Annotated in this window: 52 protein-coding genes (2 of these 52 cut by a window edge); 24 read left to right on the top strand and 28 right to left on the bottom strand. The window is 58.3% G+C overall.

What is annotated here, in order from left to right; genetic code table 11:
- The 3 genes from ileS to murJ form a co-directional block, all read right to left on the bottom strand.
- Positions 1-1,045: the 5' end (the start) of an isoleucine--tRNA ligase gene (ileS, locus tag NL64_RS11640; protein WP_034148229.1), read on the bottom strand. The gene continues 1,787 nt to the left of window position 1, outside the view; the window shows 1,045 of its 2,832 coding nt (coding positions 1-1,045); the start codon lies at positions 1,043-1,045; its stop codon lies beyond the left edge, outside the window.
- The gene (gene ribF / locus NL64_RS11635; protein ID WP_034148228.1) at positions 1,046-1,996 is read right to left on the bottom strand and encodes a bifunctional riboflavin kinase/FAD synthetase; all 951 of its coding nucleotides are present in this window, start codon (positions 1,994-1,996) and stop codon (positions 1,046-1,048) included. It abuts the gene before it with no gap.
- Positions 1,997-2,125: 129 nt separating this feature from the next.
- On the bottom strand, positions 2,126-3,664 hold the full coding sequence (gene murJ, locus NL64_RS11630; RefSeq protein ID WP_034148227.1) for a murein biosynthesis integral membrane protein MurJ: 1,539 nt from the start codon (positions 3,662-3,664) through the stop codon (positions 2,126-2,128).
- A 252-nt stretch (positions 3,665-3,916) separates the two neighbouring features.
- Between murJ and rpsT the strand changes: the two genes are divergently transcribed.
- Positions 3,917-4,195 (top strand): 30S ribosomal protein S20, encoded by a 279-nt coding sequence (gene rpsT / locus NL64_RS11625; RefSeq protein WP_020798646.1) that lies wholly within the window; start codon positions 3,917-3,919, stop codon positions 4,193-4,195.
- Positions 4,196-4,374: 179 nt separating this feature from the next.
- On the opposite strand, the gene NL64_RS11620 is transcribed toward rpsT, so the two are convergent.
- The 5 genes from NL64_RS11620 to rplU all read right to left on the bottom strand — a co-directional run bounded on the left by NL64_RS11620 (position 4,375) and on the right by rplU (position 8,137).
- Entirely contained in the window at positions 4,375-4,842 is a 468-nt protein-coding gene (locus NL64_RS11620) for a CreA family protein (protein WP_034148226.1), read from the bottom strand.
- 12 nt (positions 4,843-4,854) lie between these two features.
- Positions 4,855-5,973: a glutamate 5-kinase gene (gene proB, locus NL64_RS11615; protein ID WP_034148225.1), complete on the bottom strand. Its 1,119-nt coding sequence runs from the start codon at positions 5,971-5,973 to the stop codon at positions 4,855-4,857.
- A 137-nt stretch (positions 5,974-6,110) separates the two neighbouring features.
- Positions 6,111-7,334 (bottom strand): Obg family GTPase CgtA, encoded by a 1,224-nt coding sequence (cgtA, locus tag NL64_RS11610; RefSeq protein WP_034148224.1) that lies wholly within the window; start codon positions 7,332-7,334, stop codon positions 6,111-6,113.
- Positions 7,335-7,529: 195 nt separating this feature from the next.
- Positions 7,530-7,787, bottom strand: coding sequence for a 50S ribosomal protein L27 (gene rpmA / locus NL64_RS11605; RefSeq protein WP_003281574.1), 258 nt, complete (start codon positions 7,785-7,787; stop codon positions 7,530-7,532).
- 35 nt (positions 7,788-7,822) lie between these two features.
- Positions 7,823-8,137 carry a 50S ribosomal protein L21 gene (gene rplU, locus NL64_RS11600; protein WP_003176051.1) on the bottom strand — a complete coding sequence of 105 codons (315 nt, stop codon included), beginning with the start codon at positions 8,135-8,137 and terminating at the stop codon, positions 7,823-7,825.
- A 240-nt stretch (positions 8,138-8,377) separates the two neighbouring features.
- Between rplU and NL64_RS11595 the strand changes: the two genes are divergently transcribed.
- The 3 genes from NL64_RS11595 to NL64_RS11585 all read left to right on the top strand — a co-directional run bounded on the left by NL64_RS11595 (position 8,378) and on the right by NL64_RS11585 (position 10,321).
- The gene (locus tag NL64_RS11595; RefSeq protein ID WP_015096895.1) at positions 8,378-9,346 is read left to right on the top strand and encodes a polyprenyl synthetase family protein; all 969 of its coding nucleotides are present in this window, start codon (positions 8,378-8,380) and stop codon (positions 9,344-9,346) included.
- Between the two features lie 168 nt (positions 9,347-9,514).
- Positions 9,515-9,856, top strand: coding sequence for a zinc ribbon domain-containing protein YjdM (locus tag NL64_RS11590; protein ID WP_034148223.1), 342 nt, complete (start codon positions 9,515-9,517; stop codon positions 9,854-9,856).
- A gap of 207 nt (positions 9,857-10,063) precedes the next feature.
- The gene (locus NL64_RS11585; RefSeq protein ID WP_034148222.1) at positions 10,064-10,321 is read left to right on the top strand and encodes a PA4570 family protein; all 258 of its coding nucleotides are present in this window, start codon (positions 10,064-10,066) and stop codon (positions 10,319-10,321) included.
- A 111-nt stretch (positions 10,322-10,432) separates the two neighbouring features.
- Here the strand turns inward: NL64_RS11585 and NL64_RS11580 are convergent, their stop codons facing one another.
- The 3 genes from NL64_RS11580 to NL64_RS11570 all read right to left on the bottom strand — a co-directional run bounded on the left by NL64_RS11580 (position 10,433) and on the right by NL64_RS11570 (position 12,182).
- A complete protein-coding gene (locus tag NL64_RS11580; RefSeq protein WP_034148221.1) occupies positions 10,433-11,050 on the bottom strand; it encodes an FKBP-type peptidyl-prolyl cis-trans isomerase in 618 nt (205 codons plus the stop codon).
- Between the two features lie 121 nt (positions 11,051-11,171).
- The gene (locus tag NL64_RS11575; protein ID WP_034148220.1) at positions 11,172-11,480 is read right to left on the bottom strand and encodes a DUF6482 family protein; all 309 of its coding nucleotides are present in this window, start codon (positions 11,478-11,480) and stop codon (positions 11,172-11,174) included.
- A gap of 213 nt (positions 11,481-11,693) precedes the next feature.
- Positions 11,694-12,182, bottom strand: a complete 489-nt coding sequence (locus NL64_RS11570; protein WP_034148219.1) for a TIGR00645 family protein — start codon at positions 12,180-12,182, stop codon at positions 11,694-11,696.
- Positions 12,183-12,353: 171 nt separating this feature from the next.
- On the opposite strand from NL64_RS11570, the gene NL64_RS11565 reads away from it, so the two are divergent.
- Complete coding sequence (locus tag NL64_RS11565; RefSeq protein ID WP_034148218.1) at positions 12,354-14,183, top strand: hypothetical protein; 1,830 nt, start codon at positions 12,354-12,356, stop codon at positions 14,181-14,183.
- Positions 14,184-14,188: 5 nt separating this feature from the next.
- Here the strand turns inward: NL64_RS11565 and NL64_RS11560 are convergent, their stop codons facing one another.
- Complete coding sequence (locus NL64_RS11560) at positions 14,189-14,530, bottom strand: hypothetical protein (RefSeq protein WP_034148217.1); 342 nt, start codon at positions 14,528-14,530, stop codon at positions 14,189-14,191.
- Positions 14,531-14,843: 313 nt separating this feature from the next.
- Complete coding sequence (locus NL64_RS11555) at positions 14,844-17,282, bottom strand: Lon protease family protein (protein WP_034148216.1); 2,439 nt, start codon at positions 17,280-17,282, stop codon at positions 14,844-14,846.
- Between the two features lie 279 nt (positions 17,283-17,561).
- Between NL64_RS11555 and NL64_RS11550 the strand changes: the two genes are divergently transcribed.
- The 4 genes from NL64_RS11550 (at position 17,562) to NL64_RS11535 (ending at position 21,177) form a co-directional block, all read left to right on the top strand.
- On the top strand, positions 17,562-18,050 hold the full coding sequence (locus NL64_RS11550; RefSeq protein WP_020798660.1) for a DUF3015 domain-containing protein: 489 nt from the start codon (positions 17,562-17,564) through the stop codon (positions 18,048-18,050).
- Between the two features lie 209 nt (positions 18,051-18,259).
- The gene (locus NL64_RS11545; RefSeq protein WP_034148215.1) at positions 18,260-20,113 is read left to right on the top strand and encodes an Lnb N-terminal periplasmic domain-containing protein; all 1,854 of its coding nucleotides are present in this window, start codon (positions 18,260-18,262) and stop codon (positions 20,111-20,113) included.
- Between the two features lie 142 nt (positions 20,114-20,255).
- Positions 20,256-20,612, top strand: coding sequence for a hypothetical protein (locus NL64_RS11540; protein ID WP_034148214.1), 357 nt, complete (start codon positions 20,256-20,258; stop codon positions 20,610-20,612).
- 70 nt (positions 20,613-20,682) lie between these two features.
- Positions 20,683-21,177, top strand: a complete 495-nt coding sequence (locus tag NL64_RS11535) for a GreA/GreB family elongation factor (RefSeq protein WP_034148213.1) — start codon at positions 20,683-20,685, stop codon at positions 21,175-21,177.
- Here NL64_RS11535 and gdhA read toward each other — a convergent pair.
- Together gdhA and ettA are read right to left on the bottom strand one after the other, a co-directional pair.
- Positions 21,174-22,511, bottom strand: a complete 1,338-nt coding sequence (gene gdhA, locus NL64_RS11530; RefSeq protein ID WP_034148212.1) for an NADP-specific glutamate dehydrogenase — start codon at positions 22,509-22,511, stop codon at positions 21,174-21,176. The two genes, NL64_RS11535 and gdhA, sit on opposite strands and share 4 nt — an antisense overlap.
- A gap of 367 nt (positions 22,512-22,878) precedes the next feature.
- Positions 22,879-24,543 (bottom strand): energy-dependent translational throttle protein EttA, encoded by a 1,665-nt coding sequence (gene ettA, locus NL64_RS11525; RefSeq protein ID WP_034148211.1) that lies wholly within the window; start codon positions 24,541-24,543, stop codon positions 22,879-22,881.
- A gap of 286 nt (positions 24,544-24,829) precedes the next feature.
- Between ettA and NL64_RS11520 the strand changes: the two genes are divergently transcribed.
- The 5 genes from NL64_RS11520 to NL64_RS11500 all read left to right on the top strand — a co-directional run bounded on the left by NL64_RS11520 (position 24,830) and on the right by NL64_RS11500 (position 33,305).
- Positions 24,830-28,678 carry a sensor domain-containing protein gene (locus NL64_RS11520; RefSeq protein WP_052321242.1) on the top strand — a complete coding sequence of 1,283 codons (3,849 nt, stop codon included), beginning with the start codon at positions 24,830-24,832 and terminating at the stop codon, positions 28,676-28,678.
- 209 nt (positions 28,679-28,887) lie between these two features.
- A complete protein-coding gene (glyA, locus tag NL64_RS11515) occupies positions 28,888-30,141 on the top strand; it encodes a serine hydroxymethyltransferase (protein WP_034148210.1) in 1,254 nt (417 codons plus the stop codon).
- Positions 30,142-30,467: 326 nt separating this feature from the next.
- Positions 30,468-31,781 carry a C4-dicarboxylate transporter DctA gene (locus tag NL64_RS11510; RefSeq protein ID WP_034148209.1) on the top strand — a complete coding sequence of 438 codons (1,314 nt, stop codon included), beginning with the start codon at positions 30,468-30,470 and terminating at the stop codon, positions 31,779-31,781.
- Between the two features lie 92 nt (positions 31,782-31,873).
- Positions 31,874-32,578, top strand: a complete 705-nt coding sequence (locus tag NL64_RS11505) for a FadR/GntR family transcriptional regulator (RefSeq protein WP_034148208.1) — start codon at positions 31,874-31,876, stop codon at positions 32,576-32,578.
- 25 nt (positions 32,579-32,603) lie between these two features.
- Positions 32,604-33,305, top strand: coding sequence for a GntR family transcriptional regulator (locus tag NL64_RS11500; protein WP_034148207.1), 702 nt, complete (start codon positions 32,604-32,606; stop codon positions 33,303-33,305).
- A 50-nt stretch (positions 33,306-33,355) separates the two neighbouring features.
- Here NL64_RS11500 and lanM read toward each other — a convergent pair whose 3' ends face one another.
- The 5 genes from lanM to NL64_RS11480 form a co-directional block, all read right to left on the bottom strand.
- Complete coding sequence (lanM, locus tag NL64_RS11495) at positions 33,356-36,436, bottom strand: type 2 lanthipeptide synthetase LanM (RefSeq protein WP_080757945.1); 3,081 nt, start codon at positions 36,434-36,436, stop codon at positions 33,356-33,358.
- Between the two features lie 59 nt (positions 36,437-36,495).
- A complete protein-coding gene (locus NL64_RS30110; protein ID WP_155292748.1) occupies positions 36,496-36,648 on the bottom strand; it encodes a hypothetical protein in 153 nt (50 codons plus the stop codon).
- A 260-nt stretch (positions 36,649-36,908) separates the two neighbouring features.
- The gene (gene yjiA, locus NL64_RS11490; protein ID WP_034148206.1) at positions 36,909-37,880 is read right to left on the bottom strand and encodes a GTPase; all 972 of its coding nucleotides are present in this window, start codon (positions 37,878-37,880) and stop codon (positions 36,909-36,911) included.
- Between the two features lie 123 nt (positions 37,881-38,003).
- Positions 38,004-38,201 (bottom strand): YbdD/YjiX family protein, encoded by a 198-nt coding sequence (locus NL64_RS11485; protein WP_007895266.1) that lies wholly within the window; start codon positions 38,199-38,201, stop codon positions 38,004-38,006.
- 14 nt (positions 38,202-38,215) lie between these two features.
- Entirely contained in the window at positions 38,216-40,282 is a 2,067-nt protein-coding gene (locus NL64_RS11480; RefSeq protein WP_034148205.1) for a carbon starvation CstA family protein, read from the bottom strand.
- Positions 40,283-40,443: 161 nt separating this feature from the next.
- Between NL64_RS11480 and NL64_RS11475 the strand changes: the two genes are divergently transcribed.
- On the top strand, positions 40,444-40,812 hold the full coding sequence (locus tag NL64_RS11475; protein WP_034148204.1) for a PilZ domain-containing protein: 369 nt from the start codon (positions 40,444-40,446) through the stop codon (positions 40,810-40,812).
- A 99-nt stretch (positions 40,813-40,911) separates the two neighbouring features.
- Here the strand turns inward: NL64_RS11475 and radA are convergent, their stop codons facing one another.
- A complete protein-coding gene (gene radA, locus NL64_RS11470; protein WP_034148203.1) occupies positions 40,912-42,279 on the bottom strand; it encodes a DNA repair protein RadA in 1,368 nt (455 codons plus the stop codon).
- 597 nt (positions 42,280-42,876) lie between these two features.
- Between radA and mscL the strand changes: the two genes are divergently transcribed.
- Positions 42,877-43,299 (top strand): large-conductance mechanosensitive channel protein MscL, encoded by a 423-nt coding sequence (gene mscL, locus NL64_RS11465; protein WP_034148202.1) that lies wholly within the window; start codon positions 42,877-42,879, stop codon positions 43,297-43,299.
- A 37-nt stretch (positions 43,300-43,336) separates the two neighbouring features.
- Here the strand turns inward: mscL and NL64_RS11460 are convergent, their stop codons facing one another.
- Complete coding sequence (locus tag NL64_RS11460) at positions 43,337-44,113, bottom strand: ferredoxin--NADP reductase (RefSeq protein ID WP_034148201.1); 777 nt, start codon at positions 44,111-44,113, stop codon at positions 43,337-43,339.
- Between the two features lie 352 nt (positions 44,114-44,465).
- On the opposite strand from NL64_RS11460, the gene NL64_RS11455 reads away from it, so the two are divergent.
- Together NL64_RS11455 and NL64_RS11450 are read left to right on the top strand one after the other, a co-directional pair.
- Positions 44,466-45,197, top strand: coding sequence for a helix-turn-helix transcriptional regulator (locus NL64_RS11455; protein WP_034148200.1), 732 nt, complete (start codon positions 44,466-44,468; stop codon positions 45,195-45,197).
- A gap of 163 nt (positions 45,198-45,360) precedes the next feature.
- Positions 45,361-46,485: a methyltransferase gene (locus NL64_RS11450; protein ID WP_034148199.1), complete on the top strand. Its 1,125-nt coding sequence runs from the start codon at positions 45,361-45,363 to the stop codon at positions 46,483-46,485.
- 72 nt (positions 46,486-46,557) lie between these two features.
- Here NL64_RS11450 and NL64_RS29560 read toward each other — a convergent pair whose 3' ends face one another.
- The 3 genes from NL64_RS29560 to NL64_RS11440 form a co-directional block, all read right to left on the bottom strand.
- Entirely contained in the window at positions 46,558-46,725 is a 168-nt protein-coding gene (locus NL64_RS29560) for a DUF2474 domain-containing protein (RefSeq protein WP_080757943.1), read from the bottom strand.
- 86 nt (positions 46,726-46,811) lie between these two features.
- Positions 46,812-47,819, bottom strand: a complete 1,008-nt coding sequence (gene cydB, locus NL64_RS11445; RefSeq protein ID WP_034148198.1) for a cytochrome d ubiquinol oxidase subunit II — start codon at positions 47,817-47,819, stop codon at positions 46,812-46,814.
- 3 nt (positions 47,820-47,822) lie between these two features.
- On the bottom strand, positions 47,823-49,259 hold the full coding sequence (locus NL64_RS11440) for a cytochrome ubiquinol oxidase subunit I (RefSeq protein ID WP_034148197.1): 1,437 nt from the start codon (positions 49,257-49,259) through the stop codon (positions 47,823-47,825).
- A 512-nt stretch (positions 49,260-49,771) separates the two neighbouring features.
- On the opposite strand from NL64_RS11440, the gene NL64_RS11435 reads away from it, so the two are divergent.
- A complete protein-coding gene (locus NL64_RS11435) occupies positions 49,772-51,019 on the top strand; it encodes an MFS transporter (protein WP_034148196.1) in 1,248 nt (415 codons plus the stop codon).
- Here the strand turns inward: NL64_RS11435 and NL64_RS11430 are convergent.
- On the bottom strand, positions 51,016-51,567 hold the full coding sequence (locus NL64_RS11430; protein ID WP_034148195.1) for a DJ-1 family glyoxalase III: 552 nt from the start codon (positions 51,565-51,567) through the stop codon (positions 51,016-51,018). The genes NL64_RS11435 and NL64_RS11430 overlap by 4 nt on opposite strands.
- Positions 51,568-51,634: 67 nt before the next feature.
- Positions 51,635-52,075 carry a DUF4879 domain-containing protein gene (locus tag NL64_RS11425; protein ID WP_034148274.1) on the bottom strand — a complete coding sequence of 147 codons (441 nt, stop codon included), beginning with the start codon at positions 52,073-52,075 and terminating at the stop codon, positions 51,635-51,637.
- Between the two features lie 220 nt (positions 52,076-52,295).
- Here NL64_RS11425 and NL64_RS11420 point away from each other — a divergent pair, with 220 nt between their 5' ends.
- Positions 52,296-53,591 (top strand): NCS2 family permease, encoded by a 1,296-nt coding sequence (locus NL64_RS11420; RefSeq protein ID WP_034148194.1) that lies wholly within the window; start codon positions 52,296-52,298, stop codon positions 53,589-53,591.
- Positions 53,588-54,667 (top strand): tRNA (uridine(54)-C5)-methyltransferase TrmA, encoded by a 1,080-nt coding sequence (gene trmA, locus NL64_RS11415; RefSeq protein WP_034148193.1) that lies wholly within the window; start codon positions 53,588-53,590, stop codon positions 54,665-54,667. The genes NL64_RS11420 and trmA overlap by 4 nt, the downstream gene beginning before the upstream one ends.
- Before the next feature lie 178 nt (positions 54,668-54,845).
- Here trmA and NL64_RS11410 read toward each other — a convergent pair whose 3' ends face one another.
- Positions 54,846-55,052 (bottom strand): tautomerase family protein, encoded by a 207-nt coding sequence (locus NL64_RS11410; protein ID WP_034148192.1) that lies wholly within the window; start codon positions 55,050-55,052, stop codon positions 54,846-54,848.
- Positions 55,053-55,171: 119 nt separating this feature from the next.
- Here NL64_RS11410 and NL64_RS11405 point away from each other — a divergent pair, with 119 nt between their 5' ends.
- The 3 genes from NL64_RS11405 to NL64_RS11395 form a co-directional block, all read left to right on the top strand.
- A complete protein-coding gene (locus tag NL64_RS11405; RefSeq protein ID WP_034148191.1) occupies positions 55,172-56,083 on the top strand; it encodes a LysR family transcriptional regulator in 912 nt (303 codons plus the stop codon).
- A 207-nt stretch (positions 56,084-56,290) separates the two neighbouring features.
- On the top strand, positions 56,291-56,731 hold the full coding sequence (gene aroQ / locus NL64_RS11400) for a type II 3-dehydroquinate dehydratase (protein ID WP_034148190.1): 441 nt from the start codon (positions 56,291-56,293) through the stop codon (positions 56,729-56,731).
- Between the two features lie 5 nt (positions 56,732-56,736).
- Positions 56,737-57,110 carry the 5' end (the start) of a shikimate dehydrogenase gene (locus tag NL64_RS11395; RefSeq protein ID WP_034148189.1) on the top strand. 481 nt of this gene lie beyond the right edge of the window, so only the first 374 of its 855 coding nucleotides appear in the window; it begins with the start codon at positions 56,737-56,739; the stop codon falls past the right edge of the window.

The raw sequence follows: 57,110 nt of genomic DNA, 5'->3' as shown, positions 1-57,110 counted from the left end.
TGACCATGCCGTATTTCTTGCAGGTCACGAAGTCGTCCACACCGTAGGCCGGTGCGGAGTGAACCACGCCCGTGCCCGCGCCCAGTTCAACATAGTCAGCCAGGTAAACCGGCGACAGACGGTCGTAGAACGGGTGACGGAAGTTGATCAGCTCCAGCGCTTTACCGGTGGTGGTCGCAATGACCGAACCTTCCAGCGAGTAGCGCGCCAGGCACGACTCGACCAGCTCTTCAGCCAGCACCAGCAGTTTGTCGCCGACATCGACCAGGGCGTAGTTGAATTCCGGGTGGACGTTCAGCGCCTGGTTGGCCGGGATGGTCCACGGGGTGGTGGTCCAGATCACGATCGAAGCAGGCTTGGCCAGCGCTGGCAGACCGAACGCGGCAGCCAGTTGGGCTTCGTCGGCGATCGGGAACGCCACGTCGATGGTCGAGGACTTCTTGTTCTCGTACTCGACTTCCGCTTCGGCCAGGGCCGAACCGCAGTCGAAGCACCAGTTCACGGGCTTGAGGCCCTTGAACACAAAACCGCCTTTTACGATTTCAGCCAGGGCACGGATTTCACCGGCCTCGTTCTTGAAGTCCATGGTCTTGTACGGGTTGGCGAAGTCGCCCAACACGCCCAGACGGATGAATTCGGATTTCTGGCCTTCGATCTGCTCGGTGGCGTAGGCACGGCACAGTTCGCGGGTCTTGTCCGCGCCCAGGTTCTTGCCGTGGGTCACTTCGACTTTGTGCTCGATCGGCAGGCCGTGGCAGTCCCAGCCCGGAACATAAGGCGCGTCGAAGCCCGACAGGGTCTTCGAGCGGATGATCATGTCCTTGAGAATCTTGTTCAGTGCGTGACCGATGTGAATCGTGCCGTTGGCATACGGAGGACCGTCGTGCAGGACGAACTTCGGACGATCCTTGCCAATCTCGCGCAACTTTCCGTACAGGCCAATACTGTCCCAGCGCTGCAGAATCTGCGGTTCGCGCTGTGGCAGGCCGGCCTTCATTGGGAAGGCGGTGTCCGGAAGGTTTAGCGTGGATTTATAGTCGGTCATTTAAGGCTCTTCATTAGCGATTGGCGCTAGGTGCGACAGGGCACGGGCGGCGGCGACATCCGCATTGATCGCCGTCTTAAGCGCCTCCAGAGAGGCGAAACGCTGCTCTTCACGCAGCTTTTGGTGGAAAACCACCGTCATACGCCGGTCATACAGATCGCCGGCAAAATCTAAAAGATGGACTTCGAGGTGGGCTTTGCCATCCCCTTGGACCGTGGGCCGCACGCCGATATTGGCGACACCTGGCCAGGTCTTGCCGTCGAGGTCGACGCTGACCAGATAAACCCCGGTCAACGGTACGCGACGGCGCTTGAGCTGAATGTTGGCGGTGGGCGTACCCAACTGCCGCGCCAGTTTCTGGCCGTGCAGCACGCGACCGGCAATCCGGTAAGGGCGCCCGAGGAGGCGTTCGGCGAGGGCAAAGTCAGCGGCAGCCAGTGCATTACGCACCTGGGTGCTGCTGACGCGAATGCCGTCGAGCTCGACGGTCTGCGCCGCTTCGACGGTAAAGCCCTGCATGACGCCCGCCTGTTGCAGGAAATCGAAATCCCCTACCCGGTCACAGCCGAAACGGAAGTCATCGCCGACTTCAAGGTGCTGCACGCCGAGGCCGTCAACCAGAATGGTATCGACGAACTCACTGGCGCTGAGCTTGCTCAGGCGTTGGTTGAAGGCCAGGCACAGGACCCGGTCGACCCCTTCGGCGGCCAGCAGCTGAAGCTTGTCGCGCAAGCGTGCCAGTCGGGCAGGCGCAGTGTCCGGCGCGAAAAACTCTCGCGGCTGCGGCTCGAAAATCACCACGCAGCTGGGCACGCCCAACTCGAGCGCACGCTCACGCAGCCGCGCCAGGATAGCCTGGTGGCCACGGTGTACACCGTCAAAGTTGCCAATAGTGGCGACACAGCCCCGATGCTGGGGGCGCAGATTGTGGAGGCCTCGAACCAGCTGCATAACGCGCTTCTTGCTCATAAAGTGGTCGATTATAACCACACCCGGCGGCCGACGACAGGCAACACCGTATCCCAAAGTAATCGAGCCGACAAAAACGCCGGCCCGCCCGTACTTATCGAGGCCTTGACCTCAGCCAAGCGCCTTGCGATTGAAGTCGCGCAAGCGGAAGCCCATCAACACTAACATGCCGAAATACGCCACCACACCAGCGACCACCAAGGCACCCAGGCGCAGGAAGCGTTCAAGCATCTGCCCCTCGCCCCAGGCCGGCATGAAGTGCATCCCGGCCAGCAATACTGCGGACATCACCGTGACCGCGATTACCAGCTTGAAACTGAACTTGGCCCAACCCGGTTGCGGCTGATACATCTGCTGCTTGCGCAGTTGATAGAAGAGCAGCCCGGCATTGAGACAGGCTCCGGCGCTGATGGCGAGTGCCAGACCTGCGTGAGCCAGCGGGCCGATCAGCACCAGGTTGAACAGCTGCGTGACGACCAGCGTGAAAATCGCAATTTTTACCGGCGTGCGGATGTTTTGTTGCGCATAAAAGCCAGGAGCCAGCACTTTAATCACAATAATCCCGAGCAAACCGACCGAATACGCAATCAAGGCACGCTGGGTCATGGCCGCGTCATGTGCATCGAACTGACCATACTGGAACAACGAGACCGTCAGTGGCTCAGCCAGAATCCCCAACGCCAGAGCGCAAGGCAACACCAGCACGAAGCACAGGCGCAGGCCCCAATCGAGGATGCGCGAGTACTCCTGGCGATCATTGCTGGCGTAGGTCTTGGCCAGGGTTGGCAACAGAATCGTCCCCAACGCCACGCCGAGCACACCGGACGGCAGCTCCATCAAACGGTCGGCGTAGTACATCCACGACACGGAGCCGGCGACCAGGAACGAGGCAAAAATAGTGTTGATGATCAGCGAGATCTGACTCACCGACACGCCGAGTATCGCCGGCAGCATCTGCTTCATCACCCGCCAGACGCCGCTGTCGCGCAGATTCAGGCGCGGCAGCACCAGCATGCCGATCTTTTTCAGATGCGGCAGTTGATAGAGCAGTTGTGCCAGGCCGCCCGCCAATACCGCCCAACCCAGCGCCATGACCGGTGGATCGAAGTACGGCGTCAGGAACAGCGCAAAGATGATCATGCTGACGTTAAGCAGGGTCGGCACGAATGCCGGCACCGAAAAACGGTTCCAGGTGTTGAGGATCGCGCCCGCCAACGAAGACAAGGAGATCAGCAATATGTAGGGAAATGTTACCCGCAGCAGACTGGAGGTCAGCTCGAATTTTTCCGGAGTATTGGTGAAACCCGGCGCTGTCACCCAGATCACCCACGGCGCGGCAATCATGCCCAGCACAGTGACTAAAGCCAAAACCAGTGTCAGCAGGCCCGAAACGTAGGCAATAAATGTTCGCGTCGCTTCATCGCCCTGTTGGCTTTTGTATTCCGCGAGAATCGGCACGAACGCCTGGGAAAAAGCCCCTTCGGCAAAGATTCGCCGCAACAGATTGGGCAATTTGAAGGCAATGAAGAAGGCGTCGGTCGCCATTCCCGCGCCAAATATGCGCGCAATGAGGGTGTCACGAACGAACCCCAGAACCCGGGAAATCATCGTGATAGAGCTGACGGCGGCCAACGATTTGAGCAGATTCATTGAAAGAGTTTGTGCCTGTCGATAAACAGCAGGCGAACAATGCGCCTACTTATGCGATACTCCGCGCCGCAACAGCACTGAGCCAAAGCTCGCGAGTTTACAGGTCGTACGCTGGAAAGAAATATCCAGTCGTGCAGCACCTACCACTTAGCGGAACGTCTCAACCGCCCTTGACAACACCTCAACTCATCGGCATGATTCGCGGCCTATTTTGTTTGCTATTTCCTAAAAAGTCTTTCGAGGAGCTCGACGGTGGCCAACTCACCTTCCGCCAAAAAACGTGCAAAACAGGCTGAGAAGCGTCGCAGCCACAACGCCAGCCTGCGTTCCATGGTTCGTACCTACATCAAGAATGTAGTTAAGGCCATCGACGCAAAAGACGCTGAAAAAGCTCAAGCTGCTTACGTTCTGGCTGTGCCAGTTATCGACCGTATGGCCGATAAAGGCATCATCCACAAGAACAAGGCTGCTCGTCATAAGAGCCGCCTGAATGGCCACGTAAAGGCCCTGAACGTTGCCGCTGCTGCCTAAGCGACGCGTTCATTAAAAAACCGACCTTAGGGTCGGTTTTTTATTGCCTGCGATTTAGAAAATCACCGCAAAAAATGTAGGAGTGAGCCTGCTCGTGATAACGACGTGTCAGTCGACATCAAGTGTGACTGGCACACCGCTTTCGCGAGCAGGCTCACTCCTACAATGGTTTAGCGTTGTTATTGCTGGACTGGCACCCACGGCAAGATCGGAATCGCCGTCACGGCATTCTGCGGACTGCCCTCGATCAAACGATCGCTATACACCAGATACACCAGCGTATTGCGCCTCTTGTCCAGGAAACGCACCACCTGCATGGTCTTGAACACCAGGGACGTGCGCTCCTTGAACACCTCGTCACCATCCTTCAGCTCACCCTTGAAGCTGATGGGCCCGACCTGGCGACAAGCAATGGAAGCCTCGGCTCGATCTTCGGCCAACCCCAAACCACCCTTCACACCACCAGTCTTGGCGCGCGACAGATAGCAGGTCACACCTTCGACCTTCGGATCATCAAACGCCTCGACGACGATCCGGTCGTTCGGGCCGACGAATTTGAACACCGTCGACACCTGGCCAATTTCCTCGGCCGAGGCCAGCAGCGGCATCGCCAGCAGCAACCCCAATAGTCCTTTTGCTACACGCATTCAGGTATTCCCTCAGACCAGAATCAGGTTATCGCGATGAACCAGCTCTGGCTCCGCCATGTAACCCAGCAAACCGACAATCGCCTCAGACGACTGACCGATGATTTTTTGCGCTTCCAGCGCACTGTAGTTAGCCAGGCCACGGGCAATCTCACGACCATCCGGCGCCACGCAGACCACCATTTCACCACGACGGAAGCTACCCTGAACCAGTTTCACACCCACCGGCAGCAAGCTCTTGTTGCCTTGGGACAACGCCGTCACCGCACCCTCATCGAGCACCAGGGTGCCACGGGTTTGCAGATGCCCGGCCAGCCACTGCTTGCGCGCCGCCAGCATGCCGCGCTCAGGTGAGAGCAAGGTGCCGATGCGCTCGCCCGCCTTGAGGCGATCCAGCACACGCTCAAGACGCCCACCCACGATGATCGTATGAGCACCGGAACGCGCCGCCAGACGCGCCGCACGCAGTTTGGTCTGCATGCCGCCACGCCCCAGCGCACCACCCGTACCGCCCGCCACCGCATCGAGCGACGGATCATCGGCACGGGCCTCGTAAATCAGCTGGGCATCTGGATTGTTGCGCGGATCGGCGTCGAACATGCCATCGCGATCCGTCAAGATCACCAGCAAGTCAGCCTCGACCAGGTTGGCCACCAGCGCCGCCAGGGTATCGTTGTCGCCGAAACGGATTTCGTCGGTGACCACGGTGTCGTTCTCGTTGATCACCGGAATGACCTTCAACTCAACCAACGCACGCAAGGTACTGCGAGCGTTCAAGTAGCGCTTGCGGTCAGACAGATCATCGTGAGTCAGGAGAATCTGCGCAGTGTGCCGACCATGCTCGGCAAAGCTCGACTCCCAGGCCTGCACCAAGCCCATCTGGCCGATTGCAGCAGCAGCTTGAAGCTCGTGCATCGCACTGGGTCGCGCGGTCCAGCCCAGACGGCTCATGCCGGCCGCCACCGCCCCGGAGGACACCAGCACCAACTCGACACCCGCCTCATGCAAGGCCACCATCTGCTCTACCCAGACACCCATTGCTGCGCGATCCAGGCCTTTGCCGTCCGCTGTCAGCAAAGCGCTGCCGATCTTCACGACCCAACGCTGCGCACCTGTCACCTTGCTCCGCATCATCTTCAACCTTAGCTTGAGGACAGCGCGACCTGGCACTGCCCGTGACGTTATTCGTGGTTATTCGTGACCAACGATCGATTTGCAGATACTAAAACGCCGCTCGATTGAGCGGCGCTTAAGTTTATCGCAACGAATCAGTCACGCACGTAAATGATTTCCGGACCGTCTTCGTCATCCACATCTTCTTCGTCCCAATCATCGTCGCCGATGTCGTGGACCGACTTCACGCCGCTGCGACGCAGGGCACGCTTGTCATCCAGCGCCTGCAGTTGCGCGCGAGCTTCGTCTTCGATGCGCTGATCGAGATCTGCCAGCTCTTCCTTGTAGGCTGGGTCGTTGGCCAGGCGATCGGCACGATCTTCCAGGTAACGCATGATGTCGTGGCACAGACGCTCGGTGTTCTGCTTGGCAATAGCCGAGATCACGTAGACCGGACCAGTCCACTCCAGGCGATCAACGATTTCCTTGACGCGAGCATCGTGCTCTTCATCAAGGATCTGGTCGCACTTGTTCAGGACCAGCCAGCGATCACGCTCCGCCAGGGACGGACTGAACTTGATCAGCTCATTGACGATCACTTCAGCGGCATCCGGTGCACTGGTTTCATCCAGTGGCGCCATGTCCACGAGGTGCAGCAGCAAACGGGTACGCGACAAGTGCTTGAGGAAACGAATCCCCAGGCCCGCGCCATCGGAAGCACCTTCGATCAGACCCGGAATGTCCGCAACCACGAAGCTTTTCCAGCGATCGACGCTGACCACACCCAGGTTCGGCACCAGCGTGGTGAACGGATAGTCAGCAACTTTCGGCTTGGCAGCCGAAACCGAGCGGATAAAGGTACTTTTACCGGCGTTCGGCAAACCCAGCAGACCTACGTCAGCCAGGACTTTCATTTCCAGCTTCAGGTCGCGCTGCTCACCCGGCTTGCCCGGAGTGGTCTGGCGCGGCGCACGGTTGGTACTGGATTTGAAACGGGTGTTGCCCAGACCGTGCCAGCCACCCTGTACCACCATCAATTTCTGACCAGCCTTGGTCAGGTCGCCGATGACTTCCTGAGTCGCGGAGTCGATCACCGTGGTGCCGACCGGCACGCGCAGGATCAGGTCTTCACCCTTCTTGCCGGTGCAGTCGGTGCTGCCGCCGTTGGAGCCACGCTCGGCATCGAAGTGCCGGGTGTAACGGTAGTCCACCAGGGTGTTGAGGTTTTCGTCGGCCATCATGTAGATGGAACCGCCATCACCGCCATCACCGCCGTTCGGGCCACCGTTCTCGATAAATTTTTCCCGACGGAAACTCATGGCGCCATTGCCGCCATCGCCAGCCTTTACGCGAATCGATACTTCATCAACAAACTTCATAACAAACGCCTCTCGCCATACGGACGAGCCGAAAAACAATCAAGACATAAGACTCTTGCAAAAATGAGCGCAGCGACCCCAAAACACGACATCTACATCGTACGCCGACAGCCCATACAAACAGCTTTGCAAGAGACTCACCCCACAAACGAAAAAGCCCCGTCGCGAGACAGGGCTTTTCCAGCGATCGCGCGATTAAGCCGCGACTACGCTCACGTAACGACGACCGAAGGCGCCTTTTACTTCGAACTTGATCACGCCTTCGACTTTAGCGAAGAGGGTGTGATCTTTACCCATGCCAACGCCGTAGCCAGCGTGGAATTGGGTGCCGCGCTGACGCACGATGATGTTGCCTGCTTTGATAGCCTGGCCGCCATACATCTTCACGCCAAGGCGTTTGGCTTCTGAGTCGCGACCGTTACGGGTACTACCACCAGCTTTTTTGTGTGCCATGAGTTCAATTCTCCTAGTGAGGAATTAGGCTGAAATTAAGCCTGAATACCGGTGATTTTGATCTCGGTGTACCACTGGCGGTGGCCCATACGCTTCATGTGGTGCTTACGGCGACGGAACTTGATGATGCGGACTTTATCGTGACGACCTTGGGAGATCACTTCAGCCACAACGGTAGCGCCAGCAACAACTGGAGCGCCGATATTCACGTCGTCGCCATTGGCAACCAACAGAACGCGATCAAAGGTAACGGATTCGCCGGTAGCGATTTCCAGTTTTTCGATCTTCAGGTATTCACCTGGGGCGACTTTGTACTGCTTGCCGCCAGTAACGATTACTGCATAAGACATGGTATTTCTCCGATAATCCTGCTCACCCAGCTCTTTATAAGAAGAGGTATTGGCTGGCATGGCTGCATGGGGCTGGAAGGCCCGCTTGCAATTGCGTAAGGCAGGTGCTGCCCAGGAAGTTCAGGGTGCGCGATTGTACGCAAGGCACGAGCGCCTTGCAATAGGCCGTCCATCGCGCCTTGACAGGCCCGGACGTGAGTCCTAGCATGCCGCGCAACCCTTCTGGAGCGACTGTCGCTGATGCAACCCCAAGCTTTCTACCGCGCGGTGGCGGACGATTTTAGCGCCGTCGACGGCATCATCAAGAAGCAGCTGACTTCCCGAGTGCCGCTTGTATCGAAAATCGGCGACTACATTACCTCGGCCGGCGGCAAACGCCTTCGTCCCTTATTAGTGCTGCTGTGTGGCAAGGCTCTTGGCCGCGAAGGCGACGACCTGCGACTTTTGGCCGCGACCATCGAATTCCTGCACACCGCCACCCTGCTGCATGACGACGTGGTCGACATGTCCGGCATGCGCCGTGGCCGCTCGACCGCCAATGCCATGTGGGGCAACGCCCCCAGCGTCCTGGTGGGCGACTTCCTGTATTCGCGCTCTTTCGAAATGATGGTCGAACTGGGGTCCATGCCAGTGATGAAAATCCTCTCGCAAGCCACGCGCATCATCGCCGAAGGCGAAGTGTTGCAGCTGTCGAAAGTCCGTGACGCCAGCACCACCGAAGAAACCTATATGGAAGTCATCCGCGGCAAGACTGCGATGCTCTTCGAGGCCTCGACCCACAGTGCTGCAGCCCTGTGCGAAGCCACGCCGGAACAGGCTGAAGCCCTGCGCACGTTTGGCGATCACCTGGGTGTTGCCTTCCAACTGGTCGACGACCTGCTGGATTACAAAGGCGATGCCGAGACCCTGGGCAAGAACGTCGGCGACGATCTGGCCGAGGGCAAACCGACCCTGCCGCTGATCTACACCATGCGCGAAGGCACGCCGGAACAGGCAGCCCTGGTGCGCAAGGCGATCCAGAAAGGCGGCATCGAAGACCTGGAAAGCATCCGCGAAGCCGTGGAAGCCTCGGGTTCGCTGGAATACACCGCGCAACTGGCCCGCGACTACGTGGCCCGTGCGATCAAATGCCTCGAAGCGCTGCCGGCCAGCGAGTATCGCGATGCGTTGGTTGAGTTGAGTGAGTTCGCGGTAGCCCGCACGCACTGATTCACCCTTGTAGGAGCCGGCTTGCTGGCGATCGCAGCTGCGGTGTGTTCCAGGCACACCGAGGCGTATGCATCGCCAGCAAGCCGGCTCCTACAGGTCCCCGCCCCCTCCCGCCTAAAACCCTATATAATGTGCGCTTTTTAGCGATCCTGAATCCAAGGAGCTTTAGTGAGCACGTTGCCACCCTGCCCGAAATGCAATTCCGAATACACCTATGAAGACGGCGCCCAGCTGATCTGCCCGGAGTGCGCCCACGAATGGTCCGCCAGCGGCGAAGCCGAAGCTACGTCCGATGACGCGGTGAAAAAGGATTCGGTGGGCAACGTCCTGCAAGACGGCGACACCATCACAGTGATCAAGGACCTCAAGGTCAAAGGCACGTCGCTGGTGGTCAAGGTCGGCACCAAGGTGAAAAACATCCGTTTGTGCGATGGCGATCACGACATCGACTGCAAGATCGACGGCATTGGCCCGATGAAGCTCAAATCCGAGTTCGTCAGAAAAGTCTGATTCTGCTGTATTCCATCCCGCGACCTGTCGCGGGATGGTGCGTCACCCTCCCCCGCCTTGCCCAACAAATCCTCGCGATAGCCAAAAGCCAGCCGTTTTGACCTTACTCAATCTTTACCCTGAAAAAATCGTAATCCGCCAATAGGCCCTTGCTATTTGATGAATAAGAATTATTCTCATTGAAACCCAAATCAATGGAGATGAGGCATGACTTATTTGATCGACGCGTGGCTGGACCGCCCACACCCCTACCTCAGGATCCTGCATCGGGAAACCGGGGAAGTCTGTGCGGTGCTTGAGGAAGAAGCCTTGAACGAATTACAGGATCAGGGTGATCTGGACGTCAACGGCTTGAGTTCCAGCGAGCCGGTGGTGCTCAAGGAACTGGTGCGAAATCTGTTTCTGTTCTGCTATGCCCGGGCGCTGCGCCCGTCGCACGAAATGCATCACAAGATCGAAATATGAGTCACGCAAAACCTGTAGGAGCCGGCTTGCTGGCGATTGCATCACCGCGGTGCAACTGAAACACCTAGATGCTTGGATCGCCAGCAAGCCGGCTTCTACAGGTCGACGGGATTACAAAACGTCGAGCAGCTCGACGTCGAACACCAGTACGCTGTGCGGCGGAATGCTGCCAACGCCTTGAGCGCCGTAAGCCAGTTCGCTCGGCACGTACAGACGCCATTTGCTGCCAGCATTCATCAGTTGCAGGGCCTCGGTCCAGCCAGCGATCACGCCGCCAACCGGGAATTCTGCAGGCTCGCCACGCTCGTAGGAGCTGTCGAACACGGTGCCGTCGATCAGGGTACCGTGGTAGTGAGTACGCACGGTGTCTTCACGGGATGGCTTGGCGCCTTCACCAGCAGTCAGCACTTCGAATTGCAGGCCGGAAGCCAGGGTGGTGATGCCGTCACGCTTGGCGTTTTCAGCCAGGAATGCCAGGCCAGCGCCAGCGGCCGCTTCAGCCTTGGCTGCTGCTTCGGCTTGCATGATTTCGCGGATGACCTTGAAGCTGGCGGACATTTCTTCCTGACCCACACGGCTTGGCTTGCCGGCGAACGCGTCGGTCAGGCCGGCCAGGATTGCGTCCAGGCTCACGCCCGGTGGCGGGTTGTCGCGCAGTTGGTCGCCCAGCTGACGGCCAATACCGTAGCTGACGCGGGTTTCGTCGGTGGACAGATTTACTTCGGACATGACACTGCTCCGCTGTGCGGACGGCCCGGGAACTTGCCGTGCGTGCACAGCGCGTCCCGGAGCGCCCGGAACCAAAAGGGCCAGCAGACTAGCACAGATGCCATGGTGTTGATGAGGGCCGTCAGACCTGTCGCGTGGAACGGATGTCGATCGGCACCTTCAGACTTTCTTCAATGCCGCCGAGCCCGCACATTTCGTCATGCACCAGGGTGTGCACCAGGTTGAAGTTCAGCTTGGGAAAGGAGCGAAGGACATCCCGGGCATGCTCAACCGAACGCAAACTCATGGTATGACCATGCGTATCGTTCAACGGATACGCCGCGCCATGCATCCGCGCCTCGAGCAGATAAATCCCACCTTCCATCGAGATCAGGTTCAGCTCATCGACCTTCCCGGCGACGGCATAGGCATTCAATTCTTGCAGGTTCATGAACGCACCTCACACACTGGCGAGCCAAGACCCTTACAGGGATATGCCTCGGAGCAGCAAAGTACAACCCACAAACGGTGCCGCCCGTCTGTTTTGAGCACATCCACTGTGGCGGGGTTGCTCGCGCGGGGTTGTGTTACCGCCCCATAAAGAAGGGGATTGCTTCGCAAGCCAGCGGGAGCAAGCTTGCTCGCCACAAGGGAGCTTGTGCAGTCAATGCTTGGTGAGCTTATCCAGGTAGCCCATGGCGAAGGCCGATACCACGAAGGTCATGTGGATGATCACGTACCACTTCAGATGTTCGGGATCGACGTTCTTGGCGTCCATGAAGATCCGCAGCAGGTGAATCGAGGAAATCGCCACGATGGAGGCCGCCACTTTCATCTTCAACGAAGAAGAGTCCATGGTGCCCAGCCAGTTGAGCTTTTCCTTGTTGTCGTCGATATCCAGTTGGGAAACGAAGTTTTCGTATCCGGAAATCATCACCATCACCAGCAAACCGCCCACCAGCGCCATGTCGATCAGCGACAGCAGCACCAGGATCAGGTCCGATTCGGCCATCGAAAAGACGTTAGGGATGACGTGGAAAACTTCCTGGAAGAATTTCAGTGCCAGCGCCAACAGGCCAAGGGACAAGCCGAAGTAGATCGGTGCCAGCAGCCAGCGGGAGGCATACATTGCGTTTTCGATAAAGCGTTCCATTGAATCTCACACGTGGTCTGAAAATGGCAGCGAGTATAACAGCCACCTGTCTATACCCAGAAGCGGGCCATAAACCGTTGGGAAATCCGCCACCTGCGCCTATGTGTCAAATTTTTTCTGCTAGTGTCCAAACCATTGACAGCGCAATGACATCGGACAGGAAGACTGGAAATGGATGTGCGATTGCCCTTAACGAGTGCCGGAATTTGCCTCGCGCTGCTGATGAGCGCTTGCTCGCCCAGCGACGAGAAGCGTCAGGTCAGCCTTGATGAAAGGACTGCGCAGTTCGAGAAGTCTCTTGATGCGATCCAGGACCCGAAACTCAAGGATGCCGTGGCCGAGCTTGGCGGCTCACTGTTATTGCTGGAGCGCGCACAACTCAAGCTCGACAGCAAACCCGTGGTCGCCGAATACGGCGAAGACGCCCTCGCCGTGCTCAAGCACTACCCTTCGCCGCAGGCCTTGGTCGACACCTACATCAACGGCCTGTTCGTGCTGCACAAAGAATCCAGCTCCGATTACCTGACGGACCTGCAACCGGTGTTTCCTTTCAACTTCAGCATTCCGGCGGCGTTTTTGTTTCCCCATGGCCTGGAATGGCAATCAGTGACCTTGAGCAACAAACGCGTCATCGCCTTCCAGCCGGAATGGTCAGAAACCGATCCCGGCATTCAGCTGAGTCCGTCGAGCTCCAACCTGACCAATCCCGATGATCTGACGGTGGCCTACCCGTTCATCGAAGGCCTCGATGTCGACATCAAGAACCAGCCGCAACCGGTGAGCCTGCAAGGCAAGGTGGAAGTCATTGCGCCGAATCGACTCTATAGTTTCGATCTGACGAAAAAGGACGTTGGCCAGACGCGCGTCAACGACAACCTCAGCGTCAAGTTGCTGAAGCTGACCAACAACTACGCCGAAATCGAGTTCAACAACAGCGCGCCACCAGCCCCCGAGGTAGGGGAAATCCCGCTGAATCCACTGATCGTCCAGGCCAGGGACGTCACGGGGCAATTCCTCACGCGCTCTGGTTCCATCAATGAAACCGCCGAGCAAATTGCCTTCTATCAGCGACAGCTGGAGAAAATGCAGCAACAGAAAGTCTGGAGCGACGCGTTCGAAAAGCAGCTCGACGAAGAACACCGCAACTTCGAAAAACAACAGACCCACCGTTACTCGAAAGTGTATTTCAACGGACCGATCGAAACCCTCGAAGTCAGCCTGCTGGATTTTTCCGCCGCGACGGTGACGCGCAAGGACTTGAACCTGCCGGTCCGGCGCTTCGACCGCACTACCACGGCGAAAACCATCCAGCCGTTGAATTTGCCGGTGGTGGTGTACGACGACCAGGCCCCGACCTGGCTTAAAGGCGCGACGCTGACCGAGGAACAACTGAAAAAAGGTGTCAGCATCACGCAGTCAGTGGAGGACCCCAGCGCTGCGCGAGTCGAGTTCAGTCACCTCAGAACCTTCAATGATGAGCTGCTCGGCACGTCTTTCAGCGCCGGTGATAGCCCGGTCAGTTTTTTCACCGAGGACTCCAGCGGCAAACGCGACGAGCCGATCGAGCTGCCGCCGGAGGCCTATCAAGTTGATCCCCTGCGCGGCACTATCACCTATGACCTGAACCTGTTTCCGGAAACCCCGGCTTACGTCGTGGGTTCCATACCGTTGTTCCTCGCCACGGTGGACCAAAAAGCTTTCGACGCCCATCAACTGCCCAAAGGCCTGGAGCTCAAGGGCAACGCGCTGGTGGTGGATCTGAAAGTGTTTCCCGATCAGGACTGGCGTTTTTTCGCCAGGGACGACAGCGGCAACTACCTCAAGGAAATCCTCGCGGTGACCCACCAGGCGAGCACGGATGGCCCGGCGTTATTCGCCGTGCATTATTTTTACGGTCAACCCACACGCCTGGAAAGCTATCAGCGAACCGACCTCGCCACCGTGCAATATGGTTACGAGGTCAAGCTCGACAAGGCGGATATGTCCCACCTGGCTCAGTAGCCTGTTCAGTGCTCAGGCCGGTATTCGAAACCATTGACGTTCCGGCAACGGCCTCCGTTGATTTCCCGCAGCTGGGCTTGCAGATGCAGGCACCAGATCTGCGGATCATCGGCCAGCTCATAGCCATGCAGCGTCAGGCTTTCAACGATGGTGTCGAGGATGGATTCCGCCACGAAAGGACCATGAAACGGGCCTTGGGCTTTAACGGCTGATGGTTGTTCGCCGGCCATTCCGGCGGCGAAGAGCAACGTCCACATGCCTTTATCCCCAGCCAGTGGACGGACGGCGCATTCGATACGGGTCACAAGACCCAGGCATTGTCGGGTGAGGCAGAGGTTGCGCGACATGGCGGCGACCCTCGGTAGATCCGGTATTCAACCTCCACGGGAAGGCTGTCTCGATCCAGTGATTACTGTCGATATCCCTGAGCAGAGAATAGAAGAAAAGTCTGACTAGCACGTCAAGTAAGACCAGAAGGCGCCGAATGGTCACTGTGTGAAGTTTGGCGTCAGAGTTGTGGCGTTTGTTTGAATACACCGGATAAAAATGTGGGAGCGAGCCTGCTCGCGATGGCCGTGTGTCAGACACCACAATGTTGAATGTCAGACCGCTATCGCGAGCAAGCTTGCTCCTACAAGTAGATCGGTGTGAGCCTCAGATTCAAGCCGGTTTGGCCTCCACCAGCGCTTCGACCGCCATTTCTTTTTCGGCCTCTTTCAGATCTTCCTCGCTGATCATTTCCGCAATCACCCGCAGGCGCTCCACCACCCGGGCGTTGACGCTGCCTTCAGGGAACTCACCGTTCTCATCCGGCTCACCGGCCGGCTCGCCGACCAACAGGCTCAAGGCCTCGTCGGCCTGGCGCACCGCGTAGACGTGGAACTGCCCGGCGCGCACCGCGGCCAGCACTTTCTCGTCGAGCATCAGCGTGGCGACGTTGGCTTGAGGAATGATCGCCCCCTGTTCACCGGTCAGCCCGCGGGCTTCGCAAAGACGGAAGAAACCTTCGATCTTCTCGTTTACTCCGCCTACCGCCTGCACTTCACCGAACTGGTTGATCGAACCTGTGATCGCAAAGCACTGCTTGAGTGGGGTTTTCGACAGCGCCGAAATCAGCGTGCAGGCTTCGCCCAGCGACGCACTGTCGCCATCCACGTAACCGTAGGACTGCTCCAGGGCGATACTCGCGGAAATCGCCAGCGGGAACTCCTGGGCGTAACGGCTGCCCAGATACCCGGTGAGAATCATCACGCCTTTGGAGTGAATCGGCTGACCGAGGTTGACCTCACGCTCGATGTCGACGATGCCGCTGCCGCCCGGATACACCGTGGCGGAAATCCGCGCCGGCACACCGAAAGCCGAGTCGCCGACCTCCAGCACCGTCAAACCGTTGCACTTGCCGACGGCGGCGCCATCGGTGTCGATCAGGATGATCCCGGCCAGCATGTCATCGAGAATCCGCGCCGACACACGGCCGGTGCGGGTCGCCTTGGCCTTGAGCGCTCGCTCGATGTGACCGGCGTCGGTCATTTCGTCATTGGCCAGGTGACGGATGAAATCGGCCTCGCTCACCAGTTGAAACAGATCACCAATCCGCGCCGACAAACGCCCCTGGTGCTCGGCCAGACGCGCACTGTAGGTCGCCAGACGCGCTACGGCATCGGCGGTCAACGGCGCCATGCCTTCTTCCGAAGTACGGGTTTTCAGCAACTGGGCGAACTGCTCCAGACTCTCATCGACCATCGGGATGTCTTCATCGAAATCCACCAGGACGCGGAACATCTCCTGGAAGTCCGGATCGAGGTCTTGCAGCGTGTAATAGAGCGAACGGGCGCCAATGATCACGACTTTGACCTGCAACGGAATGTGCTGCGGATTCAATGTGACGGTGGCAAAACGGCCCATCTCGCCCAACGGCGATTCCATTTTCAGCTTGCGCGACTGCAGGGCGCGTTTCAGCGCGTCCCACACGAACGGCTCGCTGAGCATTTTTTCCGCTTCGAGGATCAGGAAACCGCCGTTGGCCCGGTGCAATGCACCCGGTCGCAGCTGCCGGTACGTGGTGTACAACGCGCCTTGGTCAGTGCTGTATTCGATGCGGCCGAAGAGGTTTTCGTAGGTCGGGTGCGGTTCGAACACCACAGGCGCACCGCCACTGGCCGAATGACCGACCACCAGGCTCGGCGCGTATTGTTCTTCCAGCAATTTGCGCGCAACCGCGTCGGTCTTGCTGTCGTCCACCAACTGCTCGACCACGGTCTTGAGCAAATACACCTGCATCGCTTGCAGGTAACCGCACACCGCGGCGTTCTCGGCGTATTTCTCCGACAACGGCGACAGCAACGGCTGCAGGGCCAAGGTGATGGTTTCTTCGTTGAGGTGGCGCAGTTGATTGCTCGACTCGCGCTTCCATTGCGGCAAACTCGCCAGCTCTTCGTTCAGACGCTCTTCGAGATTGGAAATATCCTCGTGGAAGCGCTCGCGCTCGGCCTCGGGCAATTGGGCGAATTCCGCCTCGTCCAGCGCCTTGCCTTCGAGCATCGGCGTGAACGCAATGTTGCTGGCATCGCGGTAGAGCGCGACGTCTTTCTCCAGCGCCAGGCGTTCGATTATGTCCAGCGCCTTGTCGTAGCGCTGATTGAACGCGCGGTCGATGGCGCTTTTCTTTTGCTGGTAGGACGGGTGTTCGAACACCGCAGGAAAGGTTGCCAGCAGGTTGTCGATCAGGCCGTTGATGTCACCGATGAAGGCACCGGCAGTGCCCGACGGCAGTTCCAGTGCGCGAGGCTCGCGCGGCTCATCGAAATTATTGACGTAAACCCAGTCCGCCGGGGTCTGCAGGCGTTTGCCTTCGGCTTTCAGGTAGCGTTTGACGAACGAAAACCGGCCAGTGCCCGGCTCGCCCATGACGAACACGTTGTAACCGGGGCGTGGCATGGCCACACCGAACTGCAAGGCTTCGACCGCACGTTCCTGGCCAAGCACACCGCGAAAGGGCTCCAGATCATTGGTGGTAGAGAAGCTGAACTGTTCAGCGGAAAACGGACGAGTCAGCGCTTCAGGCGCTAGACGCAAGCTGGCAGCAACAGGATCAGGCATCGGGCTTCCTTACATCAGGCGGGGCAGATAGCGGCATTCTGGCGCTGCCCATACCTCACTTGCAAGGCGCGCCTCAAGGCAAAGCATAGACAACCCACCAGCCCCAGGCGGGCCGGGGCCAAATCAATGTTTACGTTGAATGTTTTGCAAAAAATCACGGAACCCCGGGATCGTGCCTAAACTCCAAACTGCGCGGCTGGACTAATAACCGGCCCAACTGGCGTCAGATAGGCGCCAGCACCCCTTGTCCATTGGTATGCACACAAAGAGAACAAAGCTATGAAACGGATTCTTCTCGGTACTCTCTTCACCGCTGTTTCCATCAACGCCATGGCTCAGGCGCCAGGCGGCCCGGATTGCGGTTGGGGCAACATGCTGTTCGAAGGTCAGCGTGGCACTCCAGCTCACTTCCTGGCATCCACCACCAACGGCACTTCCGGCAACGCGACTTTCGGTATGACTTCCGGCACCAACGGTTGCTCGACCAATGCGTCGCTGACCTATGGCGGCAAATCCTGGTTTGCCATGAATGGCATGATGAATGAACTGTCCGAAGACATGGCTAAAGGTCAGGGCGAAGCGCTGACCACCTACGCCGTGGTACTGGGCGTGGCGCCGGAAGACCGTGCGCACTTCGCCGCTGTCACTCACGAGCACTTCCAGCAGATCTTCAGCAAGGCTGACGTGACCGCGGAAGATGTGCATACCAACACCCTGGCCGTCCTGAAGAGCGATCCTCGTCTGGCCAAGTACGCGACTCAGGCTTAAGCTCGACCGCACCCCGCTTCTTTCGGGAAGCGGGTTTTATTTTTTGGACTTTCGGCCATATCGTCCAATTGTAGGAGCCGGCTTGCTGGCGATGGCATCACCGCGGTGTATCTGAAAAACCGTGTTGATGCCATCGCCAGCAAGCCGGCTGCTACAGAGGACGTTTTTCCGTACCCGTTCTTAATTTTTTTCGACTTAAGTTGCCACCTATGCTCAAACGCCTTGCCTGGCTGGCGCTCTGTGTCTGCGCCCCGCTGTCCGCCGCGCCCCAAATCGACTCTCAACGTTTGCAGCAACTGGCCAACGACCCTTTCTGGCTTTCCCTGGGCCATTACGAAACCGCCAAGCTCGGTGGCTGGCGCAGCTATGTCAGCGACAAGAAATTCTTCCTCGCCGCCGATGGCAACGAACACCCGGACCATGAACTGGCGGCCACCGTGCAAGCGTTGTACGCCCCCGCCAATGCTGGCGAACAGCATGCGCAATGCGTCTACCCTGCCCGCACCCGCTGGCTGAAAGCGCAGCTCAACCTGAGCGATCTGCCGACCCCGCAATGCGCCGAGTTCAAGCAATGGTTCAAGGACGTCTCGCCCCACAGCGCGGTGATGATCTTTCCGGCGGCCTATCTCAACAGCCCGTCGTCAATGTTCGGCCACACATTGCTGCGCATCGATCAGGCTGACGTTCAGGCCGACAAGACTTCGCTGCTCAGCTACGCGATCAACTTCGGCGCTTACATCGAGGGCTCCGACAACAGCATCCTCTACGCGTGGAAAGGCTTGATGGGCGGTTATCCCGGCCTGTTTGCGCTGGTGCCGTATCAGGAAAAACTCTCGGAGTACCGCAGTCTCGAAAACCGCGATCTGTGGGAATACCGCCTGAACCTGACCCAGCAAGAAACCGAGCGCATGGTCGAGCACGTCTGGGAGCTGAAACAGATCCAGTTCGACTATTTCTTTTTTGATGAAAACTGTTCCTATCGCTTGCTGGAGCTGCTGCAAGTGGCGCGTCCGAGTCTGCGCCTGACCGAGCAATTCCCGATCACCGCCATCCCCACCGACACCGTCAAAGCCGTGAAAGAGGCCGGGCTGGTGGAGTCCATCCAGTACCGCCCTTCCCGCGAGCGCGAGCTGCTGAGCCGCGCCGAGCCGTTAACCGACGAAGAACAGCAATGGGTGCTGAAAGTCAGCGCCGACCAGAAACAACTGCAATCACCGGAGTTCAAGGCTCAACCCCGCGACCGTCAGGCGCTGATTATCGATGCCGCCTATCGCCTGGAGCGCTATCGCGCCAATGGTCAGGAACGTGATCCGCAACGGGCTCAGCGCAGCTTCGAATTGCTGCGGGCGATCAACCAGAACCCCGCACCGGAACTCGATATCCCGCAACCCGGGCTCCCGGAAGATGGCCACGAATCGCGCACCTGGCAGGCCGGCCTCGGCACCCGTGGCGATCGCGCGTTTGGCGAATACGGCCTGCGCATGGCCTATCACGACCTCAACGACAATTCGGAAAGTTTTCCGCTCGGCGCGCAGATTGAAATCCTGCAACTGAAGCTGCGCCAGTACGAAGGCAATGACTGGCAAGTGCAGCAACTGGACCTGGCGACCATCCGCTCCCTGACCCCGCGCAATGAGTTGCTGCAACCGCTGTCGTGGCAGGTCACCGGCGGTCTGGAGCGGGTGCCGGGCAAGCATGACGACGAAACCCTGGTCAGCCACGTGAATGGCGGTGGCGGCGGAACCTGGCAACTGAGCGACAACACGCTCGGTTTTGCCTTGGGCACCGTGCGCGTCGAGCACAACAATGACTTCGCCGAATTCATCTCCCCGGCGGCGGGTTTCAACACCGGCCTGCTGTGGAAAAACCCGCTGGGCAACATGAGCCTTGAGGCAAAAGGCGATTTCTTCACCAATGGTGAAGTGCGCCGTAGCGTGAGTCTGAACCAGCAGTGGGAATTGTCGCGCAACCTCGGTTTACGCTTGAGCGCCCAGCGCGAATTCAGCCACTTGGCCACGCCCGAGAATGAAGTGATGCTTGAGGTTAAGTGGTATCACTACTGAAAGATCGCAGCCTGCGGCATTGGAATGCGGTCCCTGTAGGAGCTGCCGCAGGCTGCGATCTTTTGATCTTTCTTTCACACCCCGCTCACGAACCCGCTTCTAGACTTCCCTTACAGGCCATATTGCGGCCCGGGAGTCCAAGATGCTGCGTTGTGCAGTGGTGGTGGGTTTGTTGATGTTGATCGCCGGTTGCCAGACAACCCACGAAGATCTGATCGCCAAAGGTTTTCCACCCGCATTCGCCGACGGTTTCGATGACGGTTGCAGCAGTGGCCGCCAGGCCGCCGGAGCCATCACCGGCGAATTTCGTAAAAACGTCCCGCGTTATCTGAAAGACAAAAACTACGCCGAAGGCTGGAGCGATGGCTTCCGCCAGTGTCAGGCCATGCGCGAAAGCGAGGATCGCGACGACTATCGCAATCGCCATGGGGACGACCGCGACAAAGCCTGGCAGCAACAGAAGGATCAGGACGCAGCACGGGCCTATCGCTCGCCATAGGTCGCTGACAGACATCCGTCGAAACTAAAAGCCTGCAACCATGGCCCAAACCCTATAACGGGAGAACGCCATGAGTCGCGCCTTCGTCAATGAAGATAATGCCGCCGCGCAAGCCGATCAGCCGGTCGAACGGCAGGTCAGCGCGCAGCCCAATTACGTCACACCCACGGGCCTCGTCCAGTTACAGGCGAAAGTAGCCGAGTTGCAGAATTTGCTGGGAGAACTGAGCGCGCAAGGAGAGTTGGCCAACAAGCAGAGAGAGGCCGACTTGCAGCGCGACTTGAGGTATTTCAATCAGCGTCTGCAAAGCGCTCAACTTGTACCGCCCGCTACTTCAACGAAAAAAGTGCAAATCGGCAGTCGAGTGACGTTCGCCGACGAACAGGACACCGAGTTGACCGTGCAACTGGTCGGTGAAGATCAGGCCGACGCGCCGGCCGGCCTGATCAACTGGGGCTCACCGCTGGGCCGGGCATTGCTCGGGGCGCAACTCGGTGACGAGGTGCTATGGCAACGCCCGGCCGGCGATCAGATGATCGAGATCATCCGCATCGAACCGGCTTAAACCACGCCCTGGGCGAGCATGGCGTCGGCGACTTTGACGAAGCCGGCGATGTTCGCGCCCTTGACGTAATTGACCTGACCGTTCTCTTCGCCGTAGTGCACGCAAGCGTGGTGGATCGATTGCATGATCGCGTGGAGCTTGCTGTCCACTTCGCCACCGGTCCACAGCAAGCGCATGGCGTTCTGCGACATCTCCAGCCCGCTCACCGCGACACCACCGGCATTGGACGCCTTGCCCGGTGCGAACAGAATGCCCGCCTCGATAAACAGGTCCACCGCCTCAAGCGTGGTTGGCATGTTCGCGCCTTCCGCCACACAGATGCAGCCGTTGCGCAGCAATGCGCGAGCGGCGTCGGCATCCAGTTCATTTTGCGTGGCGCATGGCAGTGCGATGTCGCAGCTCAGCCCCCATGGATGCTGGCCGGCGCGGAACTCCAGGCCAAAACGAGCGGCCAGTTCACTGATGCGCCCGCGCTGGACGTTTTTCAGTTCCAGCACTGCTTGCCATTGCGCTTCGGTCAAACCGCTTTCGCAGTACAGCGTGCCTTCAGAGTCGGACAGGGAAATCACTTTGCCGCCCAGGTCCATGACTTTGCGCGCAGCGTACTGCGCGACGTTGCCGGAACCGGAGATCGCCACGCGCTTGCCTTCGACGCTCTCTCCACGACGCTTGAGCATTTCCTCGGCGAAGTACACGCAACCGAAACCGGTGGCTTCCGGGCGAATCAGGCTACCGCCGTAGCTCGGGCCCTTGCCGGTCAGCACGCTGGTGAACTGGTTGCTCAGGCGCTTGTATTGACCGAACAGGAAGCCGATCTCGCGGGCGCCAACGCCGATATCACCGGCCGGCACGTCCACGTCGGCACCGATGTGACGGTACAGCTCGCTCATGAAGGCCTGGCAGAAGCGCATGACTTCCGCATCACTTTTGCCTTTCGGGTCGAAGTCCGAACCGCCCTTGCCGCCACCCATGGGCAACGAGGTCAGCGAGTTTTTGAAGGTCTGCTCGAAAGCCAGGAACTTCAGCACACCAAGGTTCACCGAAGGATGGAAACGCAGGCCGCCCTTGTACGGCCCGATGGCGCTGTTCATCTGGATACGGAAACCGCGATTGACCTGCACTTTGCCGTGATCGTCGACCCAGGAAACCCGGAACACGACTGCTCGCTCCGGCTCGCAAATACGCTCCAGGATGCCCGACGTCAGATAGTGCGGATTGGCTTCCAGAAACGGCCACAGGCTGCGCAGGACTTCTTCCACGGCCTGGTGAAATTCAGGCTGGTCCGGGTCGCGTTTTTTCAGGCGGGCAAGGAAGGATTCGACGGATTCGATCATGGAAATGTCTCGGCAAATTTATTGTCGTTGGAGATTTTGAGCCGGACTTTAACAAACGAATCGCGCACAGGAATAGAGCAGAATGTCGCTTTTATGAAATTAAATGGTGCACAGGATATAAATTAATCCTCGTTTCGGAGTGTTTTTGCACCCGAATGGGGATTCTCAATTCGAGTTTTGCACCATCAGATATACCGCTATCGCTAGCAAGCCAGCTCCTACAGGGGCGGTGCAAGGCTCGGGATTGTGAACACCACGAAATCTGTAGGACCTGGCTTGCCAGCGATGAATACATCGCGGTGCCACTGAAAAAAACGCAAAAAAAACGGAGCCCGAAGGCTCCGTTCTTTATGCAACCAACCTGAAATCAGGCCAGCTTCTTGTGCCGTACACGATGCGGCTGAGCTGCCGCTTCGCCGAGACGCTTTTTGCGATCGGCTTCGTATTCGGTGTAGTTACCCTCGAAGAACACCGCTTGCGAATCGTCTTCGTACGCCAGGATGTGCGTCGCGACGCGGTCAAGGAACCACCGATCGTGAGAGATCACAATGGCGGCGCCCGGGAAGTCCAGCAGGGCTTCTTCCAGGGAACGCAGGGTTTCAACGTCGAGGTCGTTGGACGGTTCGTCGAGCAGCAGGACGTTGCCGCCCTCTTTCAGGGTCAGGGCCAGGTGCAAGCGACCACGCTCACCACCGGACAGGTCCTTGACGAACTTCTGCTGATCGCCGCCCTTGAAGTTGAAGCGACCGACGTAGGTACGCGACGGGATCTCGTAGTTGCCGATGCGGATCTGGTCGGAACCGTCGGAGATTTGCTGGAACACAGTCTTGCTGCCGTCCAGGTCTTCGCGGCTCTGGTCCACGCAGGCCAGTTGCACGGTTTCGCCGACTTCGATGCTGCCCGAGTCCGGCGTTTCCTTGCCCATCAGCATGCGGAACAGTGTGGATTTACCGGCACCGTTACCACCGATCACGCCAACGATGGCGCCTTTGGGCATGGAGAACGACAGGTTGTCGATCAACACGCGATCGCCGTAGCCCTTGGTGACGTTCTTGAACTCGATGACCTTGTCACCCAGGCGCGGACCGGCCGGAATGTAGATCTCGTTGGTTTCGCTGCGCTTCTGGAATTCCTGCGATTGCATTTCTTCGAAGCGTTGCAGACGAGCCTTAGATTTGGACTGGCGGGCCTTGGCGCCTTTGCGCACCCACTCCAGTTCTTCCTTCATGGCTTTTTCGTGGGCCGACTGCTGCTTGGATTCGGCAGCCAGACGATCGGACTTGGCTTCCAGCCAACCCGAATAGTTGCCCTCGTAAGGAATGCCCGCGCCGCGGTCGAGTTCCAGGATCCAGCCAGCAACGTTATCCAGGAAGTAACGGTCGTGCGTGATCGCTACCACGGTGCCCGGGAAGTCGTGCAGGAAATGCTCCAGCCAGGCAACCGAATCGGCGTCCAGGTGGTTGGTCGGTTCGTCGAGCAGCAGCATGTCCGGAGCGGACAGCAGCAGGCGGCACAGGGCCACACGACGTTTTTCACCACCGGACAGGAATTCGACCTTGGCGTCCCATGCCGGCAGACGCAGCGCATCGGCGGCGACTTCCAGTTGGCGATCCAGGTTGTGACCATCGCTGGCTTGCAGGATCGCTTCGAGCTTGGCTTGTTCAGCAGCCAGTTTGTCGAAGTCGGCATCTTCGTCAGCGTACGCCGCGTAGACCTCGTCCAGGCGTGCCTGGGCGTTCTTGATCACGCTGACCGCTTCCTCGACCACTTCACGCACGGTCTTGGTCGGATCAAGTTGTGGCTCTTGCGGCAGATAACCGATGTTCAGCTCCGGCATCGGACGGGCTTCGCCCTCGAACTCGGTGTCGACGCCGGCCATGATTTTCAGCAGCGTGGATTTACCCGAACCGTTGAGGCCGAGCACGCCGATCTTGGCGCCGGGGAAGAAGGACAGGGAGATGTTTTTCAGGATTTCCCGCTTCGGCGGAACAACTTTGCCCAGCCGATGCATGGTGAATACGTATTGAGCCATGGAGAACCTAGGGTCAGTGACTGATGAATGATTGGAGCGCAGGCGATGCCCGGGCCAGACCGTGCGCGTTCTACGCTGGACGAGGCCCATGCGTGCGCGCTGAAAAAAGTCTGATTCTAGGAGCTGGAACGCTCCCGCGTAACCGGCAAAGCTACCTGAATGACGGAAGGCCGTCCAGCCGAGCGGGGCTGGCACTTTGCCACAACTCAAGGCATGCTAGCCGCCCTTCGGGCGTCCGGCTTATAGTGCACGTCGCGCCAGTCCAGCCAAACCGCAGGATTCAAGTTTGTCCAAAGTCCCTCCGTCCCTGACTACCAGTGCACCGACTGTGGCGCCCGGTTCACCCCTGCGTGGAACATTGAAAGGCGCGTTGGCGACGCTCGTGCTTTTGCTGCTGGCATTGATGTTCTGGCAGTTGCTTGATCAGTTGCGCGAGACCCAGAAAACCCAGCGTCAGTACACCATCGACTACACCGCCGACCTGGCCGCGCAAGTCAGCCTGAACATGGCACTCAACGCCCGGATCGCCCTTAATTTATTACCGATCGTCGAACAGCCTCAGAGCGACGACGAACAGCAGGAGTTACTGCGCAAGCTGCAAAAATCCTTGCCCGACCTGCTCAGCCTGGCGTTGCTCAGCCCCTCCGGAGCCATCCTCTCGGATAGCGCGACTAACAGCGAAGACGCCGACTATCTTAGCGAGTTGGTCCGACGCAGCCGTGCCCAGACCCACTATTACAGCAACGCCATCGACGGCTCGGTGGTGAATCTGTTGCTGCATCAAGCCAGTGGTAGCACCCGTGGCTACTGGATCCTGCGCCTGAAGCCGACGTATTTCTCATCACTGACCAATCTAAACGAATACGGCATCCGTCCGCTCTGGCTGGTGGAAAACCGCCTCAATCACCAGATCATCAGCCGCGATGCCGCGCTGCCGCAGGTCAATCCGGGGACGTTGACCCAGGACGATCTGGCCAACAGCGTGCTGACCGTTCCGCTGAGCAGCAGCGACTGGCAACTGCGCGGGTTGTTCGATCGCCAGCGAGTCCTCGAAGAACTGCTGCCCGCCTTCATAGGCAAATGCCTGCTGGGCCTGGCCTTCTCCATGCTGCCGTTCATCGTCCTGCTGAACATGCGCCGTCGCCAACGCCAGTTGCATGAGGGACGTCGACGATATCAGGAAATTTTCGAAGGGACCGGCGTGGCGCTGTGCGTCCTCGATATGTCCGGCCTAAAGAGCGCCTTCGACAAGACCCGATTGCAAAGCAACGAACAACTGCAAGCATGGCTGGAGGACCCGGAACAGCGCCGGCAATTGCTGCAGGAGTTGCGCATTACCGAGGTCAACCAGGTCGCGCTGCAACTGCTCAACGTCAATACCTGCGCACAAGCCTGGACACTGCTGATCGACGGCAACCCGCTGGACGGCAGCGCCATCGGCAATCAAGTGCTCGAAGCGGTGCTCACCCAACAGAAAAAACTCGAGCTGGAAATCAAACTGCAGGACGCCCTCGGCCGCGACCTGCACCTGTGGCTGGTGCTGCGCCTGCCGGAAAGCCTTGAGGACTATAGGGCGGTGATCCTCAGCATCACTGACATCACCAGCCGCAAACTCACTGAGCTGTCGCTGCTGGAACGAGAAGGCTTCTGGTCCGATGTTGTGCGCACCGTGCCGGATCACCTGTACGTACAGGACGTCATCAGCCAGCGCATGATCTTCAGCAACCACCATTTGGGTCAGACGCTGGGCTACAACCGAACCGAATTGCAGCAGATGGGCGAGTATTTCTGGGAAATCCTCCTGCACCCCGAAGACGCCGACTATTACCACCGCTCGCGTCAGATCCAACGGCAAGCGGGTTACAGCCAGTTGATGCAGTGTCAATTGCGTTTTCGTCATCGGGACGGCGAATGGCGTCGCTTCGAGATTCGCGAACAAGCGCTGGCAAGGGACAAGCATGATCAGGTCACGCGAATTATCGGCGTGGCCAAGGACATCACCGACCAGATCGAGGCCAGTGAATCGCTGCGTGACAGCGAACAGCGTTACCGGATGCTCGCCGAAAGCATCAGTGACGTGATTTTCTCAACCGATAGCCGGATGGCACTCAACTATGTCAGCCCTTCGGTGCAAGCGGTGCTGGGCTACGACGCCGAGTGGATTTTCCAGAACGGCTGGCAATCGACCATCGCCAACCCGCAGCAGCTGAGCGGTATCTACAGCTTGATGGACCGGGTCAGCAAAGCGCTGGATCAACCCGATCAACTGGCGTTGATGCGCAGCCAGGTGCAAACCCAACTGTATCTGTTCGACTGCCTGCGAGCTGACGGACGCAAGATCCCCATCGAGCTGCGCCTGGTGCTGGTCTGGGACGAACACGGCGCCTTCGAAGGCGTGCTGGGGGTAGGTCGCGACATCAGCCAGCAACGCCGGGCCGAAAAAGATTTGCGCATGGCCGCCACGGTTTTCGAACATTCGACCTCGGCAATCCTGATTACCGACCCGGCCGGTTACATCGTCCAGGCCAACGAAGCTTTCAGCCGTGTCAGCGGTTATGCGGTGGAACAGGTGCTCGACCAGTTGCCGAACATGCTCACCGTCGACGAGCAGCAGGACGCCCATCTGCGTTATGTACTCAAGCAATTGAATCAGCACAGCACCTGGGAAGGTGAAGTGTGGCTCAAGCGTCGCAATGGCGAGCACTACCCGGCCTGGGTCGGCATCACCGCGGTGCTGGATGACGAAGGTGATTTGGCCAGTTACGTGTGCTTCTTCAGCGACATCAGCGAGCGCAAGGCCAGCGAGCAACGGATTCACCGCCTCGCCTACTACGACGCCCTGACGCACCTGCCCAACCGCACACTGTTCCAGGATCGCCTGCACACTGCGCTGCAGCTTGCGGAACGGCAGAAGTCCTGGGTGGTGCTGATGTTCCTCGACCTCGACCGCTTCAAACCGATCAACGACTCCCTGGGTCACGCCGCCGGCGATCGCATGCTCAAGGAAATGGCCACGCGCCTGCTCGGTTGCGTTGACGATGACGACACCGTGGCGCGCATGGGCGGCGATGAATTCACCTTGCTCCTGCAACCGCGAGCCAACCGTGAAATCGCCTTGAACCGGGCGGTTCACGTGGCTGAACAGATTCTTGCCAGCCTGGTGAAACCGTTCGTTCTCGAAGGCCGCGAGTTCTTCGTCACCGCCAGTATCGGCATCGCCCTGAGCCCGCAGGACGGCGATGAGCTCAGCCAGTTGATGAAGAACGCCGACACCGCGATGTACCACGCCAAGGAGCGCGGCAAGAACAACTTCCAGTTCTACCAGGCGGACATGAACGCCAGCGCCCTGGAGCGCCTGGAACTGGAAAGCGACTTGCGCCACGCCCTGGAGCAGGACGAGTTCGTGTTGTATTACCAACCGCAATTCAGCGGCGATGGCAAACGCCTGACCGGTGCCGAAGCCCTGCTTCGCTGGCGTCATCCGCGACGTGGCCTGGTGCCGCCCGGGGATTTCATTCCGGTGCTCGAAGAGCTGGGCCTGGTGGTGGATGTCGGCGATTGGGTGATCAGCGAGGCGTGCCGCCAGCTCAAGAGCTGGCATCAGGCCAAAGTGCGGGTGCCCAAGGTGTCGGTGAACATTTCCGCCCGGCAATTTTCCGACGGGCATCTCGGCATGCGCATCGCCACGATCCTCAAGGAAACCGGCCTGCCGCCGGCGTGCCTGGAGCTGGAGCTGACCGAAAGTATCCTGATGCGCGAAGTCAGCGAGGCGATGCAGATCCTCGACGGCCTGAAAAACCTTGGCTTGAGCATTGCGGTCGACGACTTCGGCACCGGTTATTCATCGCTCAACTACCTCAAGCAGTTCCCGATCGACGTGCTGAAAATCGACCGCACCTTCGTCGATGGCCTGCCGTCGGGTGAACAGGATGCGCAGATCGCCCGGGCGATCATCGCCATGGCCCACAGCCTCAACCTCGCGGTGATCGCCGAGGGCGTGGAAACCCAAGAGCAACTTGATTTCCTGAGGGAACACGGTTGCGATGAGGTCCAGGGCTACCTGTTCGGCCGTCCTATGCCGGCCGACAAGTTTGAGGTGCAGTTCAGCAATGATGCCCTCTTCATGTTCGACTGACGCTCAGCGTTGCACCTGAAAAGATCGCAGCCTTCGGCAGCTCCTACATTTGGAATGCGTTCCTCTGTAGGAGCTGCCGAAGGCTGCGATCTTTTGACTCTGGGGTCATGAACACCACTTGTCTGCGACATGATGCCGTTTCATATGCCATCTAAAACCCATTGGGTTAGAATGCCCCCCTTTTCTGCCCCCGATCCTTGAGGACCGCCATGTTCAGCCGTGATTTGACTATTGCCAAGTACGACGCCGATCTCTTTGCCGCCATGGAGCAAGAAGCTCAGCGCCAGGAAGAGCACATTGAGCTGATCGCTTCGGAAAACTACACCAGCCCTGCGGTGATGGAAGCTCAAGGCTCGGTTCTGACCAACAAGTACGCCGAAGGCTACCCGGGCAAGCGCTACTACGGTGGTTGCGAGTACGTTGACGTCGTTGAGCAACTGGCCATCGACCGTGCAAAAGAGCTGTTCGGCGCCGATTACGCCAACGTTCAACCGCACGCCGGTTCCCAAGCCAACAGCGCCGTTTACCTGGCCCTGCTGTCGGCTGGCGACACCATCCTGGGCATGAGCCTGGCCCACGGCGGTCACCTGACCCACGGCGCCAGCGTTTCGTCCTCGGGCAAGCTGTACAACGCCATCCAGTACGGCATCGACGCCAACGGCCTGATCGACTACGACGAAGTCGAGCGCCTGGCCGTTGAGAACAAGCCAAAAATGATCGTGGCCGGTTTCTCTGCCTACTCGCAGATCCTCGACTTCCCGCGTTTCCGCGAAATCGCTGACAAAGTCGGCGCCTACCTGTTCGTCGACATGGCCCACGTGGCCGGTCTGGTCGCCGCTGGCGTGTACCCGAACCCGGTTCCATTCGCTGACGTCGTGACCACCACCACCCACAAGACCCTGCGCGGTCCACGTGGCGGCCTGATCCTGGCTCGCGCCAACGCCGACATCGAGAAGAAGCTGAACTCCGCAGTATTCCCGGGCGCCCAGGGTGGCCCGCTGGAGCACGTGATCGCTGCCAAGGCGATCTGCTTCAAAGAAGCGCTGCAGCCTGAGTTCAAGACTTACCAGCAACAAGTGGTGAAGAACGCCAAGGCCATGGCCGGCGTGTTCATCGAGCGTGGTTTCGACGTGGTTTCCGGCGGTACTGAAAACCACCTGTTCCTGCTGTCGCTGATCAAGCAGGAAATCTCTGGTAAAGACGCCGACGCCGCTCTGGGCAAAGCGTTCATCACCGTGAACAAGAACTCCGTGCCAAACGACCCACGCTCCCCGTTCGTCACCTCCGGCCTGCGCTTTGGCACCCCGGCTGTGACCACTCGTGGCTTCAAGGAAGCAGAGTGCAAGGAACTGGCGGGCTGGATCTGCGACATCCTGGCTGACCTGAACAACGAAGCGGTGATCGACGCCGTTCGCGAGAAGGTCAAGGCGATCTGCAAGAAGCTGCCGGTGTACGGCGCTTAATAGCCCCGTTAAATCTGCTGCATGAAAAACCGGCCAGAGATGGCCGGTTTTTTTTCGCCATGGATTTGTAGGAGCCGGCTTGCTGGCGATTTGTCCTTGAGCCTTGGAAAGATCTCTCGGCCGCCATCGCCAGCAAGCGGGCTCCTATAAGGTCTGCACCACTGGTCAGACCGGTCATGCCAATTTCATAATTTCCACTTGCGGTTAATGAAAATCCTCGCCTAGACTGCGCCTGCACTGGACATACCGGTAAGACCACAATAATTAAGTTCTGAGTCTGATGCGCACAGCGCACGGCAGCCAGGACACCGACCAGGATTCCTCCCATGCTCAGATGGTGCTCGCGTTCAATCTTCCTCCAAGTGGTTCTCGGACTGGTGCTCGGCATCGTCTGCGGGCTGACCCTTCCTGAATACTCCGCTCAGCTCAAACCCCTCGGTGACGGCTTTATCAAGCTGATCAAAATGCTCATCGGCCTGATCGTGTTCTGCGTCGTGGTCAGCGGCATCAGCGGTGCCGGCGATCTGAAGAAGGTCGGACGCATCGGCCTCAAATCGGTGATCTACTTCGAAGTGCTGACTACCATCGCTCTGGTGATCGGCCTGGTGTTCGCCTTCAGCACCGGTATCGGTAGTGGCGCGAACATTCATCTGGATCAGCTTTCCGCTGCCGACATGGGCGATATCGCCCAGCGCGGCCAGCACATGCACACCACCACGCAGTTCTTGATGGACCTGATTCCGACTTCGGTGATTGGCGCCTTTGCTGACAACAACATCCTGCAAGTCCTGCTGTTTTCCGTGCTGTTCGGCAGCGCGCTGAATCTGGTGGGCGAAGCGGCGTCGGGTATTTCACGACTGATCAATGAGCTGAGCCACGTGATCTTCCGCATCATGGGCATGATCGTGCGTCTGGCGCCGATCGGCGTGTTCGGCGCTATTGCCTTCACCACCAGCAAATATGGCCTGGATTCGTTACAGCATCTGGGCAGCCTGGTCGGCCTGTTTTACCTGACCTGCATCGCCTTCGTCGCGCTGATTCTCGGCCTGGTGATGCGCCTGTCCGGCCTGAAAATGTGGCCGTTGCTCAAGTACCTGCGTGAAGAGCTGCTGATCGTCATGGGCACCGCCTCGTCCGACGCCGTGCTGCCACAAATCATGCGCAAGCTTGAGCATCTGGGTATTGGCAGCTCCACGGTCGGGCTGGTGATTCCCACCGGGTACTCGTTCAACCTCGACGGTTTTTCGATCTACCTGACCCTGGCCATCGTGTTCATCGCCAATGCCACCGGCACGCCGCTGGCCATGACCGATCTGCTGACGATTCTGTTGGTGTCGCTGATCACGTCCAAGGGCGCACACGGTATCCCGGGCTCGGCGTTGGTGATTCTGGCAGCGACCCTGACCGCCATTCCGGCGATCCCGGTGGTCGGCCTGGTGTTGGTGTTGGCCGTGGACTGGTTCATGGGCATCGGCCGTGCGCTGACCAACCTGATCGGCAACTGCGTGGCGACCGTGGCCATCGCTCGCTGGGAAAAAGACATCGATGTGCAACGGGCGAACAAGGTGCTTTCCGGCCAGGTGGGTTATACCTTCCAGCCGCGAAAACCAGTGACACCCGCCCATCAACAGGAATTCTGAGTTCACCACTGCAGGAGCTGCCGCAGGCTGCGATCTTTTGATTTTTTGATCCTGCCTGCGATACCGCCCTTACAGGCTCATGGAGCAATCAAGTGATTAGTACATCAACCGTCGTAAATTCCGTCGTAGAAAAACTTCGGGCCGCACTGGCCCGCGGTCAGTGGCGCTCCGGCGAAATGTTGCCGGGGCAACGTGAACTGGCCGAGCAACTGGGCATCAGCCGCCCGAGCCTGCGTGAAGCGGTGATCGTGCTGGAAACCCTTGGCCTGGTTCGGTCGATGCCGGGCAAAGGCGTGGTGGTGCTGGAAGCCAACCTAAGCGACAGCCAGACCCACGACAGCGCAGTGGCTGCGGCGAGCCTGGAAGACGTGCTGCAACTGCGCTACACCCTTGAGCCGTTCATCGTCGGCCTGGTGGCGCAATCCATCAGCAGCAAGGAAGTCGGGCAACTGCGCCTGACCCTGATGGACATGCGCGAAGCCCTGGAAGCCAACGACAGCGAGGCCGGCGTGAACGCTTACATCGCGTTCCACGAGGAGCTGTTCACGCTGACGTCGAATCCGATCTTCCAGAGCGTGGTGCAGCAGACCAGCAACGCCCTCAAGCAAAGTGCCGAGGTGCTGCGCAATTCCCCGGAGCACCTGGCTGAACGGCTAGAAGAAAACGAAGCCGTGGTGCGGGCGATTCGCAGCAAGAACAGCGCCCAGGCCAGCGCCGAAATGCGTCGGCACATCCTTCGCGAAGGCCAGCGAATGGGCATCGAATTGAACATTCCGGATGACAACCTCCGCAGTTGAATCCTCCTCGAACCGGAGACAGGCCATGAACAGCTTCGCCTCAGCGCAATACAACCGCGACACACCTACGGCCCTGCCCTTTTCCCGCGTCCGTGGCCAGAAGCTTTCGGCTGAGGACCTTTATTCACAGATTTTCGACGCCATTCTTGATCAGCGCATTGATTCTGCCAGCCGCTTTACCGAAGACAGCCTGGGACAGATGTTCGGTGCTGGCCGCAGTGAAATACGCCGGGTGTTGGTGCGCCTGTACCATGAGCAAGTGGTCATCCTGCGGCCCAATCATCGCCCGCGCATCGCAGCGCCAACTTGCGAGCAAACCCGACAGGTATTGCACGCACGACGCCTGGCCGAGACCACGCTCGTTCAACTTGCCGGCCAGCACCATCGCCCCGGCGACCTGAACACATTGCGTGACCTGATAGATGAGCAACGCAAATATCAGGATCGTGGTCAGCGCGGACCGGCAATCCGACTGTCGGGTGAGTTTCACCTGCAACTGGCGAGCATGGCCGGCAATAATCCGCTAGCGAACTTCATTGGCAGCCTGGTGCCATTAACCTCTTTGGCGATTGCACGGTTCGCGACAAACATTGAAGGCTATTGTTGCTGGCGCCGACAGGCCGCAATCGTCGATGCCCTGGAACAAACTGAAATCGCTACCGCAGTGCGATTGATCAACCAGCATCTGGATGAAATCGAACAAAGTCTGGTCAGCACACAGCAATAAGAAACCGGCCAGTGATGACCGGTCCCCCCTGTTTTCTAATCAGAGAAAGCTCAATCGGCCGGGTTAAACCTTGCGAAGTCCAACGACAACACCTCTGGCAAACTGTCGTCCGCAGCATGCAACAAGGCCTGGCCGACGCCGGCAATCCCCAGCATCATTCCCAGATCGGGGACATTGCGCTCCTCGAGAAAGTCTTCATTGAAGAAGTTATGGGCGACCTGAGAGAGCGCGCGTTTTACCTTTGCGACACCCGCGTCGTTGTGGGTGTCGCGGTAGAGTTTCAGCAAGCACACAAGATTGCCGAAATCCCCGTGACACAGGCTGTAACCAGACTCCAGCCCCTGTTCCCAGAGATGACGTTCGCAACGTTCTGCATCCTGTTCGAGCGTTACCCTGGTTTCGACGTCCAGCACGTCGGCCATCGATTGGAGCAACCAGCGTCGACAAAGCAGAATGCCCGCGTCGCCATGACACCACTTGATCGTGGTAGAAGACTTTGCGCTCTCCCGCAGATCAAGCCAGAAACCGTCCACCGTAAGGCGGTTCTCTGCCTGCACCCACTGGGCGATCACTCCTGGCAGAAGTGGATCTTTCGTCACTTCCCAGACCTTGCCCAGGGCCATCAAGACACCGGAAATACCGTGGGAAAAACCCGTCCACAGCGGTTTGCCCGTCGCCTTGAGCAACAATGTTCCGTTTTCCAGTGTCAGCGCGGATTGAATGACCTGCGAGAACTTTTCGATAAGAGGCCGTAGGGTTTCGCGCTTTTCAAGTTGATAGAGGTTCACCAACACGATCACGGCCCCGCACCAACCGTGAATGAAATCGAACTCGTCGCCGTCCTGTGGAAAATCTTCCAGTTTGAGCAACTGCTCCTCAATGATCGCTTGGTAAGTATGGCGACCGGTGATTATTTGGTAATTGACCAGAACGTACAGATACGAGGTCAGGCCGAAATAAGCACTGACGCTCGACTCGCTGGGGAAATGGCCTTGGGACTTGGTCATCGCGCACAGGATTCTCTCGGCGTCGCTCAGATATCGCGCCGAACCGCTGGTGCGGAACAAACTTAGAAAGAAAATCGCCAAGCCGCCCATGCCGTTGTACAAACCGCTGCCCATGGGCGTAATGAAATGACGCTGGGTTCGTGGGTGCGTGTCCATGAATGTCCAGGCTACATCCCCCTCTTCGCCGTCGATGCGCAGTCTCTCGATGACCCCGGCAATGTTAACGGCGCCTTCGAGGTACTGCGCCCGGTTCAACTCCGGCACCGCTTTCAAATGATGTGCGCGGTTGAGTGGCAACGCCTCATTGGCGACGGGGAATAGACACATCTGCAAAATATGAATTTGCAATGCTTTGTCGGCGCAAGACAGGTGTTCCAGCTTCCGGCGGCAACTGTTGAACGGGCGTTCGATGGCCAACGGGGCCACTGCCTCGCCATGGGAATTGATCAAATGACTGGAAAGCAAAGGTAGGGTGAAACACGGAATGTTGGCTTTCTTCAGATCATCGATTTCATGCTTGGGAATGTTGTAATCGTTGAGTGTTTCGCTCAGATCCGACCATAAGGTCGCCAGCAGCAACTCATGCTGCACCCCGCAGCGGGTAAAGCGCGGATGGAGCATCATCGCGATGAAGTCCGCGTAACGCTGGGTATTTTTGATCAGGACGCGGGTTTTCAACGTCCCGGCATGCTGCGCGAGCAATTCCACTAGCGCGTCCCGGTGATTGATCAATTCATCGTAACCGCGCTCGAAACCGAGGAGAAATGCGTCTTTGTAGTCAGTGACAGAATGCGTCTCGCCATTGAAAGCGGGCAGGTGCCGAATAACCGGATGACTGTCGAAGTCGACTTTTTTCAAGCGGTAAAAGCCTTGTTCGCGGACCAGCTGTTTTCTTTTCCCCGCAAATTGTTGCTGTATGCTCAGGCCGCTGTAGTCATTGTCAGAGTCCGGTGAATAAGGCACGAAGCCACTGGAAAATACTGACTGCCCATTGAGCTTGATGGTTTTGAACAGCGCACGGCTGTGGGGCAGATTGGTCCGCAAATCGATCATGGACGACGTGAACAGGCACTCCAGATCGATCATCACCGGGCTACTGCCACAGGCGATCAGGTTTTCGTAGTGAAAATCGATGCCGTTCAAGGCGTGAATAACCGCGACCTGGGTGCCTAGGCGCTGGAAGAAAAGGGCCAGTTCCGCTTCCGATTCACAAGGCAGATTCTCGATTTTTTCGATCCAGCAACGGTTTTCCCGAGACACCATGACCGGAGCGTAAATGGCGAAACCGGGATCTCCGGTCCTGTCATGTAGGTGATGCAGCAATGCATTGTAAAAAAACGCCTCGCTATTGCTCCTTGGCTTGTACACCAGCGACTGACCACCGACCTGAATGAAACAGACCGTTTCGCCATTGGCATGGGCGTCTCCCTGGCCGAGGAGTATCGAGTCGATCCGCTTTGCGGCCAACTCAAAAGCCGGTCCGAGCCGATTGAAATCTTCTGCGAAATGCTCGATGACTTTGTAAAGGTAGGCCACCGTGTCTTCGATCAAATCCACCAGCAAACGTGCCAGCACCGGGTATGCGCCCAGAAATTCAACCAGCGTCTCGTCTACTAGCGTCTGGTCAAACGATTCAAGATCCAGCTCGGCGCCGTCGGCAATCCGACTGTTTAACTGATGAACCAGCGATTTTTCCGCCAAGTACTTCACCCGGGCCGTTATATACGGGCGTACACTTGACAAAAAAGTCATTACATCAATTAACTTACAAGCAGAATTGTATTTACCGTTTTGCTCGAAAGAATACTTGAAGTACCCATACCACGAAGCACAAAACCGGCCGAAATTTTCTTCGCCATTTATATCGCACTCAACCGGTAACAAAGAAAGGCTTCTGACTTTATCTTGAAGAGTTTGAACTGCCGGCGAAACCCCTTGGTTATCCGAGGATTCAAGCAAATAAACACTCTCAAGTAATTTTTTTCGGTCGACACCGAAATGACGCAGAGTGGCGTAATCATTTTTGTGTAAAAGTTCGAGACTCTTGCGCAGCGCTTCTTGATCCAGCGCTGATTTCACGCCCCATGTTTTATGTTCAGTGAAATTCAAAACATCAGTCAACATTGCTAACCGCTCGTGATAAAGCAAGGTGGGTCTATGACCCACCCTGCATTAGGGGGAAGTTAGCAGCCGCAGCCCAGGACCGTGCAATGCAAGGTTCCGCACGACATGTTGGTGCACATGCCTTCACCACCGACATTGGCATCAGCGGCGCTTACGTAAGCTTCGAACTCGGCATCCAGTTCACCGGACAGATCCATGATTTGCTCTTGCATAAATTTCTCCTGATAATTATTAGTCGCCTTGTTTGGCGCCATTAAAGTTATCACTCAAAACACTCTGCCACCGCCAATCAATTCGAACCAAATGTAAACTCACCACTCACTTACCCGCTACGAGCAAGTAACAAAAATCAACAACCCACTTACAATTTACACATACAGCAACAACCAAAACCCCAAACTCCCTGACAACCCAACAGAACCGCCAAATAAATATTTATAAAAATATAACTAAACAACACCCTTTAACAGGCTCATTCCGCCGCTACTCGTGCAAACCCCTCACGAATTTTCTTTTCCGGCAGATCATCGGCAATGAACACAATCACGCTCTCGCGCACTTCGTCTTCGGCCCACTCGGTATCCCAGTCGAAACCATAAAGCTTCAGCACGCCTTGAAACACCATTCGCCGTGGCTCGCCAAGGATGTTCAACACACCTTTGTAGCGCAGCAATTGCTTGCCATGGTCTTCCAGCAGCTCGTTCATGAACTCGCTGAGTTTGTCGATATCCAGCGGTTTGTCTGTGCGCAGCACCAGGCTGGAAATGCGGTCGATGGACGGGGCTTGGCTCACCGGGCGCAAACTCACACCGCCACCGAGGTCGGCATTGAGATTGAAGCCGCGAACATCGAGCAGTTCGGCCAAGTCGATGTTGCCGTGGTCGACCACACGAATCGGCGCGCGACGGTTGATTCGGGTCAGGCGTTCGCTCAATGCGTTGAAGGTCGGCTCGTCCACCAGATCGCGTTTGCTCACCAGCAAACGGTCGGCAAAACCGATTTGCGCCTGGGCGATGGTCTGGGTCAGGTGCGTTTCGGCGTGCGCCGCATCCACCAGGGTGATGATGCCGTCGAGAATGTAGCGCTCGCGCAATTCCTCATCGATGAAAAAGGTCTGCGCCACCGGTGCCGGATCGGCCAAACCGGTGCATTCGATCACCAGTCGGTCGAAGGCGATTTCGCCACTGTCGAGGCGTTCGAGCAGCAGGTACAAGGCCTTGGTCAGGTCTGTGTGGATGGTGCAGCAGACGCAGCCGTTGGACAGCGTCATCACTTGCACCGGCTCCTCGCCCAACAGTTGGGTGTCGATGCCGGCGTCGCTGAATTCGTTTTCGATCACGGCGATCTTCAGGCCGTGCTCGGCTTTGAGCAGATGGCGCAGCAGCGTGGTTTTGCCAGCGCCGAGAAAGCCGCTGAGGATTGTGACGGGTATAGGAGCAGACAAAATAGGGTCTCCTGGACGCAGAAAAAACTGTAGGAGCCGGCTTGCTGGCGATGGCAATTTCGAGAACGCCATCGCCAGCAAACCGGCTCCTACAGAGGTTGTGTGTTGACTAAGTACCGTGAATCAACAGCACTTCGGCCCACCCTTGCCACCGTAACGGGCTTCCTGACGTTCACGGAAGAACATCTCGTAGCTCATTACCGGTTTGTCCGGGTGTTTGGTTTGCATGTGCTCGACGTAGTTGTCGTAATCGGGCATGCCGACCATCAGGCGCGCGGCCTGACCGAGGTATTTACCGAGGCGACTCAGGTCATTGAACATGCTGCAATCCTCGATCAAGCATCCGGCAGTGCCTGGAATGGCGATTCTTTATCCGTGCGTTCTTTTTTACCCCAGGAGGCAATGCCGACCTTGAGTGCATAGAACAGGATGCTGAACACCACGAACAGGAACAGCGCAGTCAGTGTTGCGTTGGTGTAGGCGTTGAAGATCACGTGCTGCATCTGCGTGATGTCCTTGGCCGGGGCGATGATCTGACCGTTGGCCAGCGCGTCGCTGTACTTCTTGGCCAGGGCCAGGAAACCGATCGCCGGGTTGGCGTCGAACAGCTTGATGAAGCCCGCCGTGGTGGTGCAGATCAGCAACCATGTCGCTGGCAGCAAGGTCACCCAGATGTAGCGCTGGCGTTTCATTTTGATCAGCACGACGGTGCCGAGCATCAGCGCGATACCGGCCAGCATCTGGTTGGAGATACCGAACAGCGGCCACAAGGTGTTGATGCCACCCAGCGGATCGATCACACCCTGGTACAGCAGCCAGCCCCACATGGCCACGCAACCAGCGGTCGCGATCAGGTTGGCGGTCCAGGATTCGGTACGTTTCAGCGAAGGCACGAACGAGCCGAGCAAATCTTGCAGCATGAAACGACCGGCACGGGTACCGGCATCGACTGCCGTCAGGATGAACAGCGCTTCGAACAGGATCGCGAAGTGGTACCAGAACGCCATGGTGTTTTCACCCGGCAGCACACTGTGCAGGATCTGCGCGATACCGACCGCCAAGGTCGGCGCACCACCGGCACGGGCCAGGATGGTGGTCTCACCGATGTCGTGGGCCACCGCCTGCAGGGCTTCCGGAGTAATCGCAAAGCCCCAACCGCTGACTGCCTGCGCCACTGCCACCACATCACCGCCGACCACGGCGGCCGGGCTGTTCATGGCGAAGTACACGCCTGGCTCGATCACCGAGGCAGCGACCATGGCCATGATCGCCACGAACGATTCCATCAGCATGCCGCCGTAGCCGATGTAACGGGCGTTAACCTCGTTATCCAGCAATTTCGGCGTGGTGCCGGAGGAGATCAGCGCATGGAAACCGGATACCGCGCCACAGGCGATGGTGATGAACAGGAACGGGAACAACCCGCCCTTCCACACCGGTCCGGTACCGTCGATGAACTGGGTCACTGCCGGCATTTTCAGCTCGGGCATGGTCACCAGGATGCCGATTGCCAAGGCGATGATGGTGCCGATTTTCAGGAACGTGGAGAGGTAGTCACGGGGTGCCAGAATCAGCCACACCGGCAGAACGGCAGCGACGAAACCGTAACCAATGAGCATCCAGGTAATCTGCACACCAGTGAAGCTGAACGTCTTGGCCCACACTGGATCAGCGGCAATCTGCCCGCCCAGCCAGATCGAACCCAGTAGCAGCAATACACCGATCACGGAGATCTCGCCGATGCGACCCGGACGGATGTAGCGCATGTAAATGCCCATGAACATCGCGATCGGGATGGTCGCCATTACTGTGAAGATGCCCCAAGGGCTTTCAGCCAGGGCCTTGACCACGATCAGCGCCAGCACCGCGAGGATGATGATCATGATCAGGAAGCAGCCGAACAGCGCGATGGTGCCAGGGATGCGGCCCATCTCTTCACGGACCATGTCGCCCAGGGAGCGACCGTTGCGACGGGTGGACATGAACAGGACCATGAAGTCCTGAACGGCACCCGCCAGCACCACACCGGCAATCAGCCACAGCGTACCGGGCAAGTAGCCCATCTGCGCCGCCAGGACCGGACCGACCAGTGGCCCCGCGCCGGCGATGGCCGCGAAGTGGTGACCGAAGAGGATATGCTTGTTGGTTGGAACGTAGTCCAGACCGTCATTTTTGAGTACGGCGGGAGTTGCCCGACGCGGGTCGAGTTGCATCACATGGTTGGCGATGAACAGACTGTAGTAGCGATACGCAACCAGATAGATGGCCACTGCAGCGACCACAATCCACAAGGCGTTGATTGCCTCACCTCGGCGCAATGCCACGACACCCAAGGCGCACGCACCTATGATTGCCAGCACCAGCCAGGGCAGATGGCGTAGCGGGCTATTATTATTTTTCATTTTATGATTCCAGCCAGAGTGGACAAGAAAGACAGCCACTGCGAGTTTAGCTCTACTGACGGCAAAGGCCATACCCCCCACACTGATCTGGACGCTTGTGTGTCCTGGCAGCCGCTGACAATGCCGGTCTATAGTCAGCGTACATTTCCGAGGATCGCGCCATGAGCGAGCACCCAGCCGAACGTCGCCGCTTCAAACGTATTGAGTTCGATGCCCGAACCGAGCTGATTCAGGGGGGTTTTATCTGGCCGGTGAAGCTGATTGACCTGTCTCTCAAGGGTTTGCTGATCGAGCGTCCGGAGCCATGGCTGGGGGATCGGGAGAAGGATTTTTCAGTCGACATTCATTTGAACGATGACAACGAAATCAGGATGGATGTGCATCTGACCCACGAAGATCACGGCCAGTTGGGCTTCGTCTGCCTGCACATCAGTCTGGAGTCCATTGAGCGGCTGCGGCGGTTGATCGAGCTCAATCTTGGAGACCAGGCGGAACTTGAACGAGAGCTGGGCGCCCTGATCGAGGCATGAACGCTGTTGCAGGAGCTGCCGCAGGCTGCGATCTTTTGATCTTGGGATTTTTCAAAATCAAAAGATCGCAGCCTGCGGCAGCTCCTACAGGGGATCGGGTTATTCGAAGAGTGCGTCGAGAGCCTGTTCAAGCCGGGTTACCGCAATAATCTGCAACCCCGGTGGTGCCTCTTTCGGCGCATTGCCCTTCGGCACGATGGCGCGCTTGAAGCCATGCTTGGCCGCTTCTTTCAGGCGCTCCTGGCCACTCGGCACCGGACGCACTTCGCCGGAAAGTCCCACCTCACCGAACACCAGCAGATCGTGGGGCAGCGGCCGATTGCGCAAGCTGGACATCACCGCCGCCATCAACGCCAGGTCGGAAGCCGTTTCCAACACTTTCACGCCGCCGACCACGTTGAGGAACACGTCCTGATCGTGGGTAGGAATTCCGCCGTGACGGTGCAGGACCGCCAGCAACATCGCCAGTCGGTTCTGATCCAGGCCCAGCGTTACCCGACGCGGGTTGGCCAGATGACTGTCATCCACCAATGCCTGGACTTCCACCAGCATCGGCCGAGTCCCTTCCCACGTCGCCATGACCACACTCCCCGGGACTTCTTCCTGAGCACGGGTCAGAAAAATCGCCGAAGGGTTTGAGACTTCTTTCAGGCCCTTGTCGGTCATGCCGAACACACCCAGTTCGTTAACTGCACCGAAACGGTTTTTCACCGCCCGCAGCAGACGCAAACGCCCATCGGATTCGCCTTCAAAATACAGAACCGTGTCGACCATGTGCTCCAGAACGCGGGGACCGGCCAGCGCACCTTCTTTGGTTACATGGCCCACCAGGAAAATCGCCGTGCCGCTCTGCTTGGCGTAGCGCACCAGCAGCGCCGCGCTTTCGCGAACCTGGGACACGCCACCCGGGGCAGATTGCAGTTGCTCGGTAAAAATCGTCTGGATCGAGTCGATCACCATGACCTTGGGCTTTTCCAGGCGAGCCGTGGCGATGATGGTTTCGATACAGGTCTCGGTCATCACCCGCAGTTGATCCTGAGGCAACCCCAGACGGCGGGCGCGCATGGCCACTTGCTGCTGGGACTCTTCGCCGGTGACGTACAGCGCCGGCATGACCTTGGCGAGGTTGCACAAGGTCTGCAACAGAATGGTCGACTTGCCGATACCGGGGTCACCACCGATCAGCACCACCGAACCGTCGACCAAGCCACCACCCAGCACTCGATCCAGCTCGCTGGACGCCGTGGAAAAGCGTGGAATCTCCTCGACACTGACTTCGGCCAGGGTCTTGATCTGCGCCTGCTGACCAGTCCAACCGGTGCGGCCGCTCGGCGCCGCTGCCCCGCCACTTTCCACCATGGTTTCGGTCAGGGTGTTCCAGGCGCCGCATTCACTGCACTGGCCGGCCCACTTCGGGAAGGTTGAGCCGCACTCGGTGCAGCCGTACATGCGCTTGGCCTTGGCCATCTGAACTCCCGGCAAAAACCGCGATGATAGCGCAGGTGGACCGGGTCAGCGCGGCGGAGTTACCGAACCGATTTAAAACATACAACTTCCTTCAATAATTTTACCGTCCTACCCAGGCTTCATGATTACATCCTGTACAAACTTTCCCAGCAATGCTCGGGACGCTGCTAATTAACCTATACAAACCCGTGACGATTTAAACCAATTCGTACAACCTATATATAGGCAACTATCAATTAGCCACTATCAAAGCAACATACGCACTCACCCTCGATTTAAATACAACTCAGCCTTTGCGATCAAACTCGCAATCTTGCAAATGGAGTTTCATTTCCCCCTGACTTTAGCAAACTTCGATTTCCCTCGAAAAAAGTCACTTTGGTCGCAGATAAAGAAGGTAGGCGACCACTAATCGTCATTACGAGAACTGGTCGTCGCCCTCAATCTTGCTCGCTCCGCAGTGATGGCATTTTGTAAACTTTTTCGCGCAATGCAGGTCGATAGCAGGCGACTCTGTAAGCTGGTGTGTCGAGCAAGATGCGTTTTGCTGATTTACACTGCGTTCCACCAACCTCATCTGTAACAAGGAAATAACCTATGGGCGTGATAAGTGAGTTCAAGGCCTTCGCGGTCAAAGGCAACGTGATCGACATGGCCGTCGGCATCATCATCGGCGCCGCCTTCGGCAAGATCGTCACCTCGTTTGTCGGTGACGTGATCATGCCGCCAATCGGGCTGTTGATCGGTGGGGTGGACTTCAGTGACCTGGCCATTACGCTCAAAGCTGCCAGCGGCGACGCCCCGGCGGTGGTGCTGGCGTACGGTAAATTCATCCAGAGCCTGATCGACTTCATCATCGTCGCCTTCGCGATCTTCATGGGCATCAAAGCCATCAACCAACTGAAGCGTGAAGAAGCCGTCGCTCCTACCCTGCCGCCGGTTCCGACTAAAGAAGAAGAACTGCTCGGGGAAATTCGCGACCTGCTCAAGGCCCAGAACAATCGGCCTGGACCGCTTTAGCGGAACAGAAAACGGCGCCCTCTGGCGCCGTTTTTTTTTACCAGAAGTTTTCCACGGCCACCTGACCGGGCCGTCGGCTGAGACTCAAATGCATGTCGCGCTGTTTGAGCAACTTGCGCGTGTCATCGATCATTTGTGGGTTGCCGCACAGCATGACCCGCGAATGCTCGGGCGTCAGCGCCACTCCGGCCGCTCGCTCCAGCTCGCCATTTTCGATCAACGTCGTAATCCGTCCATTCAGGGCGCCGGGATGTTGCTCACGCGTGACTGTGTTGATGAGCTGCAACTTGTGCGCGTATTCCGCCAGGTAGTCGCGCTGCGTCAGCCCGGCGATCAGTTCTTGATACGCCAGCTCGCGGGACTCACGAACGCTGTAGACAAGAATGATTCGTTCGAATTTTTCCCATACCTCGAAGTCCTGCAGGATCGACAAAAATGGCGCGATCCCCGTGCCTGTGGATAACAACCACAGATCCCGTCCGTCGACGAAACGATCGAGCGTCAGGTAGCCATAGGCCTGGCGATCAACCAGCAACGTATCGCCGACGTCCAGCCGACTCAGTTCACTGGTGAACTCACCACCCGGAACCACAATGGAGAAGAACTCGAGAAACTCGTCAAAGGGCGATGAAACCATGGAATAGGCCCGCCAAACCGTGCTGCCGTCAGCTTTGGTCACACCCAGGCGTGCAAATTGCCCCGCGCGAAATCGAAAGCCCTTGTCCCTGGTGGCGCGCAGGGTAAACAGGTTCGGCGTCAGTGGCTGGACGTCCAGCAAGGTCTGGCGAGTAAATTTCTCTTCACTGGCAGTCATGGGCGGCTCCGTTCAACGAATAGCCGCAGTGTCTCGCAAAGAGGACGCCATAAACACCGATGTTTTGTAGTGCTTTTTAGACAAGGACTCTTATTCTCATTTGTTTTGGAAAATAATTAGCAAGTAATTTGCTAACCAAACAGTTAATCGTGAGGGGAACGCGATGAGATTAGTATCGACATACAAGTTATCTTTTTTCTGCCATGGGATTAGAACCGGATACTGCTTTACAAAACTCGAACAAAACAAAAAATTCTCAACGTGACCATAGGAAACATCCTACACTCCAGCTCGCGCAGACCCGTTGGATCCAATGCGCCCTTTAAGCATCATTTTATAGATGGAGTCCATAATGGAACGGTGGAAGGAGCTGCAACTTATACAGTTATCCAATACAACCGAAATGGAGAGTGCCTACAGAATCTCATTGAGTTTCGCGAAAAACATCGGGTTCAAATTTTTCGCCTTTTCAACAAGTTACCCAACAAAAAATGAGCAGTTTCATACTCTTCGGTTCAACAATTATCCAACCGACTGGAACACTGAATACGAGAAAAAGAAGTACGCTGCGAGCGACCCGGTAGTGGCGCATTGCAATCATTCCGTACTCCCCATTCTTTGGAGTGAAGAACTTTTCAGCAATGCACCCTTTCTATGGGATGCCATGGAAACCAAAGGATTACAGCATGGCTGGTCCCAAGCCGTTCATGACGAGGAAACCGGCCTGTGCAGCATTCTGAGCCTGGCGAGAAGCCACTGCCCGGTCAGCGCCTGGGAGCTGTATGAGAATCTCGGTTTCTCCGTGTTCATTGGGCATCACCTGCATAAATTGATTGCGCAAACGCTGCCCAAGGCACCTGCCAAACCGGCTGCGCCGCATTTATCGCCAAGGGAAGTCGACGTATTGAAACTGGCAGCGGATGGCAAAACGGCCTATGAGAGCGCCAGAATTCTCAATCTCAGCGCACGCACCATCAATTTCCATGTCCAGGAAGCCATTCGCAAACTGGGGGTCAACAACAAGGTTTCGGCCGTCATCGCCGCCGTCAAGGCCGGCTATCTCAACAGCGGAGCGATGCGCTGAGCAGAAAAACCTGCGGGTAATCCGACTCAAAAAAACGTACCATTCGCGGTCCCATCCTGAGTGATGTCGTGTGAACTCCCGCGACGAAGTCCGCTCGGGCGGCCCCGCCCGCAAGACGCCTCTGGCCGCGGGATACCCCGTTGATTACCCTGAGCCCCACCCCATGCCACTGCTCGAAACCCCTTTCGCCAGCCTCGACCTGATCCGCCAGCCCGAACAGCAGAACGAACCCCTGCAAGCCTTTGACGCGGCAGATGAGTACCTGCTCAGTCATCTGGCCGAACAGCAGCCTGCGGCCGAGCTGCGGGTGCTGGTACTGAATGACAGTTTCGGCGCTTTGGCCGCCAGCCTGGCGGGCAAGGTCAACGTGGTCAGCAGCGGCGATTCGTTTCTGGCCGCTCAGGGATTGGAAAAGAATCTCGCCCGCAATGGAATGGCGTTTGATGCGGTAACGCACATACCGTCCAGTGAAGCCCTGGCGGGGCCATTTGATCGGGTGCTGATCCGGGTACCGAAGACACTGGCGCTGCTCGAAGAACAACTGATCCGCCTGCAAGGCCAACTGGCACCCGGCGCACAAGTGATTGCCGGCGCGATGATCAAGCACCTGCCACGTGCCGCAGGTGATCTGCTGGAGCGCTATATCGGCCCGGTTCAAGCTTCGCTGGCGGTGAAGAAGGCCCGACTGTTGATTGCCGCTGCTGAAGCCAAAGCACCGGTCACATCGCCCTACCCGACCCGCTATCGCCTCGACACACCTGCGATCGAATTGCTTAACCACGCCAACGTGTTCTGCCGTGAAGGCCTGGATATCGGCACGCGGGCGTTTTTACCGCACTTGCCGAAGGGCCTCGTTTCAGCACGGGTCGCTGACCTCGGTTGCGGCAACGGTGTGCTGGCTATCGCCAGTGCGCTGCAAAACCCCGACGCCCATTACACGCTGGTGGACGAATCGTTCATGGCGGTGCAATCGGCCGCCGAAAACTGGCACGCGGCGCTGGGTGAGCGGGAGGTGACCGTGCGCGCCGGCGATGGACTCGCCGGGCAGGAACCGCAGTCGCTGGACGTGGTGCTGTGCAATCCTCCCTTTCACCAACAACAAGTGGTCGGCGACTTTCTTGCCTGGCGGATGTTTCAGCAAGCTCGAGAGGCGTTGGTAGTCGGCGGTGCGTTGTACATCGTCGGCAACCGTCACCTGGGTTATCACAGCAAACTCGCGCGGCTTTTCCGCGGTGTCGAGCAAGTGGCGGCCACACCGAAATTCGTGATTCTCAAAGCCCGCAAATAACGACAAAAAAACCCTCCGTCAGGAGGGTTGTCAATCCGTGCTGCAAGGCAACGGGATGGGATGTCAGGTCTATCAGTGAGTCGTCAGGCCAGCAGCGTTCATGAACATGCGCATCAGGCTGGCGACGATGAACAGTGCACCGACGCTGCCAGCCCAGATCATGGCCAGCCAGCCGAGCCGCTGCCACAGCGGTTTTTTTTCGGCTTGTTGAATGTCGTGCAGGGATGGTTTGTTGGTCATTGCTTCAATCCTCCAGTAAGGATCGATGGCGCCTTTGAGGACGCCATCGCGAGCAGGCTCGCTCCCACATTTTCTTGCGCTGCAGCCTAGTGGTAGCCGTCTTCGTGGGTGACCTTGCCGCGGAACACGTAGTAGCTCCAGAAGGTGTAGCCCAGGATGAACGGGATGATGAACAGCGTGCCCACCAGCATGAAGCCCTGGCTTTGTGGCGGCGCGGCGGCGTCCCAGATCGAGATCGACGGCGGCACGATGTTCGGCCACAGGCTGATTCCCAATCCGCTATAGCCGAGGAAGATCAGCACCAGCGTCAGCAGGAACGGCGTGTAATTCGCGTTGCGAGCCACTGCGCGGATCAGGCCGTACAAGGTCACCAACACCAGAATCGGTACAGGCAGGAACCAGAACAGGTTTGGCAGGGTGAACCAGCGAGCGGCGATTTCGGCGTGGGCCAGTGGGGTCCAGATGCTGACGACGCCAATCACCGCCAACAGAACAAACGCCAGTGGCCGCGCCAGGTCGTGCATCTGCTCCTGCAATTTGCCTTCGGTTTTCATGATCAGCCAGGTGCAGCCAAGCAGCGCATAGGCCACCACCAGCGCGGCACCGCAGAACATGGTGAACGGCGTCAACCAGTCGAGTGAGCCACCGGCGAACTGGCGATTGACCACCGGCAAGCCATCAATGAAAGCGCCCAGTGCCACACCCTGGAAGAACGTTGCGGCCACCGAACCACCGATGAACGCCTTGTCCCAGAGGTGGCGCTTGTCGTCCTTGGCCTTGAAGCGGAACTCGAACGCCACACCGCGGAAGATCAGCCCGATCAGCATGAAAATCAGCGGCAGGTACAACGCCGAGAGCACCACCGAATAGGCCAGCGGGAAAGCGCCGAATAATGCCGCTCCGCCCAATACCAGCCAGGTTTCATTGCCGTCCCAGACCGGGGCGACGGTGTTCATCATCACGTCGCGATCGGTCTTGCCGGGGATGAACGGGAAAAGAATCCCGATGCCCAGGTCGAATCCGTCCATGACGACGTACATCATGATGCCGAAGATGATGATCACGGCCCAGATCAGCGGAAGATCAATACCCATGATTCAAATCTCCTTGGTCACGACGTGGTCGGTATCGGCATGCTCGTCATCGGCTGCGGAGAGCGGACGCGCCGGGGTACGTTTCTGGCCGGGGCCACCGTCGTTAGTTTCCTTGCCTTCGTCGATCTTCGGCCCTTTGCGCACCAGACGCATCATGTAGCCCAGACCGGCACCGAACAGCGCGAAATACACCACCACAAACAGGATCAAGGTGATGCTCATCTGCATGAAGCTGTGGTTGGACGACGCATCCGCCGTGCGCATCAATCCGTAGACCACCCACGGCTGACGACCGATTTCAGTGGTGAACCAGCCGGCGAGAATCGCAACCAGGCCGGACGGCCCCATCCACAACGCCAGGTACAGGAACGGGCGCGAGGTATACAGCTTGTCGCGCTTGCGCAGCCACAGGCTCCACAACCCGGTGAAGATCATCAGGAAACCGAGCCCGACCATGATCCGGAACGACCAGAACACGATGGTCGAATTCGGACGGTCCTCCGGCGGGAACTCCTTGAGCGCCGGCACCTGTTTGTCCAGCGAGTGGGTCAGGATCAAGCTGCCCAGGTACGGGATCTCGACGGCGAATTTGGTTCTCTCTTCTTTCATGTCCGGCCAGCCGAACAGGATCAGTGGAGTCGCTTCGTTGCCCTTGTTTTCCCAGTGGCCTTCGATCGCGGCGATTTTTGCCGGTTGGTGCTCGAGTGTATTGAGGCCGTGGAAGTCACCGATGACCGCCTGAATCGGCGCCACGATCAGCGCCATCCACATCGCCATCGAGAGCATGGTGCGGATCGCCGGGTTGTCCTTGCCGCGCAGCAAATGCCAGGCCGCCGAGGACCCGACGAAGAATGCGGTCGCGACGAACGCCGCCGTGGCCATGTGCATCAGGCGATACGGGAACGACGGGTTGAAGATCACTGCGAGCCAGTCGGTGGGGATGACCTGACCGTTGATGATTTCGAAGCCTTGCGGGGTCTGCATCCAGCTGTTGGACGCGAGAATCCAGAAGGTCGAGATCAGCGTGCCGATGGCGACCATGACCGTGGCGAAGAAGTGCAAGCCGCGCCCGACCTTGTTCCAGCCAAACAACATGACGCCGAGGAAACCGGCCTCCAGGAAGAAAGCAGTCAGCACTTCGTATGTCAGCAGCGGCCCGGTCACGGAACCGGCGAAGTCGGAGAAGCGGCTCCAGTTGGTGCCGAATTGATAGGCCATGACCAGACCGGACACCACACCCATGCCGAAGTTGACGGCAAAGATCTTCGACCAGAAATGGTAGAGGTCACGGTAAGTATCGTTATGGGTTTTCAGCCACAAGCCTTCAAGTACCGCCAGGTAACTCGCCAGGCCAATGGTGATGGCAGGGAACAGGATGTGGAATGAGATGGTGAACGCGAACTGAATTCGGGCGAGATCAAGTGCCTCTAAACCGAACATAAGTCTTCCTCTGTCAGGTAGTACGGCTGCCGGCTGGAGGCCTGCATCCTCGGCCCCACGAATATGGAGTGCGGCGAATCTCTATTTGTTCTTTTTTTCTACGCATCACAACGCAGGGAGTCTGGCCTTACGGCCACCAAACCAATTCCTGCGGAGGGTTTTGATCTGGATCAAGCAACGTTGAAAGAGTAGTCCCATTTCCGGGGATGAACCGCGTGGTCTTTTGCCGCGTGACAAGTTGCCTCATAGGGCTGTGGTATTTACTGTGGCGAGCGAGCTTGCTCGTGCTCGACTGCGCAGCAGTCGTCATATCGATAAATGCGGTTTACCTGAAGCGCCGAAATGTCAGGGTTTGAGGCCGCTTCGCGCCCTGACGGGAGCAAGCGCCCTCGCCACAGGAATCTGGCCCAGCAGATGATCGGTACCTAGCTAACTAAATTTTCCATCACCGCAACTTCCTGTTACAGGTTGGTGATAATCTCGCCCTTCCCCTCCCGCAGATCTGCCCTCAAATGCCCAGCCAAGAGCCCTTGCTGTTACGTCATCACCGCCCTTTCATCGCGTTTTGGCTGGCACGGGTATTTACCGCCAGCGGTTTTCAGATGCTCACCGTGGCCATTGGCTGGAACCTCTACCAGCTGACCGGCAACGTGCTGGATCTGGGCCTGGTCGGGCTGGTGGAGTTCGCGCCGCGGGTGCTGTTCATGCTGCACACCGGGCATGTCGCCGACCGCTATGACCGGCGCAAGGTCGCGGCGATCTGCCAGTCCGTGCAGGCACTGATCGCCCTGTCGCTGGCCATTGGCAGCGCGACCGACCATGTCACTCGGGAAATGATCTTTATCCTCGCATTCCTGCTGGGCGCCGCCCGCTCCTTCGAAATGCCGACCACTCAGGCCCTGCTGCCGAGCATCGTCCCCAGCGCGCTGTTCCCCCGCGCCGTTGCCGCCGCGCAATCGGCCCAGCAATCGGCGACCATCGTCGCCCCGGCCCTCGGCGGTTTGCTCTATGCCTTCGGCAGCGTCTGGGTCTACGGCCCGACGGTGATCCTGTACATCATTGCTTGTTCGCTGATGCTCAACCTGCCCGCCCGGCAAACGCCGCTGAACAAGGGCAAGGCCACTCTGGATTCGCTGCTGGCCGGCATTCGCTTCATTCGCAGCCGTCCGGACATCCTCGGGGCGATTTCCCTCGATCTGTTCGCCGTCCTGCTCGGTGGCGCGACGGCGTTGCTGCCGGTATTCGCGAAGGACATTCTGCTGACCGGCCCGTGGGGCCTGGGGCTGCTACGATCGGCACCGGCGGTGGGGGCGCTATTGATGTCGCTGTTCCTCGCGCGATTTGCCGTGGAACGCAACGTCGGGCGGGTGATGTTCACCGCCGTGGGTGTGTTCGGCGTGGCGACTATCGCCTTCGGTCTGTCGACCTCGTTCTGGTTCTCCCTGGCCGTGCTGGTGGTGCTGGGCGCGGCAGACATGATCAGCATGGTGATCCGTGCGTCCTTCGTACAACTGGAAACCCCGGACGAAATGCGCGGTCGGGTCAGCGCCGTCAACGGTCTGTTCATCGGCGCTTCCAACCAGTTAGGCGAATTCGAATCCGGCCTGACCGCCCACTGGTTCGGCACCGTGCCGGCGGTGGTCATGGGCGGCATCGGTACGCTGGTGGTGACCGGAACCTGGATCAAACTCTTCCCGACCCTGGCCAACCGCGACCGGATGCATGTGCCGAAGGAAGAGGTGAAGGCTGACGCCGTCTAAACCACCAACTCCCCCGCCACCGCCGCCCGCGCGGCTTTGCCGCAGAGCTGTTCCACCAGCGTCAGGGCAAACGCCAGCGCGGCGCCCGAGCCTTGGGCGGTGATGCAGTTGCCATCGACCACCACCGGTTGGTCGACAAAGTTGCAGCCAGACAGTTGATGGCTGGCCGACGGCAGGCACGTCATGCGTCGCTGGCGCAATACGCCAAAGGCTTGCAGCGCCAGTGCCGGGGCTTCGGCGATGCCGGCGAACAGGCGACCGGCTGCGGCCTGATCCTTGATCAGTTGTTGCAAGGGTTGATGGGCTGCCAAATGCTGCGCCCCGACGGCACCGCCGGGCAGAACGATCAGGTCGAATGGCTGGGCCAGCAAATCCACCAGCATCGCATCGGTCGTCAGGCGAGTGCCGCGGGCGCAGGTGAGCATGCGTCGCCCTTCGATGCTGGCCACTACCACTTCCACTTTGGCGCGGCGTAGCACATCGACCAGGGTCACTGCTTGCAGGTCATCGATGCCCTCGGCGAGGGTAATCAAAGCTCTAAAGGTCATGAGTGCAATCCACGGAATAATCTTTAAAGCGTAGTCAGCTTTCCCTGCCCTTGTTCGAGCCCAGCCGTTACTTGATGTAAAGCTGCGTCGACATGGTGTTGCCCGGCGCGTTGATCGACGTGTTGCTGAAGGTAAAGGTGCCTTCCTGCTTGCCCGCCAGATCGAAGATATAGAGATAGCCGACGGTTTTTTTACCGACGCTGCATTCGGTCAGGTTGCCGTTATCAAAAGCACAGACCGGCGTACGTGTTCCGTTGACGTCAAAACCATCCAGGGCAACGTGCGCCTTGCGACCGTAGCCAACTTCCAGCACGAAAATCCGGATGTTCGGGCCGGTGTGATTGCAGCGCGTCTGTTCCTGCCCTTCGGCAATGTCTTCATAGCCACAGGCCGGCGATTCAACCTTGAGCACTTTCACTTGGGTCAATGGCGCAGCAGATGCCGCCAGGGCTGACTGAGTCCCCAAGGCCATCAAAATCGCCAAGCTGATCAACAGACGCTTTTTCATGCAAAAACCCATCCCCAAAACCAGCGCGCAGTATGGCCGGTTTGGGTTAAACGCAAAACATCGACGACGATCACCGCCATAAGCAGCCATAACCCTGTGCTACTGGTATGATGCGCGGCTTTTTCCGACCCACAGAAAATTCCCGGGCGCCTGCAGTGGTCTGTGCTTTGCTGTTGAGGTCGATACATTCACGGCGCCGGGCGCGCCACGGGGAGCAGACATGCTGGAAAGGCTGTTTCAACTCAAGGCACACAACACCAACGTACGCACCGAGATTCTGGCGGGCGTCACGACCTTTTTGGCCATGGCCTACATTTTGTTCGTCAACCCGAGCATCCTCGGCGAGACCGGCATGGACAAGGGCGCGGTGTTCGTCGCCACCTGCCTGGCAGCCGCCATCGGCTCGACGGTCATGGGCCTGATCGCCAACTACCCGATCGCCCTCGCACCGGGCATGGGCCTGAACGCCTTCTTCACCTACACCGTGGTCCTGCACATGGGCCACACTTGGCAAGTGGCGCTGGGTGCGGTGTTCATCTCGGCCGTGTGCTTCTTCCTGCTGTCGATCTTCCGCATCCGTGAATGGATCATCAACAGCATCCCGCTGCCGCTGCGCTCGGCGATTGCTGCCGGTATCGGTTTGTTTCTGGCACTGATTGCCCTGCACAACGCCGGTATCGTGGTCAGCAACCCGGCGACCATGGTTGGCCTCGGCGACCTGAAACAACCGGCTCCGATTCTCGCCACCCTCGGCTTTGCCCTGATTGTCGCGCTTGAAGCCCTTGCCGTGCGCGGTGCGGTGCTGATCGGCATTCTGGTGGTGACCATCGCTTCCATCGCCTTGGGCTTCACTCCATTCGGTGGCGTGATGTCGATGCCGCCTTCGCTGGCCCCGACCTTCCTGCAACTGGACATCAAGGGCGCACTGGACATCGGTCTGGTCAGCGTGATCTTCGCCTTCCTGTTCGTTGACCTGTTCGACAACTCCGGCACCCTGATCGGCGTCGCCAAGCGCGCCGGCCTGATGGGCAAGGACGGCCACATGCCGAAAATGGGCCGTGCGCTGATCGCCGACAGCACTGCCGCCATGGCCGGTTCCCTGCTGGGCACCTCGACCACCACTAGCTACATCGAATCCGCCGCCGGCGTGAGTGCCGGTGGCCGCACCGGCCTGACCGCCGTTGTCGTTGCGTTCCTGTTCCTGCTGGCGCTGTTCTTCTCGCCACTGGCCGCCAGCGTTCCTGCTTTCGCCACTGCACCGGCCCTGCTGTTCGTCGCCGTGCTGATGACATCCGGTCTGGCCGAAATAGACTGGGACGACATCACCGTTGCCGCGCCGGTGGTGATCACCGCCCTGGCGATGCCGTTCACTTACTCCATCGCCAATGGCATCGCTTTCGGTTTCATTGCCTGGACCGCCATCAAGTTGATGTCCGGTCGCGGCCGTGAGCTGAACCCGGCGCTGGTGATCCTGTCGATTCTGTTCGTGATCAAACTGGGTTGGTTCAACGCATGACTTTTGATTCCCAGGCCTACGCCGTTCAGCTCGAAGAAAAGGTCACGCGTTTGCGTGACCTGCTGGCCCCGTTCGATGCACCGCAGCCGAGCGTCTTTGATTCGCCGCTGCAGAACTTCCGTCTGCGCGCCGAATTCCGCCTGTGGCGCGAAGCCGGCGAGCGTCACTACGCGATGTTTTCCCAGGAAGACAAACGCACGCCGATCCTGATCGAAGAATTCCCGATCGCCAGCCTGCGCATCAACCAGTTGATGCCGCAGCTCAAGGCCGCATGGCAAGCCAGTTCGGCGTTGAGCCACAAGCTGTTTCAGGTGGAGTTCCTGACCACCCTGGCCGGCGATGCGATGATTACCCTGTGTTATCACCGTCCGCTGGATGAGCACTGGCATGCAGCAGCCTCGAAGCTGGCGACGGACCTGAACGTCAGCATCATCGGCCGCTCCAAGGGCAAGCGCGAAGTCATCGGTCATGATTATGTGGTCGAGAAGCTGGAAGTCGGCGGCCGCACCTTCAGCTACCGCCAGCCGGAAGGCGCGTTCACCCAGCCCAACGGCACGGTGAACCAGAAGATGCTCAATTGGGCGTACGACGCGCTCGGCGATCGCCCGGACGATTTGCTGGAGTTGTATTGCGGCAACGGCAACTTCACCCTGCCGCTCGCCACCCGTGTGCGCAAAGTGCTGGCCACCGAAATCAGCAAGACTTCGGTCAACGCAGCCTTGAGCAACCTCAGCGAAAACGCTGTGGATAACGTCACGCTGGTCCGACTGTCCGCCGAGGAACTGACCGAAGCGCTGAACGAAGTGCGGCCGTTCCGCCGCCTGCACGGCATCGATCTCAAGAGCTACGAATTCGGCAGCGTCTTCGTCGACCCGCCCCGCGCCGGCATGGACCCGGACACCTGCGAGCTGACTCGTCGCTTCGACAACATCCTGTACATTTCCTGCAACCCGGAAACCCTGGCGGCCAACATCGCCCAACTGCACGACACCCACCGCATCACCCAATGCGCGATGTTCGACCAGTTCCCGTGGACCCATCACATGGAATCCGGGGTGTTGTTGACCCGGCGCTGATTGCAGATGCCAGAAAAAAAAAAGCCGTCATCACGACGGCTTTTTTGTCGGCGTAATCCCGAAAAACGATCCAATCCCTGTAGGAGCTGCCGCAGGCTGCGATCTTTTGATCTTGCTTTAAAAAATCAAAGTCAAAAGATCGCAGCCTGCGGCAGCTCCTACAGGTTGCTTTATCGGATCACCCCGGCTGATTTTTTCGAAACTCGGTCGTGGTAATGCCCTTGTATCCCCAGTTATCCGTATCGATTTCCTCGATCACGATGTGGGTCAGTTCCGGCGGCTTGCCGAGGACGCGTTGCAAAGTCTCGGTGATTTCAGCGATGACCTGGGCTTTCTGCTCCCGGGTAACGCCGTCACGGGTGATACGTACGCTGACGAAAGGCATGCTGCTTCTCCTGCTCGGCTGATTAAGAAAGGCTTACCACGTGAACTCACTGTATCTGTATGCCGGCATCTGATAAATACTGATTCAGACACTTCATTTGATCCCCGGTGTAATCAATCATGCAGCGACAATTTGACGATCTTCAGCTGGGCAGCATCGAACTGTTCTGCCTGGCCGCAGAAGCTGGCAGCTTCACCGCGGCGGCGCTGGTAGCGGGTGTCACCCCGGCCGCGGTGAGCCGTTCGGTGTCACGCATGGAAGAACGCCTGGGCGTGCGATTGTTCGCCCGTACCACCCGCAGCGTCAAATTGACTGACAGCGGTCGTCGCTATTACGAGGAATGCCGACAGGCACTGGCGCAACTGGTCGAAGCCCAGCGCGAAGTCATGGGTCAGCAGCAAGTGCCTTCCGGGACCTTGCGTATCAGTATTCCGACCACCTACGCCCACCATCGAATCCTGCCGTTGCTGCCAGCGTTTCGTGCGCGGTTTCCGGCGGTGAAGGTCGAGTCGCACATCAGCAACCGCAATATCGATTTCGTCGGTGAAGGCTATGACATGGCCATTCGCGTCCGCGCGATTCCGGATTCCGGCCTGATCGCGCGGCAACTCGAAGACGGCGTGCTGGTGATGATTGCCAGCCCGGACTACCTCAAGCGTGCCGGCACGCCGCAAACCCTCGACGACTTGCAACAGCACGAATGCATTCAGTACGAACTGCCCAGCAGCGGCCGGCGCATTGCCTGGTTGTTCAATGACAACGGCGTTGAGAGGGAGATTCTGGCCGAGGGCAACTTCAGCTGCTCCGACGATGTATTGGGTGGCGTGACCCTGGCGAAACACGGGGCGGGGTTGTTTCAAACCTATCGCTTTATCGTCGAGAAGGAATTGGCCGATGGTTCGCTGGTGGAAGTGCTAAAGCCTTATGGCGGGCGCTCGCGGCCGTTTACTTTGCTTTATCCGCAGAGCCGGCATATGCCTCTGCGATTGCGGGCCTTCATTGATTTTTTGGTTGAGCATTTGCCTCGTTAAAAGATCGCAGCCTGCGAAAGCTCCTACAGGGGAACGCGTTTCAAATGTAGGAGCTGCCGTAGGCTGCGATCTTTTTATGTCCGATCACCGCACACAATACGCCCACTAACCGCCTCTTCAATTGACCAAACTAACTAGCTAGTACAATTTATCTCCACAGGCTGAAAACCTCGGCCAACGCCAAAAATAATAAGTGGAGAAAGTTCGATGTCCCCCATCATTCTGGTGCTCAACGGCCCGAATCTGAATCTGCTGGGCACCCGTGAACCGGCGACTTACGGCCACGAAACCCTGGCTGATATTTCCGCCATGTGCGGCCGCGCCGCTGAAGAGTTCGGCCTGGCAGTGGAGTTTCGCCAGACCAACCACGAAGGCGAATTGCTCGACTGGATTCACGCCGCCCGCAAGCGTTGCGCCGGGATCGTGATCAACCCGGCAGCCTGGACCCACACCTCGGTGGCGATCCGTGATGCGCTGGTTGCCAGCGAATTGCCGGTGATCGAAGTGCACCTGTCCAACGTCCACGCCCGCGAACCGTTCCGTCATCACTCCTTCGTCTCGGGCATTGCCACCGCGGTACTGGCCGGTTTCGGCAGCCATGGCTATCGCCTGGCACTGGAGCATTTCAGCCAACGTCTGAAGGGTTGAACGTCATGAATCAGAACCAAACGGTATTGGCCGGACTGATCGGCGCCGGCATCCAGGCTTCTCGCACCCCGGCGTTGCACGAGCATGAAGGCGATGCCCAGGGTTTGCGTTACCTCTATCGCCTGATCGACCTCGATCAACTGAAACTCGACTGCAACGCCCTGCCCGACCTGCTGATGGCTGCCGAACGCATGAATTTCACCGGCCTGAACATTACGTTTCCGTGCAAGCAGGCGATCATCCCGCTGCTCGACGAATTGTCGCCAGAAGCCCGGGGTATTGGTGCGGTAAACACCGTGGTGCTGAAGGACGGCAAACGCATCGGCCACAACACCGATTGCCTGGGCTTTGCCGAAGGTTTTCGCCGTGGCTTGCAGGG

It is taken from the genome of Pseudomonas fluorescens, from assembly GCF_000802965.1.
GTDB lineage: Bacteria > Pseudomonadota > Gammaproteobacteria > Pseudomonadales > Pseudomonadaceae > Aquipseudomonas > Aquipseudomonas fluorescens_A.
This window is presented reverse-complemented; position numbering and strand designations above follow the sequence as displayed.

What these genes read in the sequence shown, in the direction of transcription:
- NL64_RS11440 (WP_034148197.1), bottom strand. Translation starts at nt 49,259, where the DNA reads ATGTTCGGTTTAGAGGCACTTGATCTCGCCCGAATTCAGTTCGCGTTC.
- NL64_RS11425 (WP_034148274.1), bottom strand. Translation starts at nt 52,075, where the DNA reads ATGAAAAAGCGTCTGTTGATCAGCTTGGCGATTTTGATGGCCTTGGGG.
- NL64_RS11460 (WP_034148201.1), bottom strand. Translation starts at nt 44,113, where the DNA reads ATGACTGCCAGTGAAGAGAAATTTACTCGCCAGACCTTGCTGGACGTC.
- aroQ (WP_034148190.1), top strand. Translation starts at nt 56,291, where the DNA reads ATGTCCCCCATCATTCTGGTGCTCAACGGCCCGAATCTGAATCTGCTG.
- murJ (WP_034148227.1), bottom strand. Translation starts at nt 3,664, where the DNA reads ATGAATCTGCTCAAATCGTTGGCCGCCGTCAGCTCTATCACGATGATT.
- NL64_RS30110 (WP_155292748.1), bottom strand. Translation starts at nt 36,648, where the DNA reads ATGCAAGAGCAAATCATGGATCTGTCCGGTGAACTGGATGCCGAGTTC.
- NL64_RS11430 (WP_034148195.1), bottom strand. Translation starts at nt 51,567, where the DNA reads ATGACCTTTAGAGCTTTGATTACCCTCGCCGAGGGCATCGATGACCTG.
- NL64_RS11535 (WP_034148213.1), top strand. Translation starts at nt 20,683, where the DNA reads ATGAGTCGCGCCTTCGTCAATGAAGATAATGCCGCCGCGCAAGCCGAT.
- NL64_RS11480 (WP_034148205.1), bottom strand. Translation starts at nt 40,282, where the DNA reads ATGAAAAATAATAATAGCCCGCTACGCCATCTGCCCTGGCTGGTGCTG.
- lanM (WP_080757945.1), bottom strand. Translation starts at nt 36,436, where the DNA reads ATGTTGACTGATGTTTTGAATTTCACTGAACATAAAACATGGGGCGTG.
- ribF (WP_034148228.1), bottom strand. Translation starts at nt 1,996, where the DNA reads ATGCAGCTGGTTCGAGGCCTCCACAATCTGCGCCCCCAGCATCGGGGC.
- NL64_RS11580 (WP_034148221.1), bottom strand. Translation starts at nt 11,050, where the DNA reads ATGTCCGAAGTAAATCTGTCCACCGACGAAACCCGCGTCAGCTACGGT.
- NL64_RS11565 (WP_034148218.1), top strand. Translation starts at nt 12,354, where the DNA reads ATGGATGTGCGATTGCCCTTAACGAGTGCCGGAATTTGCCTCGCGCTG.
- radA (WP_034148203.1), bottom strand. Translation starts at nt 42,279, where the DNA reads ATGGCCAAGGCCAAGCGCATGTACGGCTGCACCGAGTGCGGCTCAACC.
- NL64_RS29560 (WP_080757943.1), bottom strand. Translation starts at nt 46,725, where the DNA reads ATGACCAACAAACCATCCCTGCACGACATTCAACAAGCCGAAAAAAAA.
- NL64_RS11570 (WP_034148219.1), bottom strand. Translation starts at nt 12,182, where the DNA reads ATGGAACGCTTTATCGAAAACGCAATGTATGCCTCCCGCTGGCTGCTG.
- NL64_RS11540 (WP_034148214.1), top strand. Translation starts at nt 20,256, where the DNA reads ATGCTGCGTTGTGCAGTGGTGGTGGGTTTGTTGATGTTGATCGCCGGT.
- rplU (WP_003176051.1), bottom strand. Translation starts at nt 8,137, where the DNA reads ATGTCTTATGCAGTAATCGTTACTGGCGGCAAGCAGTACAAAGTCGCC.
- NL64_RS11595 (WP_015096895.1), top strand. Translation starts at nt 8,378, where the DNA reads ATGCAACCCCAAGCTTTCTACCGCGCGGTGGCGGACGATTTTAGCGCC.
- NL64_RS11555 (WP_034148216.1), bottom strand. Translation starts at nt 17,282, where the DNA reads ATGCCTGATCCTGTTGCTGCCAGCTTGCGTCTAGCGCCTGAAGCGCTG.
- proB (WP_034148225.1), bottom strand. Translation starts at nt 5,973, where the DNA reads ATGCGGAGCAAGGTGACAGGTGCGCAGCGTTGGGTCGTGAAGATCGGC.
- NL64_RS11585 (WP_034148222.1), top strand. Translation starts at nt 10,064, where the DNA reads ATGACTTATTTGATCGACGCGTGGCTGGACCGCCCACACCCCTACCTC.
- NL64_RS11545 (WP_034148215.1), top strand. Translation starts at nt 18,260, where the DNA reads ATGCTCAAACGCCTTGCCTGGCTGGCGCTCTGTGTCTGCGCCCCGCTG.
- NL64_RS11620 (WP_034148226.1), bottom strand. Translation starts at nt 4,842, where the DNA reads ATGCGTGTAGCAAAAGGACTATTGGGGTTGCTGCTGGCGATGCCGCTG.
- NL64_RS11560 (WP_034148217.1), bottom strand. Translation starts at nt 14,530, where the DNA reads ATGTCGCGCAACCTCTGCCTCACCCGACAATGCCTGGGTCTTGTGACC.
- mscL (WP_034148202.1), top strand. Translation starts at nt 42,877, where the DNA reads ATGGGCGTGATAAGTGAGTTCAAGGCCTTCGCGGTCAAAGGCAACGTG.
- trmA (WP_034148193.1), top strand. Translation starts at nt 53,588, where the DNA reads ATGACTTTTGATTCCCAGGCCTACGCCGTTCAGCTCGAAGAAAAGGTC.
- cydB (WP_034148198.1), bottom strand. Translation starts at nt 47,819, where the DNA reads ATGGGTATTGATCTTCCGCTGATCTGGGCCGTGATCATCATCTTCGGC.
- rpmA (WP_003281574.1), bottom strand. Translation starts at nt 7,787, where the DNA reads ATGGCACACAAAAAAGCTGGTGGTAGTACCCGTAACGGTCGCGACTCA.
- cgtA (WP_034148224.1), bottom strand. Translation starts at nt 7,334, where the DNA reads ATGAAGTTTGTTGATGAAGTATCGATTCGCGTAAAGGCTGGCGATGGC.
- NL64_RS11500 (WP_034148207.1), top strand. Translation starts at nt 32,604, where the DNA reads ATGAACAGCTTCGCCTCAGCGCAATACAACCGCGACACACCTACGGCC.
- gdhA (WP_034148212.1), bottom strand. Translation starts at nt 22,511, where the DNA reads ATGATCGAATCCGTCGAATCCTTCCTTGCCCGCCTGAAAAAACGCGAC.
- glyA (WP_034148210.1), top strand. Translation starts at nt 28,888, where the DNA reads ATGTTCAGCCGTGATTTGACTATTGCCAAGTACGACGCCGATCTCTTT.
- NL64_RS11405 (WP_034148191.1), top strand. Translation starts at nt 55,172, where the DNA reads ATGCAGCGACAATTTGACGATCTTCAGCTGGGCAGCATCGAACTGTTC.
- NL64_RS11575 (WP_034148220.1), bottom strand. Translation starts at nt 11,480, where the DNA reads ATGAACCTGCAAGAATTGAATGCCTATGCCGTCGCCGGGAAGGTCGAT.
- NL64_RS11510 (WP_034148209.1), top strand. Translation starts at nt 30,468, where the DNA reads ATGCTCAGATGGTGCTCGCGTTCAATCTTCCTCCAAGTGGTTCTCGGA.
- NL64_RS11455 (WP_034148200.1), top strand. Translation starts at nt 44,466, where the DNA reads ATGGAACGGTGGAAGGAGCTGCAACTTATACAGTTATCCAATACAACC.
- NL64_RS11485 (WP_007895266.1), bottom strand. Translation starts at nt 38,201, where the DNA reads ATGTTCAATGACCTGAGTCGCCTCGGTAAATACCTCGGTCAGGCCGCG.
- NL64_RS11550 (WP_020798660.1), top strand. Translation starts at nt 17,562, where the DNA reads ATGAAACGGATTCTTCTCGGTACTCTCTTCACCGCTGTTTCCATCAAC.
- NL64_RS11435 (WP_034148196.1), top strand. Translation starts at nt 49,772, where the DNA reads ATGCCCAGCCAAGAGCCCTTGCTGTTACGTCATCACCGCCCTTTCATC.
- NL64_RS11420 (WP_034148194.1), top strand. Translation starts at nt 52,296, where the DNA reads ATGCTGGAAAGGCTGTTTCAACTCAAGGCACACAACACCAACGTACGC.
- NL64_RS11450 (WP_034148199.1), top strand. Translation starts at nt 45,361, where the DNA reads ATGCCACTGCTCGAAACCCCTTTCGCCAGCCTCGACCTGATCCGCCAG.
- NL64_RS11475 (WP_034148204.1), top strand. Translation starts at nt 40,444, where the DNA reads ATGAGCGAGCACCCAGCCGAACGTCGCCGCTTCAAACGTATTGAGTTC.
- NL64_RS11410 (WP_034148192.1), bottom strand. Translation starts at nt 55,052, where the DNA reads ATGCCTTTCGTCAGCGTACGTATCACCCGTGACGGCGTTACCCGGGAG.
- ettA (WP_034148211.1), bottom strand. Translation starts at nt 24,543, where the DNA reads ATGGCTCAATACGTATTCACCATGCATCGGCTGGGCAAAGTTGTTCCG.